40 protein-coding genes are annotated in these 57,671 nt (G+C 44.9%); 36 read left to right on the top strand and 4 right to left on the bottom strand.

Translation table 11 applies throughout. The annotated features are described in order from the left end of the window. Positions 1-617: 617 nt before the first annotated feature. A complete protein-coding gene (locus ACE5KN_RS07210; protein WP_375528093.1) occupies positions 618-1,412 on the bottom strand; it encodes a flagellar motor protein MotB in 795 nt (264 codons plus the stop codon). Further along, positions 1,396-2,196 (bottom strand): flagellar motor protein, encoded by an 801-nt coding sequence (locus ACE5KN_RS07205; RefSeq protein WP_375528092.1) that lies wholly within the window; start codon positions 2,194-2,196, stop codon positions 1,396-1,398. The genes ACE5KN_RS07210 and ACE5KN_RS07205 overlap by 17 nt, the downstream gene beginning before the upstream one ends. Positions 2,197-2,487: 291 nt before the next feature. On the opposite strand from ACE5KN_RS07205, the gene uvrB reads away from it, so the two are divergent. The 8 genes from uvrB to galU all read left to right on the top strand — a co-directional run bounded on the left by uvrB (position 2,488) and on the right by galU (position 21,246). Further along, positions 2,488-4,479, top strand: a complete 1,992-nt coding sequence (gene uvrB / locus ACE5KN_RS07200; protein WP_375528091.1) for an excinuclease ABC subunit UvrB — start codon at positions 2,488-2,490, stop codon at positions 4,477-4,479. Positions 4,480-4,620: 141 nt separating this feature from the next. Then, positions 4,621-7,485, top strand: a complete 2,865-nt coding sequence (gene uvrA, locus ACE5KN_RS07195; protein ID WP_375528101.1) for an excinuclease ABC subunit UvrA — start codon at positions 4,621-4,623, stop codon at positions 7,483-7,485. A gap of 201 nt (positions 7,486-7,686) precedes the next feature. Then, positions 7,687-9,099: a hypothetical protein gene (locus ACE5KN_RS07190; RefSeq protein ID WP_375528090.1), complete on the top strand. Its 1,413-nt coding sequence runs from the start codon at positions 7,687-7,689 to the stop codon at positions 9,097-9,099. Positions 9,100-9,490: 391 nt separating this feature from the next. Then, complete coding sequence (locus tag ACE5KN_RS07185; RefSeq protein ID WP_375528089.1) at positions 9,491-10,657, top strand: S1C family serine protease; 1,167 nt, start codon at positions 9,491-9,493, stop codon at positions 10,655-10,657. A gap of 56 nt (positions 10,658-10,713) precedes the next feature. Further along, positions 10,714-12,618 (top strand): stalk domain-containing protein, encoded by a 1,905-nt coding sequence (locus ACE5KN_RS07180; protein ID WP_375528088.1) that lies wholly within the window; start codon positions 10,714-10,716, stop codon positions 12,616-12,618. Positions 12,619-13,251: 633 nt separating this feature from the next. Beyond that, the gene (locus ACE5KN_RS07175; protein WP_375528087.1) at positions 13,252-15,765 is read left to right on the top strand and encodes a U32 family peptidase; all 2,514 of its coding nucleotides are present in this window, start codon (positions 13,252-13,254) and stop codon (positions 15,763-15,765) included. Between the two features lie 436 nt (positions 15,766-16,201). Continuing rightward, positions 16,202-19,780 carry a DEAD/DEAH box helicase gene (locus ACE5KN_RS07170; RefSeq protein ID WP_375528086.1) on the top strand — a complete coding sequence of 1,193 codons (3,579 nt, stop codon included), beginning with the start codon at positions 16,202-16,204 and terminating at the stop codon, positions 19,778-19,780. 569 nt (positions 19,781-20,349) lie between these two features. Further along, positions 20,350-21,246, top strand: coding sequence for a UTP--glucose-1-phosphate uridylyltransferase GalU (galU, locus tag ACE5KN_RS07165; protein ID WP_375528085.1), 897 nt, complete (start codon positions 20,350-20,352; stop codon positions 21,244-21,246). Positions 21,247-21,283: 37 nt separating this feature from the next. On the opposite strand, the gene ACE5KN_RS07160 is transcribed toward galU, so the two are convergent. Continuing rightward, positions 21,284-23,743, bottom strand: coding sequence for an O-antigen ligase family protein (locus ACE5KN_RS07160; protein WP_375528084.1), 2,460 nt, complete (start codon positions 23,741-23,743; stop codon positions 21,284-21,286). A gap of 133 nt (positions 23,744-23,876) precedes the next feature. On the opposite strand from ACE5KN_RS07160, the gene ACE5KN_RS07155 reads away from it, so the two are divergent. The 25 genes from ACE5KN_RS07155 to ACE5KN_RS07035 all read left to right on the top strand — a co-directional run bounded on the left by ACE5KN_RS07155 (position 23,877) and on the right by ACE5KN_RS07035 (position 50,038). Beyond that, a complete protein-coding gene (locus tag ACE5KN_RS07155) occupies positions 23,877-24,809 on the top strand; it encodes an NAD-dependent epimerase/dehydratase family protein (RefSeq protein ID WP_375528100.1) in 933 nt (310 codons plus the stop codon). Positions 24,810-24,844: 35 nt separating this feature from the next. Continuing rightward, entirely contained in the window at positions 24,845-25,606 is a 762-nt protein-coding gene (locus ACE5KN_RS07150; RefSeq protein WP_375528099.1) for an ABC transporter permease, read from the top strand. Positions 25,607-25,618: 12 nt separating this feature from the next. Further along, positions 25,619-26,353: an ABC transporter ATP-binding protein gene (locus ACE5KN_RS07145; protein WP_375528083.1), complete on the top strand. Its 735-nt coding sequence runs from the start codon at positions 25,619-25,621 to the stop codon at positions 26,351-26,353. Positions 26,354-26,361: 8 nt separating this feature from the next. Next, positions 26,362-27,222, top strand: a complete 861-nt coding sequence (locus ACE5KN_RS07140) for a glycosyltransferase family 2 protein (RefSeq protein WP_375528082.1) — start codon at positions 26,362-26,364, stop codon at positions 27,220-27,222. 1 nt (position 27,223) lies between these two features. Continuing rightward, positions 27,224-29,524, top strand: a complete 2,301-nt coding sequence (locus ACE5KN_RS07135) for a glycosyltransferase (protein WP_375528081.1) — start codon at positions 27,224-27,226, stop codon at positions 29,522-29,524. A 17-nt stretch (positions 29,525-29,541) separates the two neighbouring features. After that, entirely contained in the window at positions 29,542-30,831 is a 1,290-nt protein-coding gene (locus tag ACE5KN_RS07130; protein WP_375528080.1) for a UDP-glucose dehydrogenase family protein, read from the top strand. Positions 30,832-30,844: 13 nt separating this feature from the next. Further along, on the top strand, positions 30,845-32,188 hold the full coding sequence (locus ACE5KN_RS07125) for a glycosyltransferase (RefSeq protein WP_375528079.1): 1,344 nt from the start codon (positions 30,845-30,847) through the stop codon (positions 32,186-32,188). After that, positions 32,155-34,515 carry a glycosyltransferase gene (locus ACE5KN_RS07120; RefSeq protein ID WP_375528078.1) on the top strand — a complete coding sequence of 787 codons (2,361 nt, stop codon included), beginning with the start codon at positions 32,155-32,157 and terminating at the stop codon, positions 34,513-34,515. Before ACE5KN_RS07125 ends, ACE5KN_RS07120 begins: the two co-directional genes overlap by 34 nt. A 102-nt stretch (positions 34,516-34,617) precedes the next feature. Continuing rightward, positions 34,618-36,621 carry a hypothetical protein gene (locus ACE5KN_RS07115; RefSeq protein WP_375528077.1) on the top strand — a complete coding sequence of 668 codons (2,004 nt, stop codon included), beginning with the start codon at positions 34,618-34,620 and terminating at the stop codon, positions 36,619-36,621. A gap of 134 nt (positions 36,622-36,755) precedes the next feature. After that, positions 36,756-37,085: a helix-turn-helix domain-containing protein gene (locus ACE5KN_RS07110; protein WP_375528076.1), complete on the top strand. Its 330-nt coding sequence runs from the start codon at positions 36,756-36,758 to the stop codon at positions 37,083-37,085. 33 nt (positions 37,086-37,118) lie between these two features. Continuing rightward, a complete protein-coding gene (locus ACE5KN_RS07105) occupies positions 37,119-37,784 on the top strand; it encodes an IS30 family transposase (protein WP_375528075.1) in 666 nt (221 codons plus the stop codon). Positions 37,785-37,951: 167 nt separating this feature from the next. Beyond that, the gene (locus ACE5KN_RS07100; RefSeq protein WP_375528074.1) at positions 37,952-38,302 is read left to right on the top strand and encodes an EamA family transporter; all 351 of its coding nucleotides are present in this window, start codon (positions 37,952-37,954) and stop codon (positions 38,300-38,302) included. Positions 38,303-38,337: 35 nt separating this feature from the next. Then, positions 38,338-39,450 carry an FAD-dependent oxidoreductase gene (locus ACE5KN_RS07095; RefSeq protein WP_375528073.1) on the top strand — a complete coding sequence of 371 codons (1,113 nt, stop codon included), beginning with the start codon at positions 38,338-38,340 and terminating at the stop codon, positions 39,448-39,450. Next, entirely contained in the window at positions 39,447-40,421 is a 975-nt protein-coding gene (locus ACE5KN_RS07090) for a glycosyltransferase (protein WP_375528072.1), read from the top strand. Before ACE5KN_RS07095 ends, ACE5KN_RS07090 begins: the two co-directional genes overlap by 4 nt. Positions 40,422-40,434: 13 nt before the next feature. Further along, a complete protein-coding gene (locus ACE5KN_RS07085) occupies positions 40,435-41,223 on the top strand; it encodes an NAD-dependent epimerase/dehydratase family protein (protein ID WP_375528071.1) in 789 nt (262 codons plus the stop codon). Further along, complete coding sequence (locus ACE5KN_RS07080; protein ID WP_375528070.1) at positions 41,220-42,032, top strand: sugar phosphate isomerase/epimerase family protein; 813 nt, start codon at positions 41,220-41,222, stop codon at positions 42,030-42,032. The genes ACE5KN_RS07085 and ACE5KN_RS07080 overlap by 4 nt, the downstream gene beginning before the upstream one ends. A 13-nt stretch (positions 42,033-42,045) precedes the next feature. Beyond that, on the top strand, positions 42,046-42,864 hold the full coding sequence (locus ACE5KN_RS07075; RefSeq protein WP_375528069.1) for a glycosyltransferase family 2 protein: 819 nt from the start codon (positions 42,046-42,048) through the stop codon (positions 42,862-42,864). Then, positions 42,861-43,604, top strand: coding sequence for a sugar phosphate nucleotidyltransferase (locus ACE5KN_RS07070; protein WP_375528068.1), 744 nt, complete (start codon positions 42,861-42,863; stop codon positions 43,602-43,604). Before ACE5KN_RS07075 ends, ACE5KN_RS07070 begins: the two co-directional genes overlap by 4 nt. A gap of 18 nt (positions 43,605-43,622) precedes the next feature. Beyond that, a complete protein-coding gene (rfbC, locus tag ACE5KN_RS07065) occupies positions 43,623-44,171 on the top strand; it encodes a dTDP-4-dehydrorhamnose 3,5-epimerase (protein ID WP_375528067.1) in 549 nt (182 codons plus the stop codon). A 30-nt stretch (positions 44,172-44,201) separates the two neighbouring features. Further along, positions 44,202-45,221 carry a dTDP-glucose 4,6-dehydratase gene (gene rfbB, locus ACE5KN_RS07060; protein WP_375528066.1) on the top strand — a complete coding sequence of 340 codons (1,020 nt, stop codon included), beginning with the start codon at positions 44,202-44,204 and terminating at the stop codon, positions 45,219-45,221. A gap of 3 nt (positions 45,222-45,224) precedes the next feature. Next, on the top strand, positions 45,225-46,106 hold the full coding sequence (gene rfbD / locus ACE5KN_RS07055) for a dTDP-4-dehydrorhamnose reductase (protein ID WP_375528065.1): 882 nt from the start codon (positions 45,225-45,227) through the stop codon (positions 46,104-46,106). A 227-nt stretch (positions 46,107-46,333) separates the two neighbouring features. Next, on the top strand, positions 46,334-47,278 hold the full coding sequence (locus ACE5KN_RS07050; RefSeq protein ID WP_375528064.1) for a glycosyltransferase family 2 protein: 945 nt from the start codon (positions 46,334-46,336) through the stop codon (positions 47,276-47,278). A gap of 124 nt (positions 47,279-47,402) precedes the next feature. Continuing rightward, the gene (locus ACE5KN_RS07045) at positions 47,403-47,486 is read left to right on the top strand and encodes a putative holin-like toxin (RefSeq protein WP_355321384.1); all 84 of its coding nucleotides are present in this window, start codon (positions 47,403-47,405) and stop codon (positions 47,484-47,486) included. 243 nt (positions 47,487-47,729) lie between these two features. Beyond that, positions 47,730-48,641, top strand: coding sequence for a glycosyltransferase family 2 protein (locus ACE5KN_RS07040; RefSeq protein WP_375528063.1), 912 nt, complete (start codon positions 47,730-47,732; stop codon positions 48,639-48,641). Next, positions 48,638-50,038, top strand: coding sequence for an undecaprenyl-phosphate glucose phosphotransferase (locus tag ACE5KN_RS07035; RefSeq protein ID WP_375528062.1), 1,401 nt, complete (start codon positions 48,638-48,640; stop codon positions 50,036-50,038). Before ACE5KN_RS07040 ends, ACE5KN_RS07035 begins: the two co-directional genes overlap by 4 nt. A gap of 576 nt (positions 50,039-50,614) precedes the next feature. On the opposite strand, the gene ACE5KN_RS07030 is transcribed toward ACE5KN_RS07035, so the two are convergent. Beyond that, complete coding sequence (locus tag ACE5KN_RS07030) at positions 50,615-51,457, bottom strand: stalk domain-containing protein (protein WP_375528061.1); 843 nt, start codon at positions 51,455-51,457, stop codon at positions 50,615-50,617. A 389-nt stretch (positions 51,458-51,846) separates the two neighbouring features. On the opposite strand from ACE5KN_RS07030, the gene pcrB reads away from it, so the two are divergent. The 3 genes from pcrB (at position 51,847) to ligA (ending at position 57,154) form a co-directional block, all read left to right on the top strand. After that, a complete protein-coding gene (gene pcrB, locus ACE5KN_RS07025) occupies positions 51,847-52,536 on the top strand; it encodes a heptaprenylglyceryl phosphate synthase (RefSeq protein ID WP_375528098.1) in 690 nt (229 codons plus the stop codon). Between the two features lie 26 nt (positions 52,537-52,562). Next, the gene (gene pcrA, locus ACE5KN_RS07020) at positions 52,563-54,890 is read left to right on the top strand and encodes a DNA helicase PcrA (protein WP_375528060.1); all 2,328 of its coding nucleotides are present in this window, start codon (positions 52,563-52,565) and stop codon (positions 54,888-54,890) included. 248 nt (positions 54,891-55,138) lie between these two features. Continuing rightward, positions 55,139-57,154 carry an NAD-dependent DNA ligase LigA gene (gene ligA / locus ACE5KN_RS07015; RefSeq protein WP_375528059.1) on the top strand — a complete coding sequence of 672 codons (2,016 nt, stop codon included), beginning with the start codon at positions 55,139-55,141 and terminating at the stop codon, positions 57,152-57,154. Positions 57,155-57,671: the final 517 nt, after the last annotated feature.

The following is a 57,671-nucleotide window of genomic DNA, read 5'->3' as shown; positions in this document are numbered from 1 at the left end:
AAATAACGGATCAAGTGAGGCACGAAAATGCCTGTTGTTACGCTATTCAGGACCATCGAATGGGTCTATTGTTTTTTTGATCGTGCCTTTATGGAGAAGCAGATCGGTTCGAGATTATAAGGCGATCTTAGAAGAAAGCAGAGCATTTAGGTGATGTGAAACTGACCGAGAGTCCTGAACAAAAGGGATAATCATTCAATGCTGTAAGGAGGGGCAACAAGCATCAGGCAATGGACACCACACACCACACACCATACACCATACACCATACACCATACACCATACACCATACACCATACACCATACACCATCCCCTATAGGTATCCGACTCACTCTGGATACTGGACTCTGAGCGGGGCGAATCCCCTTCTTCCAAGAAAGCTAGAAAAAAAGCTGTCTGCTGATTCAGCGCCAACTCCAGTTGCTAGATCCCTGTTTTACCCAGTTACATCAAGGCCTGTTTGCTTCATGCTGCGAAAGTTGAGTTATAAATTTTCGCAGCAGTTTGTCGGGAAAGAAATGTTTGGCACACTTTTTCAAAAGCCTCGTCAAAAGAGGCTGAAAACAAAAACCTCTGCATCCATCGGACACCCGACGATACAGAGGTTCTATATTTCTCACTGCTGCAGCTGCCGCAGCACGGTTATCTCCACTCGGCGGTTCTTCTGGCGTCCGGTGGCGGTGGAGTTATCTCCTACGGGACGTGTATCGGCATACCCGGCATATTGGAAATGTGTCGGGTCCAACTGCTCGCGTTCGATGAAAAACCGCAGCACCGACAGCGCACGTGCGCCCGACAGGTCCCAGTTGTCACGGTAGGTGGAGCCGCTTCCCACAGGAGTATTATCCGTGTGGCCTTCAATGCTTACAGGAGTGTCCAGATTACGGAACAGACTGGCGAGTTTGGCCAGTGTGGGAGCGGAGCCGGGTTTAAGCGCCGCATGTCCCGAATCAAACAGGAAACGGTCGCTCAGTGTAATGGAGATTCCACGCGGTTCATCCGCAACGAAAATCTGGTTCTGAAGATTATTGTCCTCTACATACTTTTGAATGACTCCCATCAGGTTTTGCAGCTCCTGCTCCTGCTTTCTGAAGGCCAACTCGCGCTGGCTGAGCGTATCTGTCCCCTCGGCGCCCTTGTTTGTCGTATCGGAAGAAGGATTGCGTGTCGTGTTTACGTCCGTCTTGCCGGTCAGACCTGAGCCCATTTCAAGTATGGAATCCCCCGAACGAAACGTATTTTGGAGCGCATGCGTGACATCATCGTATTTTGCCGTATCCAGCCGGCTCATGGCAAACATCATGACAAAAAATATAAGCAGCAGGGTAATCAGATCGGCGTAAGTGATCAGCCAGCGATCTCTGCTTCCGTGCTCCTGACTGCGGCGCCGGCGGCTAGCGCGTGCTCTCATTCAGGGCCTCCTTGGTGTCGGCGGACGGAATCGCCCGTCTGTTCGGACGGTGGTGGAACTCCAACTTTTTCCGCACAAGCTGCGGGTTCTCGCCGTTCTGCACTGCGATAATTCCCTGCATCAGCATCTCCAGCGTGCTGAGTTCATCCTCGCCGCGCGCCCGAATTTTGGATGCGATAGGCAGAAAGATCAGGTTGGCGCTGGCTACGCCGTATAGCGTGGCCGTAAAAGCCAACGCGATGGAAGGCCCCAACTCGGAAGGCTCGGTCAGGCTGCCCAGCACATGAATCAGCCCCATGACCGTGCCGATAATTCCCATGGTTGGCGCGTATCCTCCGGCAGACTCGAATATTTTGGCGTAGCCTTCATATCTTTGCTCCACTGCGTCAAGCTCCACTTCCAGAATCTCTTTCACCTGCTCCTGGTCCGTACCGTCAACGACAAGCTGAATACCCTCGCGGAGGAATTCATTGGGGTGATCCATCGACGAACGCTCAAGCGCAAGTACGCCCGAACGGCGTGCAATCGCCGACATCGCAACAATATCTTCCAGAAGCTGGCCTTTGTCCAGCGGCTCCTTTCCAAAAGCAATGCGCAGCGCTTCCGGTATGGTGCGCAGCTTGGAGACGGGATAGCTTATAACGACGGCCGCAGCTGTTCCGCCAAAAACGATCAGGGCGGCCGTCCACTGCAGCAGCCCGGAGAACTGTCCGCCCTCCAGCATGAAGCCTCCGACCAGAGCGGCCAGGCCTGCAGCGATTCCAAGAAGTATTGTGATATCCAACTATGTTCACTCCTATCCAGACTTTACGTTTGCATCCCATATACGAAAGAGGTATAATGGTACGGGAACAAACATTCTTATTAAACATATATTTTCCGTTTCATTTCTCGGGAAATATCGACATAGAAGCAGGTACTTTGAATTTGGAAGGATTGCTTTCACACGATATTAACAACAATCTATAGTTTTTAAACGGCAAATGCCGTCTGATTTTGAATACTATAGATGCTTTGAATCGAAATTTGCAGTTTCCAGTGCTTCCATTTTAGACGATAAGGGTGATGCAGGGCAATGAGCGATATTGTTGTCAGCAACAAGACTTTTGAAATCCAATCGGAGTTTTCCCCCCAAGGCGATCAGCCCAAGGCGATATTTGAATTGGTCGAAGGGGTCCGGCAGGGGAAGAAGCATCAGACGCTTCTTGGCGCGACAGGAACAGGGAAAACATTCACGATTGCGCAGACCATTGCCAAGCTGCAAAGGCCAACGCTGGTGATTGCGCACAATAAGACACTCGCTGCCCAGTTGGCAAGCGAGTTTAAGGAGTTTTTCCCGAACAACTCTGTTGATTATTTTGTAAGTTACTATGACTACTATCAGCCGGAAGCGTATATTCCGTCTTCCGACACTTATATAGAGAAGGACTCAAGCATCAACGAAGAGATCGACAAGCTTCGGCACTCGGCGACAAGTTCGCTGTTTGAACGTCGTGACGTCATCATTGTGGCGAGCGTTTCCTGTATTTACGGTCTCGGTTCTCCGGAGGAATACGGCAGCTTGCTGCTATCCCTGCGCGTAGGGATGGAGAAGCCCCGCAATGAAATTTTGTCCAGGCTGGTGGATATCCAGTATCAGCGCAATGACATTAATTTTGTGCGGGGCACTTTCCGTGTGCGCGGAGATGTCATCGAGATTTTTCCGGCATCCCAGGGGGAGCATGCGATCCGCGTCGAACTGTTCGGAGATGAAATTGAGCGCATTACAGAGATTGATGTGCTTACAGGGGAATTGCTGGGTGAACGCGAGCATGTGGCCATCTTCCCGGCATCTCACTTCGTTACCCGTGAAGAGAAAATGCGGGTAGCGCTGGTGAACATTGAACGGGAACTGGAGGAACGGCTTGCCGAATTGCGAGCGGATGGTAAGCTGCTTGAGGCGCAGCGGCTGGAGCAGCGTACCCGCTATGACATTGAAATGATGAAGGAGGTCGGCTTCTGTTCCGGCATCGAGAACTACTCGGGACCGCTGACATTCCGTGAGCGGGGGGCGACTCCTTACACACTAATGGATTATTTTCCGGACGATATGCTGATCGTCATCGATGAATCCCACGTGACGCTGCCTCAGATTCGCGCCATGTACAACGGGGACCGGGCACGGAAGACGGTGCTGGTGGAGCACGGCTTCCGGCTGCCGTCCGCATTGGATAACCGGCCGCTCAAATTTGAGGAATTTGAAGACAAGGTAAAACAGATTATCTATGTATCTGCCACACCGGGACCGTACGAGTTGGAGAAATGCAGCACCATGGTTGAACAGATCATCCGGCCTACCGGTCTTCTCGATCCTGTAATTGAAGTCCGTCCGACCAAGGGGCAAATTGACGATTTGATCGGGGAAATCCGGACACGGGTCGAGAGGGATGAAAGAGTGCTCGTCACGACTCTGACGAAGAAGATGGCGGAAGACCTGACCGATTATCTGAAGGAAGTCGGAATCAAGGTCCGCTACATGCACTCCGAGATCAAAACGCTGGAGAGGATGTCAATTCTGCGTGATCTGCGGCTTGGTACCTTCGACGTGCTGGTCGGCATCAACCTGCTTCGGGAAGGACTGGATCTGCCGGAAGTATCCCTGGTGGCCATTCTGGATGCGGACAAGGAAGGCTTCCTGAGATCCGACCGTTCCTTGATCCAGACGATCGGCCGGGCGGCCCGCAACAGCGAGGGTCTTGTTATTATGTACGGTGACAAGGTGACGGACTCCATGGATAGGGCTATCAAGGAAACGGCCAGACGGCGGGAGATCCAGATCCAATTCAATGAGGAGCACGGTATCACTCCACAGACGATCCGCAAGAAGGTGAGAGATGTCATCGAAGCGACGAAGGTTGCCGAGTCCCGCAATGATTATCTTCCCGGCCCTTCGGGTAAGATGTCGAAGAAGGAACGGCAATCGCTTATACAGCGTCTTGAGGCGGAGATGAAGGAAGCTGCGAAGAACCTGCAATTCGAACGTGCGGCGGAGCTGCGCGACGCCCTGCTGGAGCTGCAAGCGGAGTAGGAATCGCTGCGCTAGGATGTCAAATTTGAATGGGAACGGCCGCTATTCCTGGTCGTTCCCTTTACATAAAGCAGCGGCTGTTCCGGACTGCCAGTCCGGCAGAATGGCCGGAATGTGCTGTATAAAAGGGAGATGAAACTTTTGGCGAGTGAAAGCATCATCATCAAAGGTGCGAGGGCACATAATCTGAAGAACATCGATGTCACCATTCCGCGCGACAAGTTTGTCGTGCTGACCGGGCTGAGCGGTTCGGGCAAATCATCGCTTGCCTTCGATACGATTTACGCTGAGGGGCAGCGGCGTTACGTTGAATCCTTGTCGGCATATGCCCGCCAGTTTTTGGGGCAGATGGAGAAGCCGGACGTGGATTCCATCGACGGATTGTCCCCGGCCATCTCCATTGACCAGAAGACGACGAGCCGCAATCCGCGTTCGACCGTGGGCACCGTAACGGAGATTTATGATTATTTGCGCCTGCTGTTTGCGCGGATCGGCCGGCCGCATTGTCCGGAACACGGTATTGAAATCACTTCACAGACGGTTGAGCAGATGGTGGACCGGATCATGCAGTATCCCGAGAGAACGCGCCTGCAGATTCTGGCACCGGTCATATCCGGCCGTAAAGGAGAACATAAAAGCCTGTTCACCGAAATTGCCAAGCAGGGCTTTGTTCGCGTTCGCGTGGACGGCGAGCTGAGGGATCTTTCGGAGCAAATCGAACTGGAGAAAAATAAAAAGCATACGATCGAAGTGGTTGTCGACCGGATCGTCGTCAAAGAGGACGTGCAAACCCGGCTCGCGGATTCTATCGAAACAGCGTTGAAGCTGTCCGGCGGCCAATTGCTGGTTGACATTATGGGACAGGAGGAGCTGCGCTTCAGCTCCAATTTTGCCTGCCCGATTTGCGGCTTCAGTATCGAAGAGCTTGCGCCGCGCATGTTTTCGTTCAACAGCCCGTTCGGAGCCTGCCCTGACTGCGACGGACTCGGTGTCAAGATGATCGTCGATCCCGAGCTGCTCATTCCCGATCCGCGCAAGAGTGTTGAGGAGGGGGCGTTTGAAGCTTGGAGCGGAGGCACTTCCAATTATTATCCGCAGTTTCTTAAATCGGTCTGCGAGCACTTCGACATTCCGCAGGACGTGCCGGTCAGCGAGCTGACCCAAGGGCAGATGAGCATTATTCTGTATGGCTCCGGCAAAGAGAAGGTACGCTTTGTTTACGAGAATGACTTTGGTCAGCGCAAGGAGGCGTACGTTGCCTTCGAGGGGATTATCCCTAATCTGGAGCGACGCTATCGTGAAACGGCTTCCGAGGGGATCCGTGAATTCATCGAAGGGTTCATGGGATCAAAGCCCTGTGGCACCTGTAAGGGGCACCGGCTCAAGAAGGAGAGCCTTGCGGTGACCATTAACGAGCAAAATATGGCTTATGTCACAAACCTTTCGATCGGAGAAGCCCGCACTTTCTTTGAAAATCTGGATCTGAGCGAGAAGGAACGCTCCATCGCCAATCTGATCCTGAAGGAAATCAACAGCCGTCTGGGCTTCCTGGTGAATGTGGGGCTTGATTATCTTACGATGAGCCGTGCTGCGGGCACACTGTCTGGGGGAGAGGCGCAGCGCATCCGGCTTGCTACCCAGATCGGTTCCAGTTTAATGGGCGTGCTTTACATTTTGGACGAGCCCAGCATCGGACTTCATCAGCGTGACAATGACCGGTTGATCCAGACGCTTGAGCATATGCGCAATCTTGGCAATACGCTGATCGTCGTTGAGCATGACGAAGATACGATGTTTGCAGCGGATTACATTATTGATATTGGTCCGGGAGCAGGCATTCACGGCGGAAAGGTCATCGCAGAGGGCACACCTGAACAAATCATGAATGATCCCAACTCGTTGACAGGGCAGTATCTCAGCGGCCGCAAATTCATACCGGTGAACACGGAACGGCGTAAGCCGTCAGACAAATGGCTGGAAATACGGGGGGCCAGAGAGAACAACCTGAAGAACGTCAACGTCAAGATTCCGCTCGGAGTGTTCTCTGCGGTAACGGGTGTATCCGGCTCCGGCAAATCGACGCTTGTTAACGAAATTTTATACAAAACACTGGCCCGTGACCTGAACAGAGCGCGGGTGCGTCCCGGACAATACAAGGAAATCCGCGGACTGGAGCATCTTGACAAGGTTATTGATATCGATCAGTCTCCGATCGGGCGCACGCCGCGCTCCAATCCGGCGACATACACCGGTGTATTTGACGATATCCGCGATCTGTTTTCACAGACCAATGAAGCGAAGGTGCGTGGATACAAAAAAGGCCGCTTCAGCTTCAATATTAAAGGCGGACGCTGTGAAGCATGTAAAGGGGACGGCATTATCAAGATTGAAATGCACTTCTTGCCAGACGTATATGTCCCTTGTGAGGTCTGCAAAGGCAAACGGTACAACCGCGAGACGCTTGAAGTGAAATACAAAAACAAAAGCATTGCGGATATATTGGAAATGACCGTTGAGGATGCGACCAAATTTTTTGAAAATATCCCTAAAATCCATCGCAAAATACAGACCTTGCTGGATGTCGGGCTCGGTTATGTCACGCTGGGCCAGCCGGCGACAACCCTGTCTGGCGGCGAAGCGCAGCGGGTAAAGTTGGCTTCCGAGCTTTATAGACGAAGCACGGGCAGAACGATTTATATTCTGGATGAGCCGACAACGGGGTTACACGTGGATGATATCGACCGTCTGCTTAAGGTGCTTCACCGCCTGGTGGATTCGGGAGAAACCGTTCTGGTCATCGAGCATAACCTTGATGTCATCAAGACGGCGGACTATTTGATCGACCTTGGACCGGAAGGCGGCAGCGGAGGCGGCACCATTTTGGCGACAGGTACGCCTGAGGAGCTGGTGCAGGTAGAAGCCTCTTATACCGGCAAATACCTGAAGCCTGTACTGGAACGTGATACGGAAAGAAGCAAAGCGCTGCAGGCGGCCGAGCTTGGCTGAATGATCACATAATATTAACTGTCACCCTGTTATGCTCGAACGGAAATCAGTCCGGGTTGAACAGGGTTTTCCTTTTTGCCAAAATAACGTTTTGGCCACCAGGGAGTTGGGTAAATAATTTCATGTCTGTGTTTTTTTCGCATACATATGTATGTATCCGGACAACGTATATGCTTTTGAAAGAGCGACAATAGACCTAAAATGAACGGCAAAAGGGCTACTGGCCATGCAGGAGAGAAGCTTCGCCGTATGGAATATAGAGAGGCATCGGATCGGACACAAGGCTTCCGGCGTGTCCGGGAGCAAACTACAGCTGTCCACTGGACGGTACATACGGAAAGGATGGTAGCGAAGTTGAACTTTTTTGGAACAGCTGGCCAAGGGAAGAAATGGATGAAGCTTTTGTCCGGAGTTGCACTGTCTGTGCTGGTAATTGGGTCTTCGACCGGGCTGTCAGGCATGGCAGATGCGGCAGCAGGCGTACCGCTGGAAGCTGAAATTGCAACAAGTGCTGCAATCGGCCCGTTCAACGATGAGGGTTATGAGCAGGATTACATTCAGCCTGTAACAGGCGGAGGTTTTTCCATTCTCCAGATGGAGAACGACGAAGCGTCCAGCGTTCTTCAAGTGACTTATAGCAAATTGGACAACGAGCTTGAACCGTTGTGGACACATTCTATCACTTTGAACAAGCAGGCTGGCTCGAGGTCAGGCAGAGGCATACAGCGTGAAACTGCTGACGGAGGACAGCTGTGGCTGGCAGATTATATAAATGAGCAGTCAGACAGGGAACTGTTCGCGATTCGTACGGATAGCCGAGGGGATACCGAGTGGTCATACCCCCTACAAACGGAAGAACTCTTCGGCAGCCGCACGGATACCCGGATCGGTCTTGAGCCTCTGGAGGATGGCGGGTTTCTGGTCTCCTCGCTTGATGAGTCAGCGGATGAGTTCACGGTCAGCAAATATGATCGGGATGGCAAATTTCTTTGGCATAAAGTAACGCGCCATATAGAAAAAGGCTGGCTTATTGGCAACGGGAGCAGTTATACCATGGTATTGAACCAGACCGGCGGGCGCGGCGGGCGCGGTCCCGCGGTCGTTCTGGCAGACGTGTATGGCAAAGAGCAGAACAGAATAAGTCTAAAGCTTGGCAACGCTATGAAGATATCGGGAATACAAAGGCTGAATGATGGCCGGATAGCTGTGACCGGGGAGTTCGAACGGGGAAAGAAGAAGCATGTAAAGCAGACACTTGTGCTCAATCGCCGTTTTCAGCCAGTGAGCTTGTCTCCGGAATATGGCCCAGGCACTGCCTATATCCCTGATGACCAGACGTTGGTCCGCATAGAGGATCAATATGACATCATTGATAGCGAAAGCGGGCTGACCATGCATGGCATCGTCATTACAGGGCTGGATGTAAGAGGAAGAGCCAAATGGCAGGCCTCTACGCATTATCGGGAGGATCCGCATTTCCGGGTTGTATACGATGGGGACCTGGCTTATAAAATTCCTGAAGGCTATGCGCTGATTAGCAGAACTTCCGGAAGCGACAGCCTTGTTCTGGATTTTATCAAGATTCTGCCGCCGGTTACAGAGAAAGATTCGTAGACCGGAAAGTCTGGAATAGTAGATTACAAGGCTATCATTATACGGGCGCCCGCAGCTTTCAGAACGTCCGCAGTCACTGATGAGAGGAGGGTGGCTGCGGGCTTTTTCAAGATATTAGAACGTGTAAACCTCCTGGTATAACCCTCCTGATATCACAAGAAAAACTCCGCTAAATCAAAAAAATAGGACTATATTGATTTGTTTTTCATGTCAATTTTATGGTAATTTCATACTATCTATACCAATCTATTCTTGCTCTTTCGCAGATGTGCATCTGTAAAGAAATTGAGGAGAATTTTGCGGTAAAATAGATTAGTATAAACCTAGATACATAGTCAGGCCGCATGAGCTGAAAATCAGGCATGGCGGTGAGAGAGGAAACAGGTGAAGTATGAGAACAAAGGGGAATGCTTGGCTCGCTGCAGGTCTGGGGGCGGTTGTACTTTTGGGCAGCAGCGGTACGGAGGCCGCGGCAGCGGGCGAAAAGGCGTTAAAGGCGCAAAAAATCAACGGCTCTATTTACGTCAATGTGAATGACCTCAATAAAGCGCTGGGGACAAGCGGCACATATAACGGAGCCAGTGGGACTTATACATTGTCTACCGGCACGATTCCACAGGTTGTAGAAAAGGTTTCGCCCTCAGTGGTGGGCATTATCGGCCGTCCGGCTTCTTCGGATACTTCTTCCGGCGGTGACCGCTACAATCTGGCTCACGGTACCGGCGTCATTATCAAGAGCAATGGGTGGATCGTGACGAACGCGCACGTTATTGATGGGCTGGACGAAGTGCTGGTTGTCACATCAGACGGCAAAACCTATGGCATTACGGAACGCTTTAGCGATCCGGTCAGCGATTTGGCTGTAATCAAGATTAGCGCAAACAATCTTAAGCCGGCGGTGTTTGCAAATTCTACCGCACAACTGCAAGTCGGGGAGCAGGTGATTGCCATCGGGACACCGATCTCTTTTTCCCTGCGGAACTCAGCGACAACGGGCGTCGTTAGCGGGCTGAATCGCGGGGTCAACGCCTCTTACAAGCTGATTCAGACGGATACGGCCATCAACCCGGGCAACAGCGGCGGGCCGCTGGTCAACATGAAAGGGCAGGTCGTCGGAATTAATACGATGAAATTTTCCGCAGTTGGCATCGAGAATATGGGCTTCTCAATTCCGGCGGATACGGTTAAATATGTCATCAATCAGTTTTTTAAATACGGGGAGGTACGGCGGGCAAGCCTTGGCTTGGAGCTTGAGGAAAGCTGGTCCGCTATCGTTGGCCTTCCGACAGATGATCCGCTTACCGTGAAAGGGGTCGCTTCAGCGGAAGCGCAGCAGGCACAGATTGCCGAGGGCGATGAGCTCTACAGCATCAACGGAAAACGGATGGCGTCCATCATTGATATCAATGAGCTGATGAAGAGCTTTCAGCCCGGCCAGACCGTTACACTCCTCATGCAATCGGACGGGGATATCGTTGAACGCAAGCTAAAGCTGAGCAGAGACGACGGCAGCATGCTGGATGCGGCGATGGCTGAATCCTCCAAGCCTGCCGAATGAAGCGTATTGCCAGTTCACTGAATGTACTAAAAATATGCATTTATAGGGGTAAGAGCATGAATCCATTCCAAAAGAAAATTACTCGCAGGCTTGCAGTCGGTCTGACCGCCTTGAGTCTGCTCTTTCCGGTGCTGCCTGCCGCGGCGGATGGTGAGTTAACGGAGCTTCGCCTGCAGACCGGAAGCACGAAAGCCGTGCTGAATGGCCAGAATATTGCCATTGCAAAGCCTTATACCAAGAACGGCACGACAATGGTTCCTGTCGGTGTGTTCAAGAAAGCCTTTAACAGTCAAATTCGTCTGGAGCAGAGCGATGTGGTCAAGGTGATGAGCGGCCCCCATACGGTCACTATGACGATTGGCAGCCGGACGGCATGGGTAGACGGCCAGAAGATTAAACTGCCTGCAGCACCGGAAATGAGCAGCGGTACGCTCATGATACCGCTGCGGCCTGTGGCGGAAGGCCTGGGCGGCAGCCTTAAAACGGGCGGTGGCAGTCTCGTTGTCCGCATGGAGGCCAGCTCGGGAGGAGCAGCGGCAGAGCCGGAGGTTCCGACGATCGATAAAGACGAAGGAAAGACACGGGTTGGCAACAGCTATTACAATTGGTCGATGAGCTATCCGACTGGGCTGATGATTGGCCAAAGCGGCGAAGACGAGAGCATCGCCACCTTCATGAGCGAGGACGGCACCTATTATATGGAGGTTCATGTCGCACCGCAGCCGGTTCCGTATGATGCAGATGACCTGCTGCAGCAGCTCGTGCAGACCGCGAAGGAAACCGGCGAGACGATTATTGACCGTCGAGCATACCCGGATGCGGATGTGCCTTATGCACGCGTCATAACGAAGGATGGGGACGGTGCACTTTGGGAGAACAGGCAGTATTATGACCATGGGCAGGTATATGTTGTATATCTTACTGACTCAACCGCCGCCAACTACAAGGATCTCAATAAGTATGCGGGGCTTCTGAATTCGTTCAAAACCTCCTTTGACTCGAATGACAAGGCCATTAAGGATATTTCCACCATTGAAGGCGGCATGAAGGATGTATATAACAGCGATTACGGCATTGCCTTGAAAATTCCGGCAGGCTGGACGGGGGACAATAGCAGCATGCTGTATGAGGGCCGAGACGGTTCCAAGCTCAAGCTTACAGTAACCTCGGCCCCGCAGGGCTCTTCTTTGGAAGAATGGGTAACGCAGCTGCAGTCCTGGTTGAAGGATTCATATACATCCTCCGCTTATGAGGTCAAGAAGACATATCCGCTGGAAGTGGCAGGCAAGAACGCTTTAATCCATGAATACCGTTACAATTTCGGGAATGGCTGGGTGAAAGAATACGATGTTATGCTGCAGGAGAACGGTTACCGCTACCTTGCGGAATACTCGTTCCCGGACAATGACGGCAAAGGGCAGGATCAGTTTGAGCTGCTGGTGCGCAGCCTGGACATCGATTTCAGTGTGGTTTCCTCCAACTTCGGTCAGCTCGAAGAGGATGTGTATCTGACAGATAAGACGAAATCAGATCGTAAAATATCCAAGGCTTACGGGTATTCGGTGGACATACCGGCCTACTGGACGCCGGTGAGCGAACGCTTTGAGTCCGCGGATGTTGAATATCAGTTCATTGGCGGCAGCTTCTCCATCCGAATTGATGAAGATCAACCGTACGAAATGACGGTATCCCAGCTTAAGGATTTTTACAACAACGAAGGGAAAGAGTACACGAAGCTGAAAGTTGAAGAAGTGAAGGGCATTAACTTTGCCGGAGTACCGGCCGTCTCCTTCACCTTCCATCAAACGGATAACGGCATCAGCTACACCGGCCACCAAATTTTGCTGGAGCATAACGGTGCCACCTATATTCTGTCCACGACGCTGAATGATGCGAACAACACGGCGGCACAATCGCTTGCGCTCAATTCCGCATTAAATTCGTTCAAGTTCGTCGATTAGGAACAAATCTAATCATAAGTGCAAGGACCTCAAATTCCACAGTTCAGTGGGAGATGAGGTTCTTTTTTTTCAATCAATTGCAATACCTAGCGGAGCATCAGAAAGCATAAAATTACTTTTGAGAGAGAATCTCCTTTTTGTGGGCTGCTGGATGGCTTGGAAAAGAGTTATTCCTTCCATCCAAGTACCTTTATTCAAATTGTGTTTTATAGCAGAATAAATTCGGGGACATAGGTGAACGCTGTTTTTTTACCGAACTCTCTTCGTCTTCACTGTGATTCGAACCAGCTGAAAATTTTCTGAAAGGAATGTCTGGAAAGAGTAGAAGGAAGCTGCGCAGTCTGGTACACTAGATTAGTTATAATGTCACTGATTTGTACAAAATGAAAGATGAGGCAGTATATTTCTGCTGCACATCATTCTTTTTTCAGATACTTTGAAAAGTGCGTCGATAGATGGGTTTGTTTAGATAGCAGAAAGAATGATCTTCGAAGCGCGAGCTTCCTGATATCATAGGGGAAAACTCTAGTTAGAGTAGTCTGTCATGAAAGTACGTCTTTTTTTCTTATAGGAACTCGGCAGTGAAATAGTTAAGAAATACCGGCGCAGTAGGCGCAGATCAGGGAGGATTATATGGATATACAGCAATTGCGGAGAGAAGATGTGGAGCTGCTGGCACCGGCAGGCGATTGGGACTGCATGCGGGCGGCCGTGGCCAACGGGGCGGATGCAATCTTTTTCGGTGTGGAGAAGTTTAATGCCCGGGCACGTGCCAACAACTTCCGGATGGACGAGCTGCCGGAGATTATGGCATTCCTGCACAGCTATGGGGTCAAGGGCTTTTTGACCTTTAATATCCTCGTTTTTGAGAATGAAATGGAGGATGCCAAGGAACTGATTGATGCCTGTATTGACGCGGGTGTGGATGCGGTGATTGTGCAGGATCTGGGCCTTGTAAAAATGATTCGCGAGATCTCGCCGGATTTCCCGATTCACGGTTCCACACAGATGACCATCACTTCTCCGGAGGCGGTGGAATTTACGAAACCGTTCAATATGGAGCGGGTTGTGCTTGGACGGGAGAATAATCTGAAGCAGATCCAGAAAATCGGCGAGCAGGCACGGCTGCCGATGGAAGTATTCGTACATGGGGCACTGTGTGTCTCTTACTCGGGCCAATGTCTAACCTCTGAAATGTGGGGCGGACGGTCCGCAAACCGCGGCGAGTGCGCCCAGGCGTGCCGCCTGCCGTATGACCTGATGGTCGATGGCGATCAGAAACCGATGGGCGATGTGGCTTATTTGCTGTCGCCAAAGGACCTGGCAGCGATTGATATTATGCCGGAGCTGATCGAGGCTGGTGTAACCTCCTTCAAGATTGAAGGGCGCCTGAAGTCGCCTGAATATGTAGCTAACGTAGTCAGCAAATACCGCAAGGCCATTGACCGCTACTTCGATGGTGACAATACGAAGCCGAGCAAAGAAGAAATCCGCGAGCTGCAGCAGAGCTTCTCGCGTGGTTTTACACACGGTTTCCTGGACGGGACCAACAACAAAAAACTGGTGGACGGTACATTCCCGAAAAGCCGCGGCGTCTATCTTGGACGTGTGGAAAAGATTTTGCGCGACGCTGTCGTATGCCGGATTGAGGCGCCGCTCAAGCGTGGGGACGGCATCGTGTTTGATGCCGGCGATCCGACGAAGAAGGAAGAAGGCGGACGTGTCTACGATATTCGCCGCAAAGGCGTCAAGGTGGAAGGTGAAGCCGGCGAAGGCTGGGTGATTGATATCGTGCCAGGCCGGAACGATGTAGACCTGCGCCGTCTTCATGTCGGCGACCGCATCTGGAAGACGAACGACCCGGCGCTGGATAAGCGCCTGCGCCAGACATTTGAGACGGAGAAGCCGTACCGCGTCTTCCCGGTGCATGTGAAGGCTGTAGGCCATCCCGGCCAGCCTTTGACGACATGGTGGACCGACGTGCAGAAGGGCACAACGGTCCGCGTCGATTCCGAGCTGGAACTGGAGATCGCCCAGAAGCGTCCCATGACCGCCGAGCTGCTCGAAGAGCAATTCGGCCGCCTGGGCGGGACTGTGTTCCAGCTGGAGGCACTGGACGTCCACCTGCACGGGGACGTCATCGTGCCGATGCGCGAGCTTAACAACATCCGCCGTAAGGCGGTGGAACAGCTCGCGGGCGAACGGCCGAAACCGCCGGTCTATGTGAAACGGGCGGTTGAGGTTTACGGCGATGCGGCCGTGCCGGCAGCGCCGGTGGCTCGCGGTCAGGCGGAGCTGACCGCGCTGTGCCGCAGCCTCCCGCAGGTGGAGGCTGCGCTCGAAGCCGGCGTGGAATTCATCTACGCCGACTTCGAGTTCATCAAGCAGTTCCCGGCAGCGGTTAAAGCCGTGCACGCCGCTGGACGCAAGATTGCGCTGGTTACCCCGCGCATTCACATGCCTGGCGAAAACGGCTACCACAACAACATCCTGCGCCTTCAGCCGGACGCGGTGCTGGTGCGCAACACCGGTGCGCTCTATTTCTATCTGAAGCACCGCCGTGAGAATCCGGACGCCCAGCATCCGGAGCTGATCGGGGACTTCTCGCTGAATATCGCGAACCACAAGGCGGTTGACCTCTTCCTGGAGGCCGGCTGTGATGCCGTAACGCCGTCGTACGACCTGAACATCCAGCAGATGGTTGATCTGCTGGGACGGTCACGTACGGACAAGATGGAGGTCGTCATCCACCAGCATCTGCCGATGTTCCATACCGAGCATTGCGTGTACTGCACCTTCCTGAGCGAAGGCACAGACTACACCAACTGCGGCCGTCCGTGTGAGGAGCACCGCGTCTCCCTGCAGGACCGCATCGGCATGTCCCATCCGGTCCGCGTCGACGAGGGCTGCCGCAACACGGTCTACAACGCTATCGAGCAGTCCGGCGCGGAGTACCTGTCCAATTTCATGGACCTCGGGGTCTCCCGCTTCCGCGTAGAGTTCCTGGAAGAGACGCCGGAACAGGTGCACGAGGTCATAGATCTCTACAAACGAGCCCTGCGCGGCGAAATCAGCGGCACTCAGGTATGGAAGACGTTGAAGGCCACCAACCAGCTTGGAGTAACGAGAGGACAGTTGGTGAAATAACCATACAGTGTAGCTTTTTTGACTCTTCAAATATGAACTGCAAGGTATACCACAACTATGATATTGTAATAGTGTGAATATACTGTATTTACGCCTCCAGCCGGACCACATACTGTGGGGCTGGAGGTTTTTTTAGATATAAGAAAGTTTAACTTCGGGAGAATTCTTCTTTATATTGTAAGAAAAACTACTGCTAATTACAGTCTGGCCCTCTTTGGAGAGCGATAGATGTTTTAGGATTATAGCGTACTATGTCAAATAGTTTTTCAGCGGAGCAGAGCAACCCTATAATCTTAAGAAAAGCTTCAGCAAAGTGTGGTCTGTCTCTTCTGTGAAAGAACGTCGATAGACGTTTTTCTTATCTGGTAGCGCAAATGGAAGAAATAAAGGTTAAGTGTTAGTAGGAACTCGTTTGGAGAAAGGAGGTACAGAAGCAGTGTTTGATTATAGTTTGTCCGATATACGTGCTCTGTACGGAACAACAGCCTATAACAGGGGAAGAGACTATTGTGATTCGGGCCGCGTGATTTCTCTTGAGCTTGAAGAAAATGAAGACTGGTCCGATACAGGCGAAAGATATAACGCTGTCGTGCAAGGAAATAAAAAATACAAAGTTACAGTCGACATAGATGGCTTTGGAGAGATAGAGACGAATTGTACCTGTCCAGCCTATGGTAGTTATTATTATGAAGGCTGCAAGCATATTGCGGCAGTGCTGATAGCCATATACAGAAGGAACCAGGGGGCTGCAAAGCAGGAGGCAAACAAGGAAAAGGAACGCCTTGCACAGGAAGGACTCTCCATTCGCGGACCGAACTCCATGCTGAATCACGTGAACCGTACTACTTCAGGCTTCAGCAGCCTTCCGCAGACGAACAGCAGGCAGAATGTGCACACTTTTCCGGTTAGTCAGGGATCCATAAATTCCAGGCAGCAGAAGCCACCAGCAGTCAGTTACGCGGCAGCAGACCAGATGATGAAAATACTGGATGTGCGGAAAACGGGCCCGGATGAGGCTCCGGCGGCCGCCAATACGACCATGAGTACCTCAGGGAAAGACACGCTGCAGGTGGAATATATAATAAAGGTTATGGACGGATACAACGTTGAGGATTATTTGGCACTGGAGATGAAAATCGGGGTCAAGCGAACATATATCGTGCAAAAGATCAGAGACTTTCTGGATGCGTTGGACAGAGGGGAGTCGTATCCTTTCACAAAAATATTTACCTTTGATCAGACAAGCCAGGTTTTTCTGCCAGAGGATCAGGCTATTATGGACATCCTGCTGCGCGTTAGAGCCAATGAAAGGTTGATGAAGAAAACAATAAATCCTTATTCCTCCAGTCTTGGCACCCATGAAGATCCCAAACGAATGTACATTCCGCCTATAGTCTGGGATCAGCTGCTGGACAAGCTGGTGCAAGCGAAGCATGTCATCTGGGAGGGGAAGGGCACATTAGGCAATGCTCAGCTTGAGCAGACTGAGGGATTGCCGCCAATTCAGTATAAGATCACTCCGGGTCAGGAGGACGGTTATGTTTTGAAGGTGGAAGGTGTAGACAGGCTGGCTCTGCTGGAGAATTACGGAGTCGTGCTGGAGTCGGGGAAATTGTTCAAAATGGAGCCCCGGCAGATTCGGCAGCTTTCTAAGTTGAAATCCACATTGTCCGCTTATGGCGGCAAGGGGCGGATTGAGCTATCTGCCCGACAGATCGAGCCCTTCCTGCAGCATACACTGCCTGTGCTGCGCCAGCTCGGCCAGGTAAGGCTGGACAAGCAGGTGCAGCAGAAGATTCAAGAACCAGAGCTTGCCGTCAAGGCTTTTCTGGATCAAGAGGATGACAGTCTGGTGCTGCGCGCCGAATTTCATTATGGGGATATTGTAATTGATCCTTTATCGCCCGCGCCCAAGCAGCGCAAATCTGAAGAGATCATTCTCATTCGTCATGGTGAGCGTGAACAGCGTGTATTGAGGCTGCTGGAGGAGACTTCTATGTCCTGTATCAACGGCCGTTGGCTGGCCAGTACGAATGAGCAGATGTATGAGATGCTGTATCTGGTGCTGCCCGCGCTGGAGGAATTGGCAGAGCTGTATGTGTCACAATCGGTACAGCAGTTCAGACAGCGTTCCGCAAGCCCGATGAAGCTGAAGGCGGACCTGACGCAGGGGCTTGACTGGCTGGAGCTTAACTTTGAGCTGGAGGGCATAGAAGCGGAAGAAATCAGTCATATTCTAAAGCATATAGTAGAGAAGAAAAAATATGTGCGTTTGCGTGACGGTGTGCTGCTGTCATTGGAAGGACAGGCTTATGATGAGATACGGACAGTAGTTGAACAGCTGGACCTGAAGCGTGATCAGGCAAAGCAAGGCGTGTTTCGCATCCCGGGTCTGCGAGCTCTGCAGCTGTTTCACCCCGAGGAGACGAAGAGCAAAGCTGTGCGTCTTGGCAAAACTTTGCGTCAGTTTCTGGAGCGTCTGCTTCATCCGGAGCGGATGTCGTACGAGCTGCCAGCCAGTCTGGAGCCGATATTGCGGGATTATCAGGCGGAAGGCTTTCAGTGGTTCAAGAACCTGTCTTGCTTTGGTTTTGGCGGGATTTTGGCTGATGATATGGGCCTGGGTAAAACCTTGCAGACGATCGCCTACATTCGCTCTGAACTGGACGAGCGCGCAGCGGCCGCTGTGGCGGGCGCTGAAGCAGTCAATAAAACAGGTGCTGAGGCAAGTACTGGTGTAGGAGATAGACCGGGCAATGAAGCAGAGTCAGGCAGCCGGTATGCCGATCCTGCAGTACAGCAGCCTGTGCTGATCATTACACCGGCTTCACTCACTTACAATTGGGAGAATGAGCTGCGCCGTTTTGCCCCGGAACTGAAGGTCGCAGTAGCTGCTGGCGACAAAGAACAGCGCAGCAGTTTGATGGAGGATATGCACGCGCAGGCTTACGACGTGCTGATTACCTCTTACCCGCTGCTGCGCCGGGACGCGGAATGGTACAAGGACAGGGATTTTCCCATTCTGATTCTGGACGAGGCCCAGGCGATCAAGAACAGCGGCTCCCAGACGGCACAGCTGGTGAAGCAGCTGTCCGCACAGCATCGGTTTGCCTTAACAGGGACGCCGATCGAAAACTCGCTGCAGGAGCTTTGGTCCATCTTCGAGGCTGTTTTTCCCGCTCTGTTCCATGGGCAAAAGCACCTGCATGAGCTGCCGCGTGAACGTATTGCACGTATGATTTCACCATTTCTGCTGCGCAGGCTCAAACAGGATGTGCTGGAGGAGCTCCCGGACCGGATCGATACCATCCATCGCTCTGCACTTACCAAAGAGCAGAAGAAGCTGTATTTGGCATATATGGCACGGTTACGGGAGGACACCTTGAAGGATCTGGAGACAGAAGGCTTCCAGAAGAGCCGCATACGGATTCTGGCCGGGATTACGCGTTTGCGCCAGCTTTGCTGTCACCCATCTCTGTTCATTGAGAATTACAAGGGAACCTCCGGCAAGCTGGAGCAGCTGCTGGAGCTGGTGGCGGACGGTCTGGTCAATGGGCGGCGCTTCCTGATCTTCTCCCAATTTTCCAGTATGCTGGGGCTGATTCGTACTGCATTGCAGGAGCACGGCCACCAGGCCTTCTATCTCGATGGAAGCACTCCCGCCAGTGAGCGCGTCGAGATGAGCCGCCGCTTCAATGAAGGGGAGCACGACATTTTCCTCGTCTCGCTTAAGGCGGGCGGTACCGGCCTTAATCTCACCGGCGCCGATACGGTCGTGCTGTTCGATCTGTGGTGGAACCCGGCAGTCGAGGAGCAAGCCGCGGGCCGTGCCCACCGCATGGGACAGCGCAAAATCGTGCAGGTATTCCGCATGGTGGCGGAAGGCACGATTGAGGAGAAAATGCTGGAGCTGCAGCAGAAGAAGAAGGACCTGATCGAGGATGTACTGAACTCTTCCACGGGCAACACCTCCGCAATGAGCGAGGAGGACATCAGGGAATTGCTCAATATGTAGACCGCAGAGAAAAGTCTGTCGTGATGTGCTGACTACCGTTGACATGTAGAGTACACCTCGCGCTGGGAGCTGCGTACGGCGCGTAATTGATGGATATGCAACCTGAACATGATGGTGGATTTTCTGAAACGATCGTGTACAGGCAAGCTGAAGGTAATCATCCACCGGCATCTGTCAAGGTTCCATACCACTAACCGCGGCCGTCGTGTGAGCAGCACCGCGTCTCCCTGATGGATCGCATCGGCATGTCCCACCCGGTCCACGTCGATGAGGGTTGGCGCAACACGGTCTACAACGCCATCAAGCAGTCCGGAGCTGAGTATTTGTCCAACTTCATGAACGTCGTGTCTCCCGCTTCCCCGTAGGTTTCTGGAAGAGATGCCGGAACAAGTACACGAGGTCATCGACCGATACAAACGTACCCTAAGGGTGAAATCAGAGGCACCCAGGGGGGGCTAAAAAAATAAGCCGTATTAAAATATGATTTGCTATAGTCTAGGAGATACCTGCTATAATAGAGTAATGTATCTAAACTAATTGATATGGAATGAGGTAAAGGAGCAAGTTACATGAAGAAAATTCGTAAAGCCATTATCCCGGCGGCTGGCCTAGGTACGAGATTCCTGCCAGCAACCAAAGCGATGCCTAAAGAAATGCTTCCCATTGTCGATAAGCCAACCATTCAATACATTATTGAAGAAGCAGTTGCCTCGGGGATAGAGGATATTATTATTGTTACGGGTAAGGGCAAAAGGGCGATTGAGGACCATTTTGATTCCTCCTTTGAACTTGAATACAATTTGGCCGAAAAAGAGAAATGGAAGCTGCTTGATGAAGTACGAAAGCCCTCGGAGATGGCGGATATTCATTACATACGCCAAAAGGAACCAAAAGGACTGGGACATGCAATCTGGTGTGCCCGCAAATTTATCGGGGAGGAGCCTTTTGCCGTTCTCCTTGGGGACGATATCGTTGAGTCCGATGTTCCTTGTCTCAAGCAGATGATTGATGTATTTGACCGATACCAGCGCGCTGTGGTAGGGGTTAAGCAGGTCCCTTGGAACGAAGTGAACCGCTACGGTATTGTTGAAGGTACTTCACTTGAGAAAAAGATTGTCGAAGCGAGACGGTTAGTGGAGAAGCCGAAGGCGGAAGAAGCGAAATCAAACTTGGCTATCATGGGACGGTATATTTTGACCCCGGATATTTTTGAATTGCTCGGTCAGCAAAAGGCAGGCGTGAACGGTGAAATTCAGCTTACCGATGCATTAGCAGAACTAGGGGAACACAGCCCGATTCTTGGTTATGAGTTTGACGGAAACCGGCATGATGTAGGAGAAAAATTAGGTTTCATTGAAACCACTATCCATTATGCACTCAAGCACAGTGAGTTGAAAGACGATGTTCTCGATTATATGAGACGGGTGGTTGAGAAAATAGATCAAGAAAAAACGGTCACTCCTTAAGGAGTGACCGTTTTTTCTTGCCTAGTACATTCCGTATTTATTGTAGTTGTAAAGCAACCAAATCATCAATTTGTTGTTTTTCATTAGCATCGGCTTGAATCAGCTTGTCATACCAAGTCTGATCTACCTGCCCTTGTTTCTGAGTAGCGGCGACATAGTAGCGGACGATTTCCTTATTTGTCGCGTTGCTCAGATCTTCATTCAAAAAAGGCTGCAGGATTGCTGCCGCTTCGGCAGGTTTATTGGACATAAATTGAATTTTCCCTGTATTTAAAGCAATTTCAGGTGTCACATTAAATGGTTTCGTAATCATTATGCTTTTAGGCAGATTATTGATATGCGCAACACCATCCAGCACTTGTTGATATGCGTTCAAGCCTGCTTCAAAATACTGCTGCTGCTTTGCAGTATCCTCTTGCTCTCTCGCTTGATTGCCGAGAGCAAAGGCTTGCTGGATGAGATTGCTGTACCACGTAATATCCCATTTATAATTCGAAATTTTGTCTTGTAGGATCTCAAAAGCCTTCTCATTGTCGTTCTTCAGCTGATAATGAGACATTAGATTAGAAGTCATGCTTTTATTAAAAGGCTCTGCTTTTAAGCCCCGCTTCAGCAAGTCTTCATCAGCCGTATAAAACTGTTCGTTCTGAGTTTGTTTATATGCCGCTTGATATAGCGATGACAACAGGATTAACGAATCCGGATGTGTCGGCCGGATGGATAAATCCTCATTTACTGCCGCCTGAATCTGATCAAAAGATTGGCTCGTACGAGCAATCTGCCTGGCTTCCGTGGACGCATTACTTGATTGTATAAAACGTAAACCAGTGAATACAAGGATGATCGCTATAATTCCAATGACCCCGCTGTATAAGGGTCTGAAAGCGGCAGGATTCAGAGAAAGCCGTTTTACCGGTCTGCTGTGCATTGCTGCGGCCATACCTCCCAGCCCAACAAATACCAGCATGCCCATAAACACATAGCTCAGGTTAAAGTCCAGAATACTGTGCAGCAGGATGGACAGCGTTAAAATGAAATAGAGGAAGTAAGAATCCCGCTGCTCCGCATGCTGAATATATCCTCGGATATATTTATAAAACACAAACAAAATGAAAGCCATAAAAATAGCAAAGCCTAAAATGCCAACCTCGACTAAATACTGCATAAAGAAGTTATGCGCCTGACGGCTTGTATAAGGGTAATCCTGATACTTCTCGTAGAGCGTTGCCCAACCACCGCCGCCCGCTCCGATAATCGGATAATCGGCAATCAGCTTGGAAGCATCTTCATAAAACTGGAAGCGCTCCAATACACTGTGCTGCTGGAAGTTGATACCTTCCACACGCACACGGATATTTTCAGGCAGTACGTTGCGCAGGCTTGTACCAATTAACAAGAAGGCCACAACCCCGACGATGACGACCGAACCAACCGGGAGCCACAGGTTGGAAAATTTTTGCGAAGCCCAACCCTGCATGCCATTCTCCAGCTTAGGAGCGACATACTGTTGAATCAGCCAGGATATTACGCCTGCAACGAGCGAAGCCGCAATGAGCAGTCCCCAGCCTTTAGCTGCAGTGGCTCCGTTGTACGTTTGATTCAGCTGAAGCCCCATATTTGTAATCGGGCTAAGAACAGCCAACGAGACAATTCCTGATACTGCACAATGGATAATCCACAGCAGCTGCCGAGCTGGTTTGAAGAACAGCAACAACAGAATGAATACAACTGGCATCATAACCAATCCGCCACGGGACAAGGTCAGGAACAGAGAAACGAGAATCGGAACGAGCATAAAACCATGTGTCAACTGCCCGAACCAGGTCTTCGATTTCATCAAGCTAAAGATGGCTGCAAAAAAGAAGGCCATTAGAAACGCTGCGTATGTATTCGCATACTGGAATACAGAGGTCAGACGAAGACCATTGGTATCCGTCATGACGGCACTGGTGTACCGGTTTTGATACACCGCGCTGGAGAACCAGTCTACCAGCTTGCCGGCCAGTACCCACTGTCCGAACCAGTTGATAAAACCAAAGCCTATGATCAGATAGGCAACGCTCATAATCGTGGTCTGGATGATGTTATTGCCCAGCCGATCCTGCAAGAGGTACAATGACATGATGAACATGGCGGCATAAATGCACTGCACGATCACCATATTCATGGCCAAGTAGTGCGAAGCCGCAGAAACTAGCGACAATACATACGTCAGCGGAAGCAGCACTACCATCACAGCCAGCCAGTCTCTTTGCTCTTCCAGTCTGAATTCTTTATAATAGCTTAGTATTGCTATAATCAAAAGAATTGAGGTGATCGTGAGAGCCCAATAAACAGGCTTCTCAAAATCAAGCATCTGTCCGTTGAACAGAGCGGCCTGAAATGGAGACCAGATAAAAAACAACATGATTCCAACAATTAACACCCAAAATAACGACGACCTTTTATCGTCACGGGTCGACGTTTGGGCCTGTTTCCCGTATACTGGATTCGACAAGGTTTACAATCTCCTTTTCTTGTAGATGCAGTCAATATTTTAACATAGCATACCTAGATTATAAAATACGATGTCTTTAAATATCTTTAGGAAACTATGGATTTTAAATAATATCTAATGAGTTGGAGTGAACGTGTTGAGAGTACTTGTAACGGGGGGAGCCGGATTTATAGGTTCTCATGTGGTTGATTCACTTGTGGAATCTGGACAAACAGTAGCAATAGTTGACAATTTATCAACTGGATATAAGGAGAATATAAATAAGAAAGCTGTTTTTTTTGAGATGGATATAACATCTATCGAACTCACCAATGTATTCGAAGTTTTTAGGCCAGATGTAGTTATTCACATGGCTGCTCAAGTGAATGTTAATAGATCTATTATTGATCCAATAAAAGACCAAAAAATAAACATCTACGGAACGGTTAATATACTGGAAAATTGCAAAAAATTCGCAGTGAAAAAAATAGTATATTCTTCTTCCGCAGCTGTTTATGGATATCCGAAATCCAATCCAATAGGCGAATGTCATGATACAGAACCAATTTCCTTTTATGGTATTTCTAAGATGGTTCCTGAGAATTATATAAAAACCTATTCTTCTTTATATAACTTGAAATATACCATATTACGTTACTCTAATGTCTATGGCCCACGTCAAGATTTTTTGGGTGAGGGCGGCGTTATTTCTATCTTTTTAAATAATATATTAAGGAATGAGCAAATAGTTGTATTTGGGAATGGCAAGCAAACTAGGGATTTTATTTATGTTCACGATGTTGTATCAGCAAATATAATTGCTGCGAATAATGATATAAATGGCACTTTCAATATCAGTACGAATAGTTCAATTACTATCAACCAGCTTTTGGATATTCTCGAAAAAGTGAGTAACAGAAAGATAAGCCCAATCTATAAAGAAGCACGTAAAGGTGACATTGAAAAAAGTTGTTTAGACAACCAAAATGCGAAAAATTCGTTGAAATGGAGTCCCAAATTTGAACTTGAAATGGGACTTCAGAATACATTTGATTATTATCACTCTCTTTTTATAAATCGAAAATAAAAAAATGAAAGGAACAACCCATGAAAGCATACTTAATGAATTTTTTGAAATACAGATTTTTACTTAAAGAATTAGTGGTAAACGACATTAAGCTCCGCTACAGAAGATCAGTTTTAGGGATTATATGGAGTGTGTTACAACCAATATTCATGATGTTGGTCCTTACGATTGTATTTTCGAGTTTGTTTAAAAGCGACATACCTCATTTTGCAGTTTACGTGTTGACTGGCAGAATTATATGGGACTTGTTTTCCCAATCTACTACCTCAGCAATGACTTCTATTGTAGATAATGCTTCACTAATTAAAAAGGTTTACATTCCGAAGTATATTTTCGTTCTCGCTAAAACAGTATCTGCATTGGTAAATGTATGTTTTTCTATCATAGCTCTATTGTTGGTGATAATTATTACAGGTGTAAAAATATCTCCTACAATTTTCTTGTTACCATTTCCTTTATTGTATACTTCGATGTTTGCAGCTGGTTTAGGTCTTTTGCTTGCAGCATATTCAGTCTTCTTTAGAGATTTGAATTATCTGTATGAAATATTACTTACGGCATGGATGTATTTCACTGCATTGTTTTACCCAATAACTATAATTCCGGAGAACCTCAGATTTATATTAACCATTAATCCGATTTATCAAATGCTTGCCATGTTTAGGGATGTTACAATGTATAACGTTGTTCCAAACTTTCAACAAAACTTAACTTGTTTTCTCATTGGTTTTTTTACACTAGTGCTTGGATTCTATGTATTCTATAAAAAGCAAGATAAGTTTATATTGTATGTATAAACGGAGGAAAAGATGTCAGATAACTATGTAATTGAAGTCGATAACGTTTCAATGATGTTTAATCTTAGTACTGAAAAAATTGATAACTTTAAAGAATATTTTGTTAAACTGATAAAAGGAAAGTTATTTTTTGAGGAATTTATGGCCTTACAAAATGTTTCTTTTAATGTAAAAAAAGGCGAGATATTTGGACTAGTAGGACTAAATGGTTCTGGAAAAAGTACTATGTTAAAAATAATAGCTGGTGTATTAAAGCCAACGAAAGGGAGGGTTCAGGTAACTGGAACCATGGCTCCCTTAATTGAGTTGAGTGCTGGATTCAATATAAACTTAACTGGTCGGGAAAATATATTTCTAAATGGTTCAGTTTTGGGATACTCGAACCAATTTATGAAAGAAAAATTTGACGAGATAGTAGATTTTGCTGAGTTGCATAGCTTTATAGATGTTCCTATTAAAAATTATTCTTCGGGCATGCTTGCCAGGTTAGGCTTTTCTATAGCTACATTAATTAAACCTGAGATTTTAATAGTGGATGAAGTACTATCGGTCGGTGATTTTAAGTTCAAAGAAAAATGTGAGAAACGAATAAAGGATCTGATCAGTGAGGGGACAACTGTATTATTCGTTTCACACTCAGCAAAGCAAGTTGAGGAGCTTTGTCATAGAGTTGTTTGGTTGGATAAAGGCGAAGTGAAAATGTTGGGGGAAACAAAAGAAGTAATGGCAGCATATCGACAAAGTTGATAAAGTCGGTGAAAATTGTGAAAAAGGTTTCTATAATAATCAGAACGTGTGATAGGCCGCTATTGTTGAAAAGGGCATTGATTAATATTTTTATTCAAACATATAAAGACTTCGAAATTATAGTTATTAATAACGGTGGAAAAGAAGAACTTTTATTTAAGATAATAGATGAATTTAATATAGATCAAAAAAACAAAATAAAAGTTGAAACTTTAGATTATATGGCGACTAGAGGGCAAGCTTTAAATGTTGGCATTTGTAGAAGTCAAGGGGAGTATATTGCTATTTTAGATGACGATGATACCTGGAACCCAAAGTTCCTGGAGAATTGTATAGAATATTTGGAGTGCCATATTGCAACTAATGGGGTTGCAACACGGACAGTAATGGTAACAGAAAAAATAGAGGGGAATACAATTGTTGAACTTAACAAAAGAATATTTAACCCTCAACTGAAAAAAGGCAGATTAGTTAAAATGCTAAGGTGTAATTTGTTTACAATAAACGCCTTTGTATATAGGCGAGAAGTATTTAAAGATGTGGGATTATATCGCGAGGACTTATTGGCTTTGGAGGATTGGGAGTTTAACCTTAGATATATGTTAAAAAATAAGGTTGATATTTTACCTAGTTCTCTTGCTTATTATCATAAAAGAATAAATTTAAATGCTTATTCAGCAGCATATCTTAACTCTGGTATTGAAGAACATTTAAAAGCGGACCAAATGATTAGAAAAGAATATATGCTCAGGTTACTGAAACAAAAGCGTTTTCTTGCGGCGGTGCTGATCTATGTGTTTGGAATAATAAATGGTATTACTAGAACAATCAAGGGAGTTACAATGTATTTATTGAAAATGGAGAAATGATATGATGAATTTCGATTTCAATCAACAACCAGGCCTTTATAAAAGGTTCGAGTTTAATACTAATAGTATCCCTCCTCTTATAAGTATTATTACCCCATACTACTTTGCAAAAAAGTATATTAGACAAACGTCAAATAGCATATTTAACCAAACGTTCCCTTTTTTTGAATGGATTATAGTTAATGATGGTACTAATGATGCGGATGATTTACAACTGCTAACAAAACTTTCTCAGGAAGATCCGAGAGTTAAGTTATATCACACTGAGAATGGAGGACCATCAAAAGCGAGAAATTATGGCGTTAGGATGTCTACAACTGATATCATAGTCCCCCTTGATGCAGATGATTTAATAGAACCTACCTATTTGGAGTGCGTATACTGGACCTTGTACTGTAATCCGGAAGCCAGTTGGACGTATACAGATAGTGTAGGTTTTCAAAATCAAGAGTATCTATGGAAAAAAGGATTCGACTCAAGGAGAATGTGCTCAGAAAATTTTTTAACAGTAACCGCTGGTATAAGGAAGAAAGATTTTCTAGAGGTTGGGGGGTACCCTGAGCTTGAAAAACACCAGTATGAAGATTGGGCCTTATGGCTAAATTTTTTATCTGCAAATAAATACCCTGTACACATGAATTGGTATGGCTTTTGGTACAGAAGAACTGAAGAGGGAGTCTTATTTAAGACAAGTAACGATGAAGAATATTATAGATTAGCCAAACAGTCAATTAAAAAAGCAGCAGCAAAAGTGAAGAAAAAGATCGCAGGGATAGAATTCCCTAGATATAAAAATGCTGATTTTAAAAAACCATTGATTTGGGATTGGGATATGGAAATAGACCCCTTAAACGATAAGACAAAGATTCTAATGTTACTACCTCATATGGTAATGGGGGGGGCAGATCTATTTAATTTAGATTTGGCGGCCAGAATTAATAAAAATAAATACGATATTTCCATAATAACAACCAATCCAGGTGACTCGTCATGGAGACAAAGATTTGAGAAACATGTTACAAATATTTTCGACCTAACTACTTTCTTGGATGTCGAACATTGGTGTTCTTTTATACATTATTTCATTAAATCAAGAAAAATTGATATCCTCTTTATTTCGAATAGTTATTATGGTTACTACATTCTACCATGGATTAGAAAAGAATTTCCTGATCTAGTGATAGTTGACTATATCCATATGGAGGAAATGGGCTGGAGAGCAGGAGGATATGCTAGAACCTCTAGTGCAGCTGGTGATATTATAGAAAAAACATATGTTTGTAACGAACATTTAAGGCAGCTCCTAATTTCAAGGTTCAACAGAAAACCAGAGGCTGTGCAAACTATATACATTGGTGTTGATTCAACAGAATTTGACCCTTCGTTAATTGAAAGTGGTAGAGTCAGAAGTCAGTTTAATTTGGGTAACCGACCAATAATTTTGTTTCCATGTAGAATAGCAGAACAAAAAAGGCCGTTTTTAATGTTGGAAATTGCGAAAGAAACCAGAAAAGTCATACCTGACATTTGTTTTCTAATAGTTGGGGACGGCCCTCAACTGTCAGAGCTAAGGAAAGAAATTGATAAGAGGAAATTAAACGACACCGTTTACCTAGCAGGAAGACAAGTGGATATGAAAAGTTTCTACAAGGATGCGAATATAACGCTGATATGTTCTATAAGAGAAGGATTAGCTTTAACAGCCTACGAGTCATTAGCTATGGAGGTCCCAGTTATAAGTTCAGATGTTGGAGGGCAAAAGGAACTGATCGATAGTAAAGTAGGGCGTTTATTGCCCTTGTTGCAGGAGAAGACTAAATATATAGACATCGAAGTCAGTAAGAAGTATAACAGTAACGAGATAAAACAATATGTTGATACCATAGTGGAAATGTTAACAGATAGCAATGAATATAGAAATTTAAAGAAAAATTGCAGAAGAAGAATTAATAGTGGATTTTCCATTAATCAAATGCTAGCTAATTTTGAGAATGAGTTTGATAAATTTAAAGAAGGCAAGGGAGCAGTTGAGCGTAGAGATTTGTCTATGAAACTGAAAAGTATATCAAATTTAATTGATGACTATTTAGTGATGTATAATGAATATGAGATACAAGCAATTAAATACAACAGATTAATGCAGATTATTATGTATCTTAAGGATGTTATAAAACTCCAAAAATCCCCTTTATCTATTATTAGAGATTTTAAGCAGATGCGAGATAATTATGTTGTAAAAAGATTTCTAAGCAAGTATCTTTCTAAGCTTTCTGTTCTAAAATTAATTAGAGAACGAAAGTGAAAAGGAGAATTTATAAATTGAAAATAGTTGTTACTGGTACTGGATATGTTGGTTTGGTAACAGGTGTTTGTTTGGCCGAACTGGGTCATACAGTTCACTGCCTTGATACGAACGAGGAGAAAATAAAAATGCTTAATAACGGGCTTAGTCCTGTCTTTGAGCCGGGAATAGACGAGTTAATAAAAGAGAATAGCGAACAAAAAAGATTGAATTTCACTTCTAATTATGTAGAAGCTTACAGGGATGCAGATGTTATCTTTATTGCAGTAGAGACTCCTGAACTTCCAAATGGTTCTGCGGATTTAAATATTTTGTTTAAAGCAGCTGAACAGATTGCCGAAAATATACAGGGAAATTGTTTGATTGTAATAAAGTCAACTGTTCCAATTGGAACAGCTGATAAATTGAATTCATTTATTGAAGATAAACTGAGATATAATGTAACTTTTGAAATAGCATCAAATCCGGAGTTTTTATCACAAGGTACCGCAATAAATGATACTTTGTATGCTAAAAGGTTAATTTTGGGCGTGGAATCTGACAAAGCAGAGGGGACATTAAGAGAAATCTACAAAAAAATTAAAAGTCCTATATTGGTGACAAACCGTAGAAGTGCAGAAATGATCAAGTATGCATCTAATGATTTTCTAGCTTTAAAAATTTCTTTTGTTAATGATATCGCTAATTTATGTGAAATTGTAGGGGCTGATATAGATGATGTGACCAAGGGAATGAGTTTTGATGACAGGATTGGAAATAAATTTTTAAACGCTGGCATTGGTTATGGTGGTTCTTGTTTTCCAAAAGATACGAAATCTTTACATTGGTTAGCCTATCAGCATGGATATGAGTTAAGAACAGTTAAGGCGGCTATTGAAGTTAACGAATTGCAAAAGACCAAATTGATAAGTAAAGCCCGAAAACAGTTTCCAAGCTTTAAGGGTATTAGAGTTTCCATACTGGGAGTAACATTTAAACCAGGTACAGATGACTTGCGTGAGGCTCCGTCTATTGACAATATTAAAATTCTTGTTGAAGAAGGCGCGTTGCTGACAGTTTTTGATCCGGTGGGTATGGAGAAGTTCAAAAACTACTTTCCTCAAGTTAATTATGCTACTAGTGTTGAAGAAAGTCTGCGAGATGCTGAAGCCTGCTTCATTTTTACTGAATGGGATATGTTTAAAGAAATTAAACCCGAAAAATTTCTTAGCTTAATGTCCCAAGCAAATGTGTATGATGGACGTAATTGTTTTTCGGTATTAGACATGAGAAGGAACGGAGTGAATTATATTTCTATTGGCAGATAAATGAGGAGGGCTTATGGAGTACAAAATTAGTGTGATAGTTCCAGTTTATAACGTAGAAAATTATCTTGAGAGAGCTATTGAGTCATTAGAGAATCAAACAATTGGGTTTAATGATTTAGAGGTAATTTTGGTGAATGATGGTTCAACAGATAACAGCTCCAAAATTATAGATTACTACTCTAAAAGGTATGATAATGTTGTTGCTGTTCACTATACAGAAAGCAGTGGGGCGGCCGGCAAACCGAGAAATGAAGGACTGAAGCTTGCTAGTGCGGAGTACGTTATGTTTTTAGATCCAGATGACTATTTTACAAACGATGCATGTGAGGTGCTATATAATTCTATTACGCATAACAAATCCGATGTAGCTTTTGGTACTTACAGATGTATCTCAGAAGATGGTACCAGTATTGTTTATCCTTCTGTTATACCAGATGATTTTCCGGATAAAGTAGCGAACACGAATATTGATGACTCCGCATTTTTGTTAAAATTAGCACCCTCAGTATGGACAAAAATTTTCAGGAAAAGTTTTATTATAAATAACAATATAACTTTTCCAGAAGGAATTGTGGCCCAAGATCTTGTTTTTGTTATTCACTCTTTATTTAGTGCTCAGAATATTACCTTTTTAAAAAAAATTATCTATAACTACCGACTAAGAAAAAATTCTAACAAATCTATTAGTTATATTCATGATAAAAAATATTTCCTTGGGTTAAACGAAAGTCATAAGATGGTGTTTGAGTTGTTTAAACTTTTTGACAAAATGAGTTATTATTCTATAATATTGGAGGGTTTTTTGAATTATAAATTTCAAGATATATTTTACTCTGAAAAACTGATTGATGAAAGTAAAATGGACGTACTCAGAAACTTTAATTGGCTTTTTGTTGAGTGTGAAAAGTATAAAATAAAACCATCTGACAAGATGAATGAAATTTTGTTTAATTCAATATTAATTGGGGAACTAGATAATGCAATTGCTATTCATAATAAGTATGGATGTATAAAATCTGACTATATAGATGAGATTTCAAAAGTAGAGAGTGGTAAAATATGGTTGGAAATGAAATTGGAACAAGAAAGAAATGCAGTCCTAGAACTAAAAACATGGGTTGAAGAATTAGAAAAAGGTAGGGAGTGGATGAAAGGCCAAATTTCATTACATAGTAAGGAATTGGCAGAACAAAAAGATATTATAGAGGAGTTGCAGAAATGGAATGATGAGTTGAAAAATGCGAACGATTGGTTGAAAACACAAGTAGATAATTATCAGAAGGAATGTGTAAATCAGAAAAAAATAATTGAAGAGTTAAGGGAATGGATCTCAATATTAGAAAAGGAAAAGGGGTAACAATGGACTTTAATTTTGATCAACAACCAGGAAAAAAACTTTTAAGCAGAGGAATAATAAATGAAGGCCCTCCATTATTAAGCATAATAACACCGTATTTTAATGCGGGCCAATACTTTGAACAAACAGCAAATTGTGTATTCAACCAAACGTTTCCGTATTTTGAATGGATTATAGTTAATGATGGAAGTACAAATAATGAAGACGTATCCATACTTCTTGATATTGCAAAGAAGGATTCAAGAATTAAAGTGCACCATAAAGACAATGGAGGAGCAGCAACTGCAAGAAATAAAGCAATTGAATTAACTAGCACTGATATTATTGTAACTTTAGATGCAGATGATCTTATAGAACCAACTTATCTTGAATGTATTTACTGGTCTCTATATTGCAATCCCCAGGCTAGCTGGACTTACACAGATAGCACAGGCTTTGCTAGTAAAGAATATCTATGGAATAAACACTTTTCGTCAGAAGTAATGAAGTCAGAAAATATTTTGTGTTATAGTGCGGGATTTCGAAAAAAAGACTTATTAGAAGTAGGTGGCTATGATAGTTTTGCGAAATTTTATTTTGAAGACTGGACTTTGTGGCTAAAACTATTAAAGAAAGGTAAGTTACCAGTCCATATGAGGTGGTATGGTTTTTGGTATAGGAATTCTAATACTGGTGGGCTTGCTAAAATAAACAATGATAAAGAGTTATATTCTAAAGCGATGAGAATAATCGAAGAAACAGCCTCGGAACTTGATGATTCTGTTCAAGCCATTGAATTTCCTAGATATAGAGGAGTGGATTTTGAAAAACCACGAAAATGGGAGTGGAATAGAGGGCCTATATTTGATGATAATAAAATAAGAGTTTTGATGATATTACCGCATATGGTTATGGGTGGAGCTAATCAATTCGATTTGAATATAATTTCGCGTTTAAACAAAGAAAGGTTTGATGTTTCTGTAGTAACCACTAACCCTGATGAACCAACATGGAGACAAAGATTTGAAGAACATGTTACTGATATTTTTGACTTAACAACATTCTTGGATGTGGCTGATTGGAGTGCATTTATTCATTATTTAATAAAAACTAGAGATATTAGCGTTGTTATGGTGGATAACAGTTATCTCGGGTATTATTTAATTCCATGGTTAAAGAAAGAGTTTCCTCATCTTATGATTGTTGATTATGTTCATTCGGAAGTGGAGAACTGGAGAGGTGGAGGGTATGCTAGAACTTCTTCTGTTGTAAACAATATCGTTGACAAGACATTTGTTTGTAATGAAAATTTAAGGCAAACGATGATTAATAAATACCGAAGATCCCCAGAAAATATTGAAACGTTATATATAGGTGTTGATAAAGATTATTATGATCCCAGAACTATATCCAAAGGAATTATAAGAAGAAAAATAAATATTGATGAAAGTAGACCGGTGGTTTTGTTCCCGTGTCGACTTTCAGAAGAGAAACGTCCATTTCTGATGTTAGAAATTGCAAAAGCCACCAAAAAGGTTATCCCGGATGTGTGCTTTTTTGTTGTAGGAGATGGCCAATATTACGGGGATATCCAAGATAGAATCAAAAAAGAGAACCTTATTAATACAGTATTTTTATTTGGAAGGCAGCAAGATATGAGGCCTTTCTATAAAGATAGTGATATAACATTAATTTGCTCAAGAGTTGAGGGATTGGCACTGACAGCCTATGAATCAATGTCCATGGGCACACCTGTTATAAGCTCAGATGTAGGTGGACAAAAAGAACTAGTTGATAGCTCCACCGGGGCTTTACTCCCTTTTTTGGAATTAGTGGCAGATTATTTTGATAAGGATCGAAAGTATACTAAGCAGGAAATTATGCAATATGTTGAAGCTATTAAAGATATCCTTAAGGATAAGAAAAAGTATGAACAAATGTCTCAAAATTGCAGAGCAAGGATAGTAGATAATTTTTCTGTTGATAATATTATTGTTAAACTTGAATCGTATTTTATGAATCATAGGTATATTGCAAATCAAAATATTTCGCATGAGCATTTGGGGATGCTTGGGGATTTGGTAGATGATCACTTAACTATGTATTATGAGTTTTTGCAACGAGAAGCTGATTTGGAATGGATTTGGAATCAGCGCCTTGAACTATCACAAACTTTAGAAAACAATCTAATTGAGGATGATTCCTCGCATCTTGAACATGCAGCGTTATTAGAACTGAAAAGAATATATGCTATGAGGTCTTGGAAACTTGTTCAAAAATATCAAAAATTTATGGATTCAACTACTTTAGGCAGGATGTTTAGCAGAATAAGAAACATCATTAAGTGACTAAAACTTATCTAGGAGGCATTTTAATTATGCCTCCTTTAATTTAAAATAAATCACTGCTTGCGAGGAGAAGGAAAATTGTTAAGGAGAAAGATTCATTTTTTGAAATATATTACAACAGCTCTTAGTATAGTCCTATTATTTTTAGGGTTTGGTTTGAATTTATGGAAAACTGTTGAGCCTCAATGGTTTGAAAGTTTTCAGAGAGACTCAGAAGCCCTTGTAGTTGGGAGGTTAATTAATTCCCAAGTTAATGGAGTTATGTCTGATAATATGTTTTTGGGTGGATGGACACGAGCTAATAACGCTGAAAGTTCTCCTGAAGATCAATATAATATCTTTTTGGGGAAAACAGAGAAGGGTGATTATAGTGAGTATGAATCCCAAATAGGACTTCAGGGTTTTTTCTTTTCATTAATCGAAAAGTTATTGCCTGTTGGTAATGATTATATGCTTATGTATTTAAAAGGGATAAATGTTTTGATTTTATCTGTGCTACTTACAGGACTCGTTATATGGTGCTTTAATGAGTTCAATTTGATTACCTCATGGGTTTTACTAATTGGTATTATATGTTCTCAATGGTTGATTATTTTTGGAAGAAATCTTTACTGGGTAGCATGGTCCATGTATTTACCGTTTTTTATTTGTTTATTTATTTTATTTTTAGAGGAGAAAAAACAGAAAAGATACAAAAGAACTTTAAATCTTCTGATTTTTTTAGCAGTTTTCATTAAATGTGGTAGTGGCTATGAATATATTAGTTCCGTTTTTATTACTGCTATAGTACCTCTTATATACTATGCATATAAATCAAAATGGGCTCCAAAAGTTTTTGTGTTAAGAGTGATTTCAGTTTCATTATCTTCATTGATTGGTTTTTTATCCGCATTATTCATTCACATATATCTTCTATATTTAAAATATTCATCTTTATCTGATGCACTTTCAGTAATTAAATTGATTATTTTGAAACGTACTTATGGAGACGCCAATGAAGTCCCTGCAGTTTTTCGAGAGAGTTTAAATGCAAATGTATTTGAAGTAGTAAGTACTTACTTAAATGGTTTTGCATTTGATTTAAATAATTTTTTTGGGACACATCTAGACCTATTGAAAGTATCCTTCAAAGATATGATTTGGTTTTTTTTGGTTATTACTTCTCTTGTCTTTGTTTCAGAGAAAATATCAACAAAAATTCAGCTGCATAGAAGAAAACTAATTGGACTTACTTTAAGTTTGTGGTTTTCTCTCTTGGCTCCACTTTCCTGGTTTATTATGGCGAAAGGCCACTCATATATTCATACACATATCAATTATTTTTTATGGCAGTTACCGTTTACCCTAGTAGGGTTTGCTCTCACAGGATCTATTATCTCGTATCTGTTATCAGATCTCCTTCAAAAGAAGAGAAAAACGAAAATTTTATTATTATTCTTTGGCTTAGGTATAATGATAATTTTCTTAGTCAAACCTCTAATCGGAGTATATAGAAGTGATTTAGCCTTTAATCAACTTATCCAACAGTCCGAAATGAAAGTAAACACATTAAATTACAAAATATATGTTAATTATAGTGAAGGAAAGTTAATTTATATTTCAAACAAAAAAAGTGCTAATTTAGACGAAAAGTTTTTCTTGCATATTTATCCTTTGCTCAAGAACAAAGTTCTTGATGAACAAAGAATAAGCTACGGTTACGATAATTTTGACTTCTTTGCAGCTGATTATCAAAAAAAATCTCCTTATTTCTCAAGATATTCAAAAGAAAAGATCTTCATAAAGGAATTGCCGAAATATGCGATTCAGCAAATCGATACAGGGGAATTCAACGAATCAGGACAATTATGGAGTAGGAGTATAATATACGATATTAGTAAAATTAGGCCTAACTATATTAATATAGCAAATCTCACGGATGAAAATTGGAAAAATGGAGTTAATAGAACCGATTCTAATGTCATCTTAATAGATAATAATTATTTGAACCAAATTTATCTCTATTATGAGAAAAAACTAAAAATTAATAGCAATTATTATAAAATAGAAAGTTATAATATCACAAATGATAAGTGGATTATTTTGAAATTGGACAATAAAGTATGAAAGATATTTTTTCGAAGTGACAGATTGTAATATGAAGTGCGACACCTACTGGAAATAAATAAACAAAAGGCCCATGGCCGGATTTGTGTAGAATGAAAGCTCCTACACCCACATTCACACAAGGAGAATCCGCCATGAGCTACACATATCTTAGTATAATTGAGCGAAGCAAGCTAGAAATCCTCCACCAACAGGGGAAAAGTGCCAGAGCCATTGCTAAGGAACTGGGCAGACACCACGCCACCATTAGCCAGGAACTCTGTCGAAATGCAACACAGGAGACTTACCATGCGGAGGCGTCCCAGGAGAGCTACGTTCAGCGTCGTAAAGCCTCCATTCCTGCAGGAAAATGGACACCGGAGTTGGCGGCGGTTATCGAAGAAGAGAAGCTTCAGAGGACTTGGTCTCCTGAGCAGATCGTAGAACGGCTGCGTCAGCAAGCACTATCGATCGTATGTTTTTAAAACGATCTATCGCTGGTGTACGCTGGTCATTTAGTGAAAGGCGTGCTCACGGTTCTCCAGCAAAAAGGCAAACGTCAGCAGCCTGCGGAGACTCGCGGGAAGTTTGCGATAGGCAAGCCCATCTCCCTGTGCCCTAAAGAGGTGCAGTCTCTCAAACGTTCGGTCATTGGGAACTGGATACTGTCGTTTCCAGTCGCGGGAAAAGCAAAGGCTGTGTGGCCACGTTCCTCGAACGTAAAACGCGCCTGTACACCGCCATTCGGATGGCTGACCGCCATCGCGTTGTCCATGGAAATCGCCTTTGGTGTAGCTGTTTCCCAGTACCCCTCCGCTGCCTTCCAAACGGCGACAACTGACCGTGGCAAAAAGTTTGCCTGTTATGCGAGCCAGGAGGACACCCATGGCACGCAGGTGTATTTCGCTGATCTGTATTCCTCTTGGCAACGAGGCTCCAACGAAAACGCCAACCGCTTGCTGCGAGAATTCTTTCCCAAAGGTACGGATTTCGCTCAAATTACAGACGAGGCCTTGGAGGATGACCTCCACCTGATCAATCACAGGCCACGAAAATGCTTGGGATGGAAGACAGATCACGAATCCTTTTCAGAGGATCTGTCGCACTTCTTGATAATCCGTCAAGTAAAAAAAGTAAGGTTTTTATGCTTTATTATTTTGCTGTCTCCACCTGAATGTAAATAAATAGATATAACATATGGCATCAAACAAGCTTGTGTTGTGTTATAAAGTAAAAATTGTTTCAAGCCCAGCGCTTATATATGAGTAATATAGTTTTTGTGGTATTATCTACTGCAAAAGAGTCTATTCAATGTTAAAATGAAGAATATGTCGAACAATAGGAGAGTTTAATGTTACTCTTGTTACTTTTTTTAGCAATGGTTTTTAATATCATTGCTCAGGTTTCTTTAAAGCACGGTATTAATGTCCTAAATCTTAGTGGTTTAAACATGCAAACACTATTTAAGGTAGCCTTGTCTCCTTATATTTGGTCAGGAGCTATTTTGTATGGAGTTAGTTTCGTGTTTTATATTTTTGCTTTGTCACGTGGTGAATTAGGGAGGGTATCCCCAGTGTCGCAGGCTTTAACAACTCTAGGGATCGTAACTGTTTCAATCCTGATTTTTCACGAGCCTATAACATCTTTTAAAATAATTGGGATTGTTTTACTTGTCGCTGGAACAGTCATAATATTCTACTAATCAGCAATGATCACACACTGGAAGGGAAATGACTTTTGAAGTACGATTATGTTATTTTGGGTGCAGGAATATATGGATTGTATGCTGCTCATGTTTTGGCAAAAAAGGATTTGAAAGTGGTTGTTGTAGAGATAGACGACAAGCCTCTTCAGCGAGCCAGCTTTATTAATCAGGCTAGAGTTCATAACGGTTACCATTACCCTAGAAGTGTATCAACAGCATCTAAATCAGCACATTATTACGAACGATTTGTTCGGGATTTCTCCTTTGCGATAAACGACCGATTTAAGAAGATATATGCCATCTCTGCCAATGACTCACTAACGAATGCAGAACAATTTTTGAGTTTTTGTAACTTTGTTGAGATCCCAGCTGTGGAAGTAAATAGCAAAACATACTTTAATCATGGAGTAGTTGAAGCTGCCTTTGAAACCATGGAATATAGTTATGATGCAAATAAAATTAGGCAGTGGTACATGGATGAACTTACAAAATACAGCAATGTAACACTTTGCTTTAATAAGTTTCTTAGAGATGTAAGGGAATTCGAGGATTCATTTACACTCAATTTTAGCGATGATACCAGCTGTAAAACGTTTAATATTCTCAATGCAACCTATGCAAGTACTAATCAGATACTTCAAAAATTCAACTATGAGTTATTTTCCACTAAGTATGAAATATGTGAAGTAATAATGACGGAAGTATCCAATAATATCAAAAATGTTGGGATAACTGTTATGGATGGTCCGTTTTTTTCTTTAATGCCTTTTGGAGAGAGCGGTTACCACTCTTTAACTTCCGTAGGCCATACTCCACATGAATCCTCCTTTAGTACGTTGCCTGAGTTTTCTTGTCAGCAATTTAATGATGCTTGTACACCAGACCAGCTGAGTAATTGCAATTTTTGTAGGGCCAAGCCATTATCAGCGTGGGCTAGAATGCACCAGTTGGCAAAAAAGTATTTAGTTTCAGACATTCAGGTTACCTATAAAAAGTCATTATATGCTGTCAAAGCATTGATTAGTGCTTCTGAACTCGATGACTCTAGGCCCACGGTTATAAAGGAGTTTTCAAACAGGCCAAGATTTATTTCAGTATTCTCTGGTAAGTTCAACACTATTTATGACTTGGAGGAAGTGTTGTGAAAGAACAAGTCTTTGTCTCTGCTGTTTTATATGCTCACAATAATGAGCTTGAAATTGACCAAGCACTGCTAGAATTGGATTGTACACTGAGAACATACTTTAAAAACTATGAGATCATAATCGTAAATGACTCTAGTCAGGATAGGACTTTGGAGAATGCTCACTCGGTAATAAAGGATATATTTGGTGATGTTACTATTATCAACTTGTCTAGAAAGCACGGTGTAGAACATGCCATGATGGCAGGTTTGAATAAATCAATGGGTGATTTTGTATTTGAACTAGAATCTCTTTGCATTGATTTTAGAATGGAACTTCTGTACAAGATGTTTAAGACGGCGACTGGTAAAGGTTTCGATATAGTTGCAGCTTCCTCAGGGCAGGCAGGATGGAAATCACGTATGTTTTATAAGCTGTTAAATCAGGTGTCGTATTTGAATTTGTCCCTATCCACAGAGAGTGTTCGATTAGTTACTCGACGAGCTTTGAATGCGATGTTGAATTTAAAGGAGAGAGTAAGGTACCGTAAAGCGCTCTATGAGCTCACAGGTTACTCCAAAACATTGGTTCAATACGAGCCTATAAATAAAATTATCGGGAGAAAAGTTAATCGTGAGAATATTAGCTTAGCCATAGACGCGTTGGTGTCCTTTTCTCATTTTGGATTAAGGGCAGCTCACCTGTTAACGGTAGTGTTTTTTCTGTTTTCATTATTTATGGGAGGGTATGCCCTTTACAATTATTATTTTAATCAGTCTGTTGTTGAAGGATGGACAACACTGATGATTTTGATGTCGCTAGGCTTTGCAGGACTATTCTTTATAGGAGGTATTATTGGAGAATATACTTCCCGAATTTTGATCGAGATACAGAATCGGCCCTTTTACAGCACCAAGTCCGTTGAAATGTATAAAGAGAAAAGGCCTAAGCTTGAGCTAATAAAAGAAAAGGATCAGGCATCTAACCATTAAGGGGGATATTTGTTTGAATAAGACCTGTCTTGTGGGCTATACCGGTTATGTTGGTTCAACATTGCGTAAACAAACTGAGTTTGAAGATGTTTATAATTCTTCGAATATTCAAGATATTAGTGGGAAAGCTTACGACTTGGTCATTTGTGCTGCAGCACCAGCAGTGAAATGGAAAGCTAATCAAGCTCCCGAAGAAGATCTGTCCAATATTAATTCTTTAATAGCATGTTTAAAAGAAGTTAAGGCGAATAGGTTTGTATTGATTTCAACAGTAGATGTCTACAGTGAACCGGTTGGGGTATATGAAGACACGCCTATTGAAGCGGAGAAGGCTGAACCTTACGGCCGCCATCGTTACTTTTTGGAGCATTTTGTCACTTCGAATTTTGAGAAGCATCTAATTATTCGCCTTCCTGGCTTGTTTGGAAAGGGTTTGAAAAAGAATTTTATCTATGATTTGATCCATAATAATGCTCTTCATCTAACGCATCATAAAAGTCAATTTCAATTTTATAATATGAGCAATCTATGGAAAGATATACAAACAGCATTATCAAACCATCTCACTCTTGTTAATTTTGCTACTGAGCCAGTGAGTGCGGAAGAAATTGCAGATTACGCTTTGCAACTAAAATTCGCTAATGTAACGGAAAAAAAGCCTGTCTTTTATGACATGAAGAGTAGGTATGCAAGCATATTTAGCAAAGAGACAAGCAGCTCATCCTCTTATACCAAGACCAAAAAAGAAGTCCTCCATGAAATAGCGGAATTTATAAAAGAGGAAAAGAGGTTACTTTTATGAAAGTGTCTATCTCGAATATAGCCTGGAACATGGATGAGCAAGAGGAAGTACTATCCCTTTTGGATCAGAATAATATCAAAGGAATAGAGATTGCACCAACAAAATTTTGGGAAAACCCACTTGATTGTGACACGGATACTTTGGTTGAATTTAAACGAGATTGGGACCGCAAAGGGATTCAGTTGGTAGCCATGCAATCTTTACTATTTGGTCAGAATACCCTGTCATTATTTACTACTAAGAAAGCTAGAGAAAAGATGACTAGCTATCTTAAAGGAATTATCTCTCTAGCTGGGCAGATAGGCATCGAGGCTCTGGTTTTTGGTTCCCCGAAAAATAGAGTGGCAGGAAATCTATCAAAGAGTGAACGTTTCAACATAGCCGTGCCGTTTTTTGAAGATTTAGCCGAGTATGCTCTTAATAAGAACGTATTTTTTTGTATAGAGCCTAACCCTATCCACTATGGCTGTGATTTTATCACAAATAGTGATGAAGGCATTGAGCTTGTTCAGGCGGTTAACCATCAAGGGTTTCAATTACATCTTGATGCCGGCACTCTTAGCTTAAACAATGAAAATGTTGAAGAAGTTATAGAGAAGAGCTCCCCATATTTAAAGCACTTCCATATTAGCGAACCTTTTCTCGATAAGGTTTCAACCGGGGTAAGTCCGCATCATAGAATAGCAAAAGCTTTGAAAAGCTCAGGTTATCAGAGATGGGTATCTATTGAAATGAGAAATGAACCCGAGCAGAGCAATGTTTCTAATGTTGAACAAGCTTTAACGTTTGCTCTAGAGACTTACGCGTGATAGGGGGAGAATAATGATGGTTAATGATATAAGCGGCTGGCAGGTTCCTCGTTTTAAAGCAGATATTTTTCGAAAGAAGAAGAGTAAATACTGTGTTTGCATCCCTGTAATTAATGAAGGGAGTAAGATTCAAAAGCAGCTTGAAAAGCTAAAATTTATCTCAAAGGAAATAGATATTATTATTTTGGATGGCGGAAGTACTGACGGCTCGCTGAATGAGTCTTTTCTAAAGGAACATAATATAAGAGCACTGTTAACCAAACAGGATAAAGGCAAGCTGAGTGCCCAATTGCGGATGGGATTTTCTTATGCATTGCAAGAAGGGTATGAAGGCGTCATTACTGTGGATGGAAATAACAAGGATAGTGTGGAGTCTGTTCCTAACTTTGTTGCTAAATTGGAGGAAGGATATGATTTCGTACAGGGATCACGATATGTTCCGGGTGGAAAAGAGATAAATACTCCTTTATCCAGAAAGCTTGCAATTAAACTGATCCATGCCCCCTTTATATCATTAATGGCAGGATTTCGATACACAGATACTACAAACGGTTTTAGAGCACATTCAGCACAACTTCTTTTGGATCCTAATCTGCAGCCTTTCAGAAATGTTTTCGATACCTATGAGTTATTGGCATATCTGTCTGTGAAGGCTCCACAGTTGGGCTACAAAGTAACAGAGATTCCAGTTACTCGTTCTTATCCAACAGGAAAGGTACCAACTAAAATTAGCCCTTTGAGAGGGAATATGCTGCTAATAAAAATATTGTTCAATTTATTCGTTAGAAAATACGATAGTAATAAAACTTACTCAATAGGAGAGGGAGTATGAAGGGTATTGTTTTAGCGGGCGGGACAGGTTCCCGCCTTTTTCCATTAACCAAAGTAACCAATAAACATTTGCTGCCTGTTGGAAAGTACCCAATGATTTTTCATACCATCTACAAACTGAAACAAGCTGGTATCCATGACATCCTAATTGTTACCGGTAAAGAACATATGGGAGACGTTGTGAACTTGCTCGGAAGTGGCCGGGAAATGGATGTAACTTTTACATACAAAGTCCAGGACGAAGCCGGCGGGATTGCACAAGCCCTCGGATTGGCCCGGCATTTTGTAGGGGATGATCAAATGGTGGTTATCCTTGGCGACAATGTGTTTGAAGATAATATAGCACCTTTTGTTGAAAATTTCCGAAAACAGGCTGTCGGAGCCAAGCTGCTGCTGCAAAAGGTTCATGATCCCCATCGTTTTGGGGTAGCAGAGCTGCAGGGAGAGCGGATTGTATCGATTGAAGAAAAGCCAGCGCAGCCTAAAAGCAATTATGCGGTCACCGGTATTTACATGTTCGATTCTACGGTATTTGATATTATAAAAACACTTAAGCCGTCAGCACGGGGAGAATTGGAAATCACGGATGTCAATAATGCATATATTGATAAGGGGACATTAACCTTTGATATTCTTAAGGGTTGGTGGACGGATGCAGGTACGCATGCTTCTCTTGCCAGGGCCAATGAATTGGCGCAAAATATTCTTTATGGTGATGATTTTGGGAAATTGAAATTATAATGGGGGGATAACACCAGAGTGAAAACGACACCTCTTCATCTATCCGGGGCGATGATATTGGAACCCGTGGTACATGGGGACCACCGAGGTTTTTTTATGGAAAGCTACAATGAGCAGACAGTGCAAAATAAGGGGTTAAATTATCATTTTGTGCAAGATAATCAGTCCCTTTCAGCTGAACCGGGCACCATTCGTGGACTTCATTATCAGTCCAACCCCAAGGCGCAAACGAAACTGGTTCGGGTGTTGTCGGGAGCCATCTACGACGTCATATTGGATATCAGAAGAAGCTCACCCACATTTGGTCAGTGGACGGGTGTGATCCTGAGCGAATATAACCATCGGCAGTTGCTTGTTCCCAAAGGCTTTGCTCATGGCTTTTGCACTTTGGTTCCACATACACAAGTCATGTATAAGGTAGATGAATATTACTCACTTGAACATGACCGAGGCATATTATGGAATGACCCTGCTCTGGCTATTGACTGGCCGGTTTCGAAAGCAGTGCTTTCCGATAAAGATAAGCAATTGCCTATATTGGCAGATGCCGAGATCAATTTTGATTAGTCCTGAAGAAGCAGAACAGGGGAGGGCCACATGAAACTTCTTGTCACCGGCGGAGCCGGGTTTATCGGCAGCAACTTTGTCATGTATATGCTTCAGCAGCATCCAGATTACCGTATTATCAATGTGGATGCACTTACGTATGCAGGCAACCTGGAAAATCTAAAATCCATTGAGAATAATGCTAATCACACTTTTGTAAAAGCGGATATTACCGATACCCAAGCCATCGACCAAATTATGCAGCAGGGGATCGACGTCATTGTTAACTTTGCTGCGGAGTCCCATGTGGACCGCAGTATTTTGGAGCCGGAAGTGTTTGTGAAAACAAACGTTCTCGGCGCACAGGTACTGCTTGACGCGGCAAAAAAATACGGTGTGACCAAGTTCGTACAAGTATCTACGGATGAGGTGTACGGTACGCTGGGTGAAACTGGCCTGTTTACGGAGGAAACACCTCTCCAGCCTAACAGTCCATACTCGGCTTCCAAGGCGGGCGGCGATCTGATGGTTCGCGCTTATCATGAGACTTTCAGCCTGCCGGTGAATATCACCCGCTGCTCCAACAACTATGGTCCATATCAGTTCCCTGAAAAGCTCATTCCGTTGATGATTTCCCGCGCTTTGAGCGACCAGCAGCTGCCTGTTTACGGTGATGGCCTGAACATTCGTGACTGGCTGTATGTGGAGGACCACTGCAGCGCTATTGATCTCGTTATCCATCAAGGCAAGATCGGTGAAGTGTATAACATCGGGGGCAACAATGAGCGTACTAATGTTCATATCGTTAAAACAATTCTGGCAGAGCTGGGCAAGTCGGAATCGCTTATTACCTATGTAGAAGATCGCCCTGGTCACGACCGTCGTTATGGCATTGATCCGACCAAAACGATGACTGAGCTTGGCTGGAAGCCTAAGTATTCGTTTGAAACAGGCATCAAAGAAACCATCCGTTGGTATTTGGATAACAAGGAATGGTGGACCCGAATTCAATCTGGTGAATATCAGGATTATTATGCCAAGCAATACGGTGCCCGTTTGGGGGATGCATAACAAATGAAGGTGCTTGTAACTGGAGCTTCCGGTCAGCTTGGGATGGACGTTGTGCGCATAGTAAAAGAAGCAGGACATGAAACGATTCCATGCAGCCGTGAGCAGCTGGACATTGTGGATTTGGAGCAATCCATTCAAGTGGTTTGCCGATTCCGTCCGGATGTCGTTATTCACTGTGCCGCATATACTGCCGTGGATGCGGCAGAGACGGATATAGACGGGGCGTATACAGTCAATGCCTCTGGGACACGAAACGTTGCTCTGGCGGCAGAGAAGGTCGGCGCAAAGTTGGTTTACATTAGTACTGACTATGTATTTGATGGAATGTCTGAATCTCCTTACTACGAGTACGATAATACAAACCCGCAGTCCGTTTACGGAAAGTCAAAGAGGGCAGGAGAAGTGCTGGCCCAAGCTCTGTCATCTTCTTGTTTTATTGTTCGAACATCCTGGGTGTACGGATTACATGGCAATAATTTTGTGAAAACAATGCTGAAGCTGGGGCAGGAGAAACCATTGCTTCAGGTTGTGCATGATCAAAAAGGTTCTCCAACTTATACTGTTGATCTGGCTCGCTTTTTGGCTGAACTGATCCAAACAGAAAAGTACGGAATTTACCACGCTTCTAACAGCGGATCCTGCACCTGGTTTGAGTTTACTCAAGCTATCCTGGAAGACGCCGTGAAGTTAGCGGGGATCCAAGTAACAGCTAAATTGGAGCCATGTACAAGTGATCAGTTTGTCCGTCCCGCGCCCAGACCGCGCAATTCAGTTATGGAACATATGTCCATTCGCACGAATGGATTTCAGGATTTGCGTACCTGGCGTGAAGGATTGCGTGATTTTTTGCAGGAGTTGAATCATAATAGTAAGCTGGCTCCTTGAAATTGAAATGTTTAACAGTAAAGCTGGGCATGAGCCCGGCTTTTTTTACTGCATTTTAAAAATAAGACACACAAAAAAGTATTTCAATCCAAATTTTTGTGTTTTATGTGAAACCTTTCCGATTGATCTCGCGTCTATTAAGATAAATAGTTTTTCACTAGGAATTGATACGGGTTTGTTCTATGATACATATAGACAAACGAAACTAAAGAACGAGGAAACGCTTCATGACCAAATCCGTAAGTGTCCATATTGTTACGTATAATAGTGAAAAGGATATTAGGACATGTTTAGAGGCAGTTTGCCGACAGCAATATCCGATCAGCTCCGTAATCATAATTGATAACAACTCATCTGATAAAACCGTTGCCGAAGTAGATAGTCTGAAGGATATGTTTAGAGATAGACTTCAATTAGTACGAAATGCCGAGAACACAGGATTTGCGCCTGCCCACAACCAAGGGATTCACTTATCGAGTGCTGATTATATAGTGGTTTTAAACCCTGATGTTACCTTGGAGCCGGATTATATCGGCAAATTGGTTGAAGTTCTCGAAGGTGACAAAAGCATCGGAAGTGCAACGGGGATGCTTTTACGTAAAGAAAAGCCGGAATTATTGGACAGCACAGGCATTACTATGAATTCTGCGCGTCGCGCTTTCGACCGTGGGGCGGGTCAGCCTTCCTCTCAATGGAGAGAATCGGGAGATGTATTCGGGGTTTCCGGCGCTGCGGCTGTGTACGCAAGACGCATGGTTGATGATGTAAGTATTGAAGGTGAGTTTTTTGACAGTAGCTTTTTTGCCTATAAAGAGGATGTGGATGTTGCATGGAGGGCTAGTCTATTAGGCTGGGGGGCTTACTATCGAGCAGATGCCCTGGGATATCACGAACGGGGCTGGAAAGAAGACAACCGCAGCACCAAGCCGTTGTTTCTGAGACAGCTGTCCTACATTAACCGCTACAAAATGATGTACAAAAATGACTCTTTAAAAAATGTATTGAAGAGCATTCCAAAACTTCTGCCTTATGAGTTGGCAAGTCATGCGTATTTTCTGATTAGAGAGCCTGGAGTGTTAAAGGCATGGGGTTCTTTCTTCAGAGAAAGAAGACAATTGCAGCAAAAAAGACGTATGATACAGAATAAACTGCGCAGCACAAAAAGAATTTAGCCCGCCTACAAAGTGTAACGAATACATGTTTCTTTTTGGAAAAATATAGTATAATGCAGTTAGCACAACCAAATCTAGGCTCGCAAGGGCGGTCGGCTATCTTCCCTGACAGGGGGTGGAGCCAATGACAGTGTATGAAGCGCTCAGCCTGATGCTGACGTTCGGCGCGTTTGTCGTCACACTGTTGTTTTCGGATAGACGAAAATAGACCGCCCTGTAGCAGGAATGGTCTATTTTCGGTCCTTATTGATTTTGAAGCCGCCCGCTCTTGCACTGGCGGTTGTGCGTTGGACCGGCTGCCACCGGTCCTTTTTTCCATTAACATCTTACCACGAAGGTTTTTAATGCTCAACAGGCGATTGTGCCGATACAAGCCTTTTTTAGCGCTCTAGGGCCAAGATATGTGCTATAATGACGTTAGATTTCTTTTTTTGTCAGGAGAGCAGCAATCATGGATGTAAGCATTCTGATCGTCAACTACAACACGCAGCGCCTAACCCTGGATTGCTTGCAGTCCGTGTTTGCTTCCCGTACGCAGTACCGTTTCGAGGTGATTGTCATTGACAATCATTCCGTTGACGGCTCCATTGAAGCGATAAGGGAGCAGTATCCGCAGGTAACGGTAATCGCCAACCGGGAAAATACAGGTTTTGCCAAAGCGAATAATCAGGGGATTGAAGCAGCGCAGGGCCGTTACATATTGCTGCTGAACTCCGATACCCTTGTACAGCCAGATACCCTTGAGACTATGATCGGACTGATGGACCGACGTCCTGAACTGGGGGCGGCTGGTTGTAAAGTAATATTACCCGACGGTTCGCTCGATAAAGCGTGCAAGCGCGGATTTCCTACGCCTTCGGCATCTTTTTATTATGCTTTTGGTTTCTCCAAGCGTTTTCCGCATGATCCGAAATACAACCAGTATCAGCTTGGTCACCTGGATCCGGATGATGAATATCCTGTGGATGTGCTGGTCGGCGCATTTATGCTGGTCAGGCGCGAGGCCATCGATCAGGTCGGTGGACTGGATGAAATCTTTTTTATGTACGGCGAGGACATCGACTGGTGCTACCGCATCAAGGAAGCGGGCTGGGGTATTTACTACTACCCGCGCACATATATTGTTCATGTCAAAGGGGGCAGCGCACGCCGCCGGCCTTTGAAAATCATTTATGAGTTTCATAGAGCGATGTGGGTGTTTCATCGGAAGCACTACTTCAAGAAATACAGCATGATTACGAATACGGCCGTTTATTTGGGCATAACGCTGAAATTTCTCATGGCCCTTGTTCAGAATAAATTGACGCCTCCGTCCAGACCGGATGGACGCAGTGAAGAATCCCGTACTGAGGTGAAAGCATGATTCGCAGAAATCAGCGCTATTTAACCCAACTCTATATATTGGCGGATATGGCGGTTATCCAACTGTCCTTTCTGCTGGCCTGGTTCCTCAAGTTTGAGAGCGACTGGATCACCCATGAAGATCCGCTCCCCATGGAAGTGTACTGGGGATGGAGCCTGATTTATGGGATGATTGCCATCAGTATCGGCATTATGGTGGGGTTGTATACCACGACCCGCAAGAAAAGATTTGCCGACGATGTGATCAAGATTGTGCAGACCCATTTCATAGGGCTGTTTGTTCTTTTGAGTGTAATGTTCTTCGTCAAACAGGTTGATATCTCAAGATCCTACCTTGCCATATATATGGTTGGAAACGTGTTTTTTATCCTGTTGTATCGTTATTATGTGAAAAGAATTCTGAAAGCATTCCGCCAGAAGGGCTACAATAAGCAGTTTATGCTCATTCTCGGTGCAGGATCGCTGGGCCGGCAGTTTTATGAGAATCTGAAAAATTACCCGGATCTGGGGTATGAGGTGGTCGGCTTCCTGGATGATTACCGAAAGTGGGATGAAGAGGAGCAGGCTCATTACCGCCCGATCCTGGGAACGCTGAATGAGCTGGAGGAGACGCTGAACCGCCTGATGATTGATGAGGTCATTCTGGCTTTGCCGCTGGATGCGCATGATAAATATCCAAGGATCATCAACCTGTGTGAGAAAGCTGGCGTGCGCACGATGATTATTCCGGACTTTTTCGATTACCTGCCTGCCCGTCCTTACTTTGATAATTTTGCTGGCATGCCGATGATCAATGTCCGGGATATTCCGCTGGATGTGGCAGCCAATAGGCTGTTCAAGCGCACGTTTGATATCCTTTTCTCTTTGGCTGCGATTATTCTGACTTCACCCGTCATGCTGGCCGTAGCGATCGGAGTTAGGCTGACGTCGCCAGGACCGGTCATTTTCAGGCAGGAGCGTGTGGGGCTGAACCGGCGTACTTTTTATATGTACAAATTTCGCTCGATGAAGGTACTTCCTCCGGGAACGGAGGATACCGGGTGGTCCACCAAGGATGATCCGCGCCGCACGAAGTTCGGTACTTTTATCCGCCGTACCAGTCTCGACGAGCTGCCGCAGTTCTTCAATGTGCTGCTGGGACATATGAGCGTTGTTGGTCCGCGGCCGGAGCGTCCGTATTTTGTGGATCAGTTCCGGGAAGAAATTCCGAAATATATGGTGAAGCACCATGTGCGTCCTGGCATTACCGGCTGGGCTCAAAGCAACGGGCTGCGCGGGGACACCTCCATTGAGGAACGCATCAAGCATGATATTTTCTATATTGAGAACTGGTCGCTCTTATTTGATATTAAAATCATTTTCCGTACGATCCGCAATGGCTTCAAAAACGCCTACTGAAAAAAGGGTCCCAAGTAAGGTTCAATGAATCTGGGGGCCCTTTTTTGTATGCTGCGCAAGAAGGAACTATTCCTCCGATTTTTAGTCATTCAGTCAGACTGTACTTGTCATGAGTTGTGCACATAACAGAGAGCGGACAACCCTATTTTCAGAACAAAAGATATTCACAAAAAGCGGGTGTGGAGATCGCTTATCCACATAAATCCACAGATTATCAACAAGTTATTCACAATTATCCACAATAAAACCTTTTTTAGTCCACAAAAAATCCACGTTTACCCACAATTTATTCACAGACTGTTTATATGTCTTCATATTTATGCACAAATGTTTTCGGATTGAGGCTCTGTATGAACTATTGAGGAGGTTTTTGCCGAAGTATCCACAGGGCAATCCGTAACGAGCTTCTTTGGTGGTGTTGATAATGTACATCACCATTAATGACCTAAATGAATCAAGGACATACGAAAAAATGGGGAGTATGGTGTGCACACGGGCTTTTTTACAGAAGACGATGCGGAGGACAATCAGTTTTATAATGACTTCAGATGTTAGCCTTGACAGATATGGGCAAGCTTAATTGCCCTGATACTCCGGATAAAGTTCGAACGAAGCTTGTCCAGCCTGTAAAATTCCGTTTTTATAAAAATAGCTCATTTGAAGATCCCCGATAAACTGGGCGGGAGAAATTTGAACTGCTGCCCGTGCGTTCAGAGTGTTATTTTCAACGGAGTAGTAGAGAACGCTTCCTATGGCGGGCCCAAAGAGATAGGCGGGATCAGCCTGGATTTGGGCTTTCGGGAATTTAGTTATTTTTCCGTTGAGTTCGACCTCAACCCCCTCGTCTGTAACTCGACCGGTAAACTGCTTCATCATGGCAATAAGGGGATCTTCATGAGGAATGATGCTTCCATCTGCATCCAGGACGACCATTTCCGAAAGACTCAATCCCGTTCCATATCCGATATTTGTAATCACGACGGTCTCCTCCTCTCCGTCTCCTGTTACATCGGCTGTGATTACCTGCGGATCCCGGTTTGTAGTAACATTTTTAATAGGTAAATAATTACGGGTAAAGACAGGTGTGGATATGCCCATTCGCTTGTACATCCCATCTTCACCGGGAGAGCCGCTGAGCTTGATGCTTTTACTTTTGTCCTCCCATATCACCTTCATGCGGTCTGAAACCTCAACCACTCCGGCCTTTGCATCATATTTAATCGTTTTTCCCCACAGCTTGGCTGCTGTTCTGATCGGAATCATGACATGCCCATCCACAATTTGCGGCGGCAGATCTGTGATGATTTCTGTACCTTCTTGAACTAATTTGAGAGAGGGCGTATCTGCGGCGGCGGCTGTTGTTCCGACTGAGACCAGGGTGAGGAGTAAAGTGCAAGAAAGCTGCTTAATGTTTAGCATGTTTAATATTTCCTTTCGTTAATAGTTAATTAAGTTAGAAGTTCATCGGTTGTCGTGTTGATTGATCATTGGGCAGATAGCTGAAAAATGTACTTATAACTATCGTAAAAGATATGAAATCCGCTTTCCAGAAAAAGGTTTGTAACCCTGACTTCCAGTTTTGTAACCTGTTTCGCAGCCAAAAGTCTGTTCCCCTCCAATACGAACATTGACACCCATTGCGCGCTGACATAGACTTAGCTTAGATGCTTTTGCTGCCTGGGATGGAAGAGTGATATAAAGGGGCGTCTGCCCGCGGAGGTAAGGAATACCTTTACGTGGGGGCGGGCTCTTTTTGCCGTTTCCGGCTGGTGGACAAAATGCGGTAAATGCTGGAGGAATGAACTTTGATGGATGCGGTTAAGCCCTGGAGGCATGTTTTCAAATTGGACCCTGAACGGGAATTGGATGATGAGGCGCTTGAAGCGGTATGCATGTCCAGTACGGATGCCATTATGGTCGGGGGATCGTCCGGTGTTACGTATGAAAATACGGTGGATCTGATGTCCCGTGTCCGTCGCTATGAGCTGCCGTGTGTGCTGGAGGTGTCCGATCTTGAAGCGGTGGTTCCGGGCTTTGACCTGTACATGATTCCGATGGTGCTCAATACAGCCGACAGCGCATGGACAACCGGGCGTCACCGTCAGGCCATTGAGCGTTACAGTTACCTGATTCCATGGGAGACGCTTGTTCCAGAGGGTTACATCGTGCTGAACCCGGATTCAACGGTTGCGAAGCTGACCGGAGCAGAGACGGGACTAAGTCCCGCTGCGGCGGAGGCCTGTGCCCACGTGGGCAGCAAGCTGATGAAGCTGCCGATTATTTATGTGGAGTACAGCGGCACCTTTGGAGACCTTGAACTTGTAGAGAAAGTGCGTCGTGCTTCCGGAGGGGCAAGAGTCTTTTACGGAGGCGGCATTCATGATGCGCAGACGGCAGCGCAGGCAGCGACCGTCAGCGATACGATTGTGGTGGGCAACATTATTTATGAAAATTTGACAAAAGCACTCGAGACCGTCAAAGCGGCTCATAACCAATAAAAGACACAGGGGAGGAGCATGCAGACATGCAGCCGATAAATATACATGAAGCGGTCGCCCGGCTGAACCCGCAGCAGCGGCAGGCAGTGGAGGCGACGGAAGGTCCCCTGCTTATTATGGCGGGGGCAGGCAGCGGCAAAACCCGTGTGCTGACGCACCGGATCGCTTATTTAATCGCAACCCGCAAGACACCGCCATGGGGAATCCTGGCGATTACATTTACCAATAAGGCAGCCCGGGAGATGCAGGAGCGGGTATCCAAGCTGGTGGGACCGGAAGGGCGCGACATTTGGGTATCCACTTTTCACTCCATGTGCGTACGGATTTTGCGGCGGGATATTGAGCGGATCGGGTTTACCTCCAATTTCAGTATTCTGGATTCAACGGACCAGTTATCTGTCATCCGCAGCTGCATGAAGGATCTGAATATCGATACGAAGAAATTCGAGCCCAAGGCCGTACAGGCCATGATCAGCACCGCGAAGAACGAACTGGTCACACCGGAAATGTATGAGCGCAAGATCGGAGACTATTTTGAAGGCATTGTGGCGAAAGTATATACCATGTACCAGAAGCGTCTGAAAAGCAATAATTCCCTTGATTTCGATGATTTGATCATGGCGACGATTGAGCTTTTCAAGGAAGTGCCGGAAGTGCTCGATTTTTATCAGAAAAAATTTCAATACATTCATGTTGACGAGTATCAGGATACGAACCGTGCCCAGTATATGCTGACACGCATGCTGGCGGACAAGCATCACCGCATCTGCGTGGTGGGTGACAGCGACCAGTCGATTTACCGCTGGCGGGGGGCCGATATCAGCAACATTTTAAATTTTGAGGAAGATTATCCGGAAGCGCGCACCATTTTGCTGGAGCAGAATTACCGCTCGACCTCCAACATCCTGAACGCAGCCAATGAGGTCATTTCGCAGAATACCGGAAGAAAGCCGAAAAAGCTGTGGACCGACAAGGAAGGCGGCGCCAAGATCAAGGTTTACCGGGGAGACTCCGAGCATGACGAGGGCTACTTTGTTGCTTCCGAGATTCTGAAAAATGTCAAAGCGGGCAAGTCCTACAGCCATCATGCGATTTTATACCGGACAAACGCCCAGTCACGGGTAGTCGAGGAGATTTTGATCAAGTCGGATATCCCGTACCAGATCGTGGGCGGCATTAAGTTCTACGACCGCAAAGAGATCAAGGATATTTTGGCCTATCTGCGTTTGTTGTCAAACCCTGATGATGATATCAGCCTTACACGGATTATTAATGTTCCCAAAAGAAGCATAGGCGATACGACAGTAGCCAAGCTGGCAGCCGCTGCGGCCGAGCGGGGAATCTCCATATTCCGTGTGCTTCAGGTTGTAGATGATTTGGGGTTTGCGGGCCGTACCCGGAATGCGCTGGTTGAGTTTTATGATATGATCGATGCGCTGAACCGGATGGTGGAATACCTCTCGGTTACAGAATTGACGGAAAAGGTGCTGGAAATGTCGCAGTACCGGCTTGAGCTGCAAAATGAAAATACGCTCGAATCCCAATCCCGGTTGGAGAATATTGACGAGTTCCTGTCGGTAACGATGGAATTTGAGAAAAATAATGAGGATAAATCGCTGGTCTCCTTCCTGACGGATCTTGCTCTTATTGCGGATATCGACAGCATGAATGACGCGGATGAGGATCAGCAGGATGCCGTCACGCTGATGACGATGCACAGTGCGAAAGGACTTGAATTCCCGATTGTATTCATCGTGGGCATGGAAGAGGGCGTATTCCCTCATAGCCGGGCTTTCCTCGATAATGAAGAGCTGGAGGAGGAGCGGCGTCTTGCCTATGTAGGGATTACCCGTGCAGAGCAGCAGCTTTTCCTGTCCTGTGCCCAGATGCGCACCTTGTTTGGTCGTACTACAGCCAATCCGCCATCGCGCTTTCTTGATGAGATTCCGGAGGAGCTCAAAGAGGATACCATGGTGGCCCGTGACCGGTATCGGCGCGGGGGCAATGTTGGCGGTTCCTACGGCGGCCGCGGGTTTGGCTCCAACGGCGGCGGTAATTTTGGCGGCGGCCGTTCATTGGATGCGATGAGCCGCAGCGGCTCCACAGCCTCTGCTGCGTCTGCATCTTCAACATCACGAGTCACGGTATCCACACCGGCGCCTGCACCGAAGCCAGCCGGGGCTGGCGGTTCGTTCGCAGCCGGTGACAAAGTGCAGCATGGCAAGTGGGGAACGGGGACCATTGTGGCCGTGAAAGGAACAGGTAATGACATGGAGCTGCAGATCGCTTTTCCGGCTCCGGTAGGGGTTAAACGGCTGCTCGCCGGATTTGCTCCGATTACAAAGGTGGAATAAAAAATGCAATAGCGGCGGAGGTTCATGCCTCTGCCGCTTATTCTAAGATTAAGACTACCATACCGCTTCGCGGCACCACTGCTAAATGAAAATTTTGTCGTTAAGCCACTTGATTTTTTGGGGGGGATTTATTGTTTTTCAGTGAAGGTAATGGTTTTTTAATCACAGGCATAACTTCTGCTTAACGCAGTCTGTAGTGCTATGATTTATGTCGATAGATTTTTTTAATTACGGAGGGATCGCCCTGCATGGATTCGATGCACAAGATGGAAGAGCTCGTAGCGGAGCTGAACCGGTATAACTATCATTATTACACCCTGGATGAGCCTGTGATCAGCGATAAGGAATATGATGCTCTGTACGACCAGCTCGTTGCACTTGAGCAGGAAAGCGGCATTGTGCTGCCGGATTCGCCGACACAGCGCGTCGGTGGGGAAATATTGAAGGGCTTTGCACCGCACCGCCATTTGGCACCGCTGTGGAGTCTGGATAAAGCGCAAAATCCCGAGCAGCTGCGTTCATGGAATACCAGAGCAGTCAAACTGGTGAATGATTATAACACGAAAAATCCGGACAATCCGCTGCCGCCGCTTGGCTATGCACTGGAGCTGAAGTTTGACGGTTTGACGCTCAATCTTACCTATACGGACGGCAAACTGGTTCAGGCAGCCACGAGAGGCAACGGGGTTGTTGGAGAAGGGATTCTCCCTCAGGTGAAGACGATCAAATCGGTTCCGCTGCAAATTCCTTTTACGAATGGAACGATTGAAGTGCAGGGCGAGGGTATCATGAACCTTTCGGTGCTCGCCAAGTATAATGAGACGGCTGCCGAACCGTTGAAAAATGCCCGCAACGCAGCCGCAGGGGCCCTCCGGAATCTGAATCCCAAAGTCACGGCCGAGCGAAAGCTGAGTGCTTTTTTCTATAATGTCGGTTATGCGGATGGTATCCGTTTTGCAAATCATCAGGAGATGATGAATTTTCTCCGTGAAAATCATTTCAAGGTCAATCCGTATGTAACGTATTTTGAAGAGTTTGATGATGTAATGGAGCAGTTGGCGGAGATTGAGGCAAACCGCGCCAAGCTGGACTATCTTATCGATGGAGCGGTAGTCAAAATTACGGATATGCGGACCCGGGAAGTGCTGGGCTATACGGACAAGTTTCCGCGCTGGGCCGTGGCTTACAAATTTGAAGCGGAAGAAACGACAACCGTCCTGAATGCAGTAGTTTGGAATGTTGGGCGTACAGGGAAAGTCACACCGCTTGCCAAGGTGGAGCCGGTTGAGCTTGCCGGGGTCACGGTTCAGAACTGCACGTTGAATAATGCCGGGGATATTGAGCGGAAGAATCTTAAATTTGCCTTGGGCAGCCGTGTGTTCATCCGCCGCTCGAATGATGTTATTCCTGAAATTTTGGGCAAAGTGACCGAGGAGAAGGACGGCGGGGAGATCGTTTTTCCGGATCATTGTCCGGCTTGCGGTTTTCCGCTGGAGCAGCGCGGGGCTCATCTGTTCTGTGATAACAAATTAGGCTGTAAACCGCAAATTGTGGCGAGGATTTCCCATTTCGCATCCAGGGATGCAATGGACATCGAAACCTTCAGCGACAAAACGGCTATTCAACTGCATGATGAAATCGATGTGCGGGAGCCGGCGGATTTGTATACCCTGGAATTCGACCAGCTGGTAAAGCTTGAGCGTTTTGGAGAGAAGAAGGCGAACAATCTGCTGGAAGCAATAGAAAAGAGCAAGGAGCGGGATCTTGCATCCTTCCTCTATGCGCTGGGTATTCCGAATACGGGGAAAGCAACCACACGTATGCTTGCGGATCACTACCGAGATTTGCATAAAATTATGAATGCTACCGTCGAAGAACTGATCGAGCTGCCCGATGTCGGTGGGATTGTGGCGGAGAGTATAGTGGCGTTTTTTGCCGATCCGTTTACACGCGCTGCTATTGATAAAATGCTCTCCTTGGGTGTGCAGGCAAAGGCCCCTGCTGAACCGGCTGCCGTTAAGACGGACAGCTTCTTTAGCGGAAAAACGGTTGTTCTCACAGGGACGCTGCATCAGTTAACCCGTGATGAGGCGACGGAACGGCTTCAGGCACTGGGTGCTAATGTAACAGGTTCTGTTTCCAAGAAAACGGACCTGGTCATTGCAGGAGAAAAGGCTGGCAGCAAACTGGCCAAGGCAAAGCAACTGGGGATAGATACGATCGAGAGTGAAGAGGAATTCCTGAAGCTGCTTGACCTTGAATAAAGGTAATGGTGCTAAAGCGGTCTGTCCTGATGGGCAGGCTGCTTTTTTTAGAAATACGTTAAACAAGAAAACTATATTTTGAAGGACTGCTTCCTTATCATGCGAATTGCAAGGGAAATTGCTGCTAGTCTCTGTTTGGCAACTTAGAAGGTACGTCGCAAGAGGTGTATTTTTTATAAAATGGGGAGTTGGGTAAAATTTTCGTGCCCCAGGTATTAAAAAAATATTTGCTATGTGAATAGAAATGTGGTACATTATTAGACGTCGCTTCTGATTGATGTTTAGAAGAATCTTTCGAATCCTAAAGAAACATCAAAAAAAGATGTTGACGAAAGAATTGAATGTATGATATGATCTAATTCCTGTCCGAGATTGATAAACGGACGGACAAGTTCCTTGAAAACTGAACAAATGGATGATGCAAATCAATGAGATGTTAAATCTCGTCAGATTCAAATGAGCTTAATCGCTCTTTCGATAGGCTGCATTCCATTCATCCGCTCCATTCGAGATGGAC

The organism is Paenibacillus terreus (assembly GCF_042138595.1).
Classification (GTDB): Bacteria; Bacillota; Bacilli; order Paenibacillales; family Paenibacillaceae; genus Paenibacillus; species Paenibacillus terreus.
The sequence above is the reverse complement of the archived record's forward strand: the minus strand, read 5'-3'. Positions and strand labels throughout refer to the sequence as shown.

Excerpts from the sequence above, each read along its gene's own strand:
- ACE5KN_RS07150 (WP_375528099.1), top strand. The coding sequence starts at position 24,845 with ATGAATTTTTTGAAATACAGATTTTTACTTAAAGAATTAGTGGTAAAC.
- rfbB (WP_375528066.1), top strand. The coding sequence starts at position 44,202 with ATGAAACTTCTTGTCACCGGCGGAGCCGGGTTTATCGGCAGCAACTTT.
- ACE5KN_RS07185 (WP_375528089.1), top strand. The coding sequence starts at position 9,491 with ATGAGAACAAAGGGGAATGCTTGGCTCGCTGCAGGTCTGGGGGCGGTT.
- ACE5KN_RS07080 (WP_375528070.1), top strand. The coding sequence starts at position 41,220 with ATGAAAGTGTCTATCTCGAATATAGCCTGGAACATGGATGAGCAAGAG.
- ACE5KN_RS07125 (WP_375528079.1), top strand. The coding sequence starts at position 30,845 with ATGGAGTACAAAATTAGTGTGATAGTTCCAGTTTATAACGTAGAAAAT.
- ACE5KN_RS07120 (WP_375528078.1), top strand. The coding sequence starts at position 32,155 with ATGGATCTCAATATTAGAAAAGGAAAAGGGGTAACAATGGACTTTAAT.
- ACE5KN_RS07100 (WP_375528074.1), top strand. The coding sequence starts at position 37,952 with ATGTTACTCTTGTTACTTTTTTTAGCAATGGTTTTTAATATCATTGCT.
- ACE5KN_RS07045 (WP_355321384.1), top strand. The coding sequence starts at position 47,403 with ATGACAGTGTATGAAGCGCTCAGCCTGATGCTGACGTTCGGCGCGTTT.
- pcrA (WP_375528060.1), top strand. The coding sequence starts at position 52,563 with ATGCAGCCGATAAATATACATGAAGCGGTCGCCCGGCTGAACCCGCAG.
- galU (WP_375528085.1), top strand. The coding sequence starts at position 20,350 with ATGAAGAAAATTCGTAAAGCCATTATCCCGGCGGCTGGCCTAGGTACG.
- pcrB (WP_375528098.1), top strand. The coding sequence starts at position 51,847 with ATGGATGCGGTTAAGCCCTGGAGGCATGTTTTCAAATTGGACCCTGAA.
- ACE5KN_RS07145 (WP_375528083.1), top strand. The coding sequence starts at position 25,619 with ATGTCAGATAACTATGTAATTGAAGTCGATAACGTTTCAATGATGTTT.
- ACE5KN_RS07035 (WP_375528062.1), top strand. The coding sequence starts at position 48,638 with ATGATTCGCAGAAATCAGCGCTATTTAACCCAACTCTATATATTGGCG.
- ACE5KN_RS07175 (WP_375528087.1), top strand. The coding sequence starts at position 13,252 with ATGGATATACAGCAATTGCGGAGAGAAGATGTGGAGCTGCTGGCACCG.
- ACE5KN_RS07040 (WP_375528063.1), top strand. The coding sequence starts at position 47,730 with ATGGATGTAAGCATTCTGATCGTCAACTACAACACGCAGCGCCTAACC.
- ACE5KN_RS07180 (WP_375528088.1), top strand. The coding sequence starts at position 10,714 with ATGAATCCATTCCAAAAGAAAATTACTCGCAGGCTTGCAGTCGGTCTG.
- ligA (WP_375528059.1), top strand. The coding sequence starts at position 55,139 with ATGGATTCGATGCACAAGATGGAAGAGCTCGTAGCGGAGCTGAACCGG.
- uvrB (WP_375528091.1), top strand. The coding sequence starts at position 2,488 with ATGAGCGATATTGTTGTCAGCAACAAGACTTTTGAAATCCAATCGGAG.
- ACE5KN_RS07075 (WP_375528069.1), top strand. The coding sequence starts at position 42,046 with ATGATGGTTAATGATATAAGCGGCTGGCAGGTTCCTCGTTTTAAAGCA.
- ACE5KN_RS07050 (WP_375528064.1), top strand. The coding sequence starts at position 46,334 with ATGACCAAATCCGTAAGTGTCCATATTGTTACGTATAATAGTGAAAAG.
- ACE5KN_RS07030 (WP_375528061.1), bottom strand. The coding sequence starts at position 51,457 with ATGCTAAACATTAAGCAGCTTTCTTGCACTTTACTCCTCACCCTGGTC.
- ACE5KN_RS07135 (WP_375528081.1), top strand. The coding sequence starts at position 27,224 with ATGATGAATTTCGATTTCAATCAACAACCAGGCCTTTATAAAAGGTTC.
- rfbD (WP_375528065.1), top strand. The coding sequence starts at position 45,225 with ATGAAGGTGCTTGTAACTGGAGCTTCCGGTCAGCTTGGGATGGACGTT.
- ACE5KN_RS07210 (WP_375528093.1), bottom strand. The coding sequence starts at position 1,412 with ATGAGAGCACGCGCTAGCCGCCGGCGCCGCAGTCAGGAGCACGGAAGC.
- ACE5KN_RS07190 (WP_375528090.1), top strand. The coding sequence starts at position 7,687 with ATGAACGGCAAAAGGGCTACTGGCCATGCAGGAGAGAAGCTTCGCCGT.
- ACE5KN_RS07110 (WP_375528076.1), top strand. The coding sequence starts at position 36,756 with ATGAGCTACACATATCTTAGTATAATTGAGCGAAGCAAGCTAGAAATC.
- ACE5KN_RS07070 (WP_375528068.1), top strand. The coding sequence starts at position 42,861 with ATGAAGGGTATTGTTTTAGCGGGCGGGACAGGTTCCCGCCTTTTTCCA.